The organism is Mesorhizobium sp. WSM4887 (assembly GCF_029625865.1).
In the GTDB taxonomy this organism is placed as follows: Bacteria; Pseudomonadota; Alphaproteobacteria; order Rhizobiales; family Rhizobiaceae; genus Mesorhizobium.
In genome coordinates this window covers 553815-609391 of sequence record NZ_JARTVP010000002.1, presented here as the reverse complement: position 1 = coordinate 609391, position 55577 = coordinate 553815, and the positions used below count along the sequence as shown (strand labels likewise).

The following is a 55577-nucleotide window of genomic DNA, read 5'->3' as shown; positions in this document are numbered from 1 at the left end:
AAGGCAACGATCCAGCAGTTGAAGAGCGCCGAGGTTTCGGTCGATATTTTGTCCGGAGACACCGCGAAGGCCTGCGGCGAAGTTGCCAAATCGTTGGGAGCCGACAGTTTCGTTCCGGCGCTGCTGCCCTCGGGAAAGGTGGAGTGGATCGAAACGCTGACCCGCTCCGGGCACAAGGTGCTGATGGTGGGCGACGGCCTCAACGATACACCGGCATTGCGTGCGGCGCATGTTTCGATGGCTCCGGCCACCGCGGCCGACATCGGTCGCCAGGCCGCCGACTTCGTCTTCCTGCGCGAAAGCCTGCTTGCCGTTCCTTTGGCGATGGATGTCTCGCGCAGGGCCGGCCGGCTCATTCGCCAGAACATCGCCATTGCGATCGCCTACAATGCCTTTGCCGTTCCGATCGCCGTTCTGGGCCTCGTTACGCCGCTCATCGCGGCGATCGCGATGAGCGCCTCCTCCCTGATCGTGATCGCAAATGCGATGCGGCTTCAGGGAATGGCGAAAGCGGTGCCTGAAGCCGCGCCGGCCCGGCGCCGCACCGATGTCATCGACGTGGCCCGTCCATGACCACGCTCGTCTATCTCATTCCAGTGGCCCTGTTCCTGGGAGCGCTCGGCTTGTGCGGCTTCCTGTGGGCTCTGCGCAGCGGCCAATACGAGGATCTGGACGGAGCTGCCGAGCGGATACTGATCGAGCCAGATAAGCGAGACAGCGAAAGCCGTCAAAACAAACTGACATAGATCAAGGCAGCGTTGTCCCCGGCGTCCGAAAAGAAGGCTGACGAAAAGCGGGAGATTTCGATGCAAGCTCGGGACATCATGACGACGCCGGTGGTCACAATCACCGCCTCTGCCTCAGTCGCCGAAGCGGCTGATCTGATGCTGACCAGGAACATCCGCTGCCTGCCGGTCGTGGGAGACGATGGATCGCTGACTGGCGTCATCAGCGAAGGCGATTTCCTGCGCCGGGGCGAACTTGGCACTAGACGAGCCCGGCCTCGCTGGCTCGAATTTCTGGTCGGTCCGGGCAAGCTTGCTGACGAGTATGTCCGTTCGAGCAGCCGCCGAGTGGCCGAGGTCATGACCACTGGCGTCGTTTCAGCAGCGCCTGGCGCTTCGCTCGCCGAGATCGTAGACCTCATGGCGACCTACGACATCAAGAACGTCCCTATCCTTGACGCTGGGAAGATCGTGGGCATCGTCAGCCGCTCCGATCTGATGCGCATCCTGCTTCGCACTCTGCCCAAGTCAGGCTCCGCGACTGTCGACGACGAGGTCATCCGCAGGAACATTCTTGCCGAGTTGCGAGGGCAGTCCTGGAGCGTCGGCGGCGACCTCATCGGCGTCACGGTCAAAGAAGGCGAGGTCGAACTGAACGGCGCAATTTTCGACGAGCGCCAGCGAAAGGCCGCTGTCGTTGCCGCGGAGAACGTCGCCGGGGTCAAGAAGGTCACGGACAAGCTCTTCTACGCCGGACCGTTGTCGGTCGTGCTCGTCTCATGACGAGCTTGCGCGGCGTGTATCGCTCGAAGCTCGCCCTGCCCTGAGGTGCAGCGCGACACCCACGGTGCGCTCGGGGCTTCCTGCCGAGCGTTAGATCGCGACCAACAACGGTCGAAGCAGCAGCAGGGCAAATCCAACAAGCACCGCGCCCGCGACCTTGTCGGCTATCCGCCTCCCTCCGGGAAGCCGCTTGCCCAGCAAAAACCATAGCGACCCTGTTATGGCGGTGATGCCGAGAAGCACCAGCCAGAAGATGCCAAGTTCGTCGGGACCGGCATCCATCGGCACCATAGCCAGGCAATAGATGAACGCCTTGGGATTGAGCGCGGTGGTTGCCAGCACGGACAGGCCATCGCGTTGCGATATGTCGATCGAGCTGCTGGCCATCAGGCGCAGCCCCAGGACTGAAAGCCATCCAACCGCGACGAGTTTGAGCGTCTGAATGGCGTCAGGCGGCATCAAAGGGCGCGACAAAAACCAGAAACCCGCCGCGATCCCATAGCCACACGCCTGTGCCGCCAAGAGCTTGGCCGCCTGCTCGCGCTTGACCGCGCCTGCCATCAGGAGGGCGTTGGTTGGCCCCGGAGCGACAAAGACCAGAAATGCTTCGAGAAGAAACAGGCTGTTTGACATCCGGCAGCGGCCTTCCGAGCTTGCTTGCTGCCCGGTCGCCAAGCAGCTCGTTTCGTCAGCGTCAAGCTTCAATCAACGAACGGACTGCAATCGCGCGATCAGGTCGCTGTTGCGGCAATAGGCCGGCGGATGGTCGGCATGCGCGGTTTCATCGAGCCAGGCGGCGCATTCGTCCTGATGGCCGCAAGACCGGCACCGGTCGACAGCACGGCTGGTGACGGCTGCATGATCCGCCACAACTTTCAGCTGCCTGTCGACGCCCATCTTCTGCATCATGCGTCCCATCAAGGCAGTTCTGGCGTCGACTCCGATCAGATATTCGAGAAAGCTCATGTCATCACACTCCTTGGATGACCTTTCATTGCCATCTCAGGCGGTGCGCGACGTTGATCTCGATCAAGGAGCGCTATCCATTTCGTGAAATTGCTTCGCCCGACGGGCCGATTTTGTCGCCAGGAACCTAGCCCGCAGTCCCGAATATTGCTCCAATGCCCGCGGTCAAGGCCATTGCCAGCGCTCCCCAGAATGTGACCCGAACCGTAGCTTTCAACACATTGGCGCCGCCGGCCCTTGCGCCGATTGCACCCAGCACCGCCAGGAACAGCAGCGACGCAATTGAAACGACTGCAACCAGTCTCATGGGCGGTGAAAGAAGCACCATCGCCAACGGCATGATCGCGCCGATTGAAAAAGCCGCCGCCGAAGCCAGCGCGGCCAGTATCGGTCGTGCGGCGGTTACCTCGGAAATGTTAAGTTCGTCGCGGGCGTGTGCGGCGAGAGCGTCCTTGGCCATCAACTGGTCAGCGACCTGCAACGCGAGCTGAGGCTCCACACCCCGATCGATGTAGATCTGGGCAAGCTCCTGCCTCTCGAACTCGGGTTGGCTCGCCAGTTCCTTCCGTTCACGCGCGAGATCCGCGTGCTCGGTATCGGCCTGGGAACTGACGGATACATATTCGCCGGCGGCCATCGACATGGCGCCCGCCACCAGGCCCGCGACGCCAGCTATCAGCACGCTGGCAGTGGTGGCATTGGCGCTTGCAACACCAATGATCAGGCTGGCGGTCGAGACGATGCCGTCGTTTGCGCCGAGCACCGCGGCTCGTAACCAGCCGACGCGTGAAACCAGGTGATTTTCGGTGTGAAGACGACTCATCTGAGCAAAGGAACAATTGTCGGTTTGGTCACGGTTTGCGTCTCACATCGGCAAGCGCGGGAAGGCACCCCGACCGTTCATTGCCCCTCGATCCGAACAAATGCCTTGAGCAAAGTCAATTGGCGACTCCAGTTCGTCGATCGGACATTTCTCCCAAGGCAAGGGGCGCTGACAGCCAGTTGTCAGCTAGCTCATGAGATATTGCTCCTAACATGCACGCAACGGCTCAGCCGAGGCGCGCCCGAAACTGGAACCGTGCTCATGAAACAGATCGCCTTGTCTCTCTTCGTGATCGCCTCGTCCGGGGCCTATGTCTGGGATCAGGCAGGCAAGCTCCCCGACAACGATCTGATCGATGCACAAGGGGCCGCCAATCCGCCAGAGCAGAACATGTCGTCGCCGGCCACCGCAGCCACTCCGTTTGCTCCGGCGCAGGCGCCGATGGTGGCGCTGCCCGCAGACCCCCAACTGAATGTGCCGCTGGAGCAGGCACTGCGCGCAAAGGTCGAGGCCAGGAAGGACACCTCCGCGACGATTGCGGCTCCGCAGCCTACCTTTGCCGACAGTCAGCCGGAGGTGACTGAGACACCGCCTCCGCTGCCGAAGTCAAAGGTGGAACTCCCAAGCGCAAATGCCACTCCGCCGGAGACACCGACATTCGCCGTGACGCCTGCCGTCTACATTCCAATCCCGCAGCCGCGGCCGGACTATCCGCAAGCGCGCGTCATCCATACTGGCATGAAGCTCGCGGCCCACGGCTATACGGACGGGGTCTACACCGGCCCCGCCACCGACGCCTACTATGGCATCATCCAGATCCAGGCGCTTGTCCAGGGTGGCCGCATCACGGCACTCAAGGTGCTGAAATACCCCAATGACCGCCGCACCTCTGTCAACATCAATCGCCAGGCGTTGCCGATGTTGCGTGATGAAGCGATCAGCGCGCAGAGCGCCAATGTGGACATCATCTCGGGTGCGACGCTGACCAGCAAGGCCTTCATCCAATCGCTCGGCGGTGCCCTGAAGAAGGCTTCCTCCTAACTTCATGCGCGAAACCCGAATTCTGATGGGAATGCCCGTCACGGTCGATGTCGGAAGGGCCGCCGGCTCGCTGGTCGAGTCCGTCTTCGACTATTTTGGGCAGATCGACCGGCGCTTCAGCACCTACAGGACAGACAGCGAGATTTCGGCCATCAACCGAGGCGATGTTCCGGTCAAGGATTGGAGCGGCGAGATGATGGAAGTGCTGGCGCTGGCCGAGCGGACAAGAAGCGAGACGAACGGATATTTCGATATCCGCAAGGCAGACGGTTCGCTTGACCCGTCCGGGATCGTCAAGGGCTGGGCCATCCGCAATGCCGCCGATATCGTTCGCAGGGCCGACGTCGGCGATTTCTTCATCGAGGCGGGCGGCGACATTCAATCCCGCGGCAGGAATGCGTCCGGCGAAGACTGGAGCATCGGCATCCGCAATCCCTTCAACACGAATGAGATCATCAAGGTCATCTATCCGCGTGGCCGCGGCGTCGCCACGTCCGGCACCTATGCGCGCGGCCAACACATCTACAATCCCCATGGCTCCGGCGAGCCTGTCACCGACATCGTCAGCCTGACGGTCGTCGGGTCCGATGTTCTCGAAGCCGATCGCTTCGCCACCGCCGCCTTCGCCATGGGCCGGGACGGCATCTTCTTCATCGAGCAGACTCCCGGGCTGGAAGGGTATGTGGTCGACGTCAACGGTCGCGGCACACCGACAAGCGGATTCGGAGACCTTTGCGAACCATGATCAAGGCATTCGACCGTTTCCTCGATCACGTAACCATGTACCGGCTGGTGCTCTACTATCTGATGGTGCTGCTGGGCACGGCCTTGGCCTTCTGCTTCGTCAGGCTCGTGCCGCATGATCCGCTGGCGCTCGCTTACACCACCGCCCTGACAGTCGGCGTCTGCTGGATCACCAACAAGGCCTTCGCGCTGGTCTTCGAGATTCCGGCAAACACCGAATCTGTCTATATCACGGCGCTCATTCTGGCCCTCATCCTCGATCCGGTCGGGGTCACGGACCTGAAGGGAATCGGGGCCGTTGCTTTCGCCTCTGTTTGGGCGATCTCATCGAAATACATCCTGGCCGTTGGTCGAAAACACCTTTTCAACCCGGCGGCCCTCGGCGTGGCATTGTCGGCATTGTTGCTGAACCAGCCGGCCACCTGGTGGGTTCGTGGCAATCCATGGCTGCTTCCCGTGGTTGTCGTCGGCGGGATACTGATCGTCCGGAAGCTACGACGCCTGGATCTTGTCGCGACATTTCTCGCCATGGCCCTGGCGACCGTCCTGGCAACAACCGAACCCGCGCAATATGGCACCGCCTTCAAGGAAACGCTGGGCTCGTCGCCGCTATTGTTCTTCGCTTTCGTGATGCTGACCGAGCCGCTGACGGCGCCTGCACAGCGCTGGCCGCGGATCGCTTTTGCGGCCATCGTCGGGTTCCTGTTCGCGCCAAACATCCATGTCGGCTCGCTCTATTTCACCCCCGAGCTCGCGCTCCTGGCCGGCAATCTCTTCGCCTTCTCGGCAAGTCCGAAAGGGCGCTTCATCCTAACTTTGGAACGCATCGAGCAAACCGCCGTCGATAGCTATGACTTCATCTTCAGACCATCGCGAAAGCTTGCCTTCCAGGCAGGCCAATACCTTGAGTGGACGCTGGGCCTCGACCGTTCCGACAACCGCGGCAACCGGCGTTACTTCACCGTCGCCTCATCACCTACCGAGCAATCAGTGCGGCTTGGCGTCAAGTTCTATCCGCAATCAAGCGCTTTCAAGCGAGCGCTGGGCGCCATGAAGCCCGGTGCCACGATCCACGCTTCACAACTGGCCGGCGATTTCACGCTGCCATCCGATCCAAATACCAAGATCGCTTTCCTGGCGGGCGGTATCGGCATCACGCCGTTCCGTTCGATGCTGCAATATCTCATCGATCGCGAGGAAGTCCGGCCCATCATCGTTCTCTACGGAACCGAGAGCCAAGACGGCATCGCCTATCGAGACGTGCTTGGCGTGGCGAGACGCGAACTGGGCATAAAGACGTTTCACGCCGTGGCCAAGGGTGCTGGGCGCGGCCAGTATCCCGGCTATATCGACGCCCGCCTGGTACGCCTCACCATGCCCGACTACCTCGAACGCACCTTCTACATCTCTGGCCCTCAGGTCATGGTCAAGGCGCTGCGCAGGAACCTGCTGGCCATGGGCGTTCGCCGTTCCAGAATCAAAGTCGATTACTTCCCCGGATTCACCTGAACGCTCAACCATGATGAGGCAGGTAAATGGTCACCGCCAGACCGGAGTTGGCATTGGCCATTTCGAGGCGGCCGCCATAAGCTTCGACGATATCAGAAACGATCGCCAGGCCGAGGCCGCTGCTGCCGCCGCCCTTGCTATCAAGCTGAACGCCACGCAACAAAGCGGCATGCAGCGCGGTCTCGGGAATGCCCGGCCCGTCGTCGACGACCTTGATGATCACCTCGCAAGCGCTTTCGGACGCGCTCACATGAACCAGGGAGTTCGCGAAACGCGTCGCGTTCTCCACAAGATTGCCGAGAACCTCGGATAGGTCGCCTTCGTCGACCGGCGCCATGAAGTCCTCGGCGACATCGATCGTGAATGAGAGCTGCTTGCCCCTGGGCGTTCGTTTGACGACAGCAACGACGCCGTTCGCCACCTCTCGAACAAGGCACGCGGCATCGCCGGAAACGCCGGGCGCAAGACGAGCGCGCGCCAATTCCCGCTCGACGTGGCGGCGAATTGCGCCGGCGCTTTTCTCGATCTCCTCGGCAAGTTCGGTCTCGCCCTTCTTGCGCAAGGTCCGAATATCGGCGGAAAGGACCTGCAGGGGCGTCTTGAGGCCGTGCGCCAGATCAGTGGCGCGAGAGCGCGCGCGAGACAGGGCCTTTTCCTGTGCGGCGAGCAGGCGGTTTATTTCGTCAGCGAGTGGCTGGACTTCGCTCGGCGCGGCCACATCAAGCCGAGCTTTCCGCTGCGCAATCACGTCCCGGACGGCGACCCGCAGGCCCTCCAATGGCGCCAAGCCGACGGTGATCTGGATGAAGAATGCGCCCATCAAAGCGAAGGCGAGCACCATGAGCGCCGGCGCGAGATCACGGACATATTCGCCCACCGAGACCTCGACATTGCGATGATCCTCCGCAACGACAGCACGAAACGCCCGCCCGTCGGCGTCGGTGATCGTGCGCAGAACGGCAACGGTGAGCTCGCCGCCTGGCCCCTTGAGTTCTTCCTTCGTCAGTTCGCCATTCGCTGCCTGCTCGGGCAAGGCAAGCGTGGCATCCCACAAGGAGCGCGATCGAACGAGGCTGTGGGTTGCAAGGTCTTCCACCTGCCAGTAGTGCCCGGATAGCGGACTGGCGAAGCGCTGATCTGCCAGCGTCGATGCCACCAGCAGGCGGCCATCGGCCGCGAAGCTCGTCGCGCCGATCAACTCATTGAGGTCGACGGTCAACTCGCTGACGACCCGCCGCTCGACGTTGAGCTCGAACAGATAGCGCAGGCCGACGCCGGCGATGGCAAGAGCAATCACGATCGATATGGCTGCGGCCGACCACAGCCTGAAGCGGATCGAATTGCGCATCAGCCAGGCCCGCCCGGCACCAAATACCCGAAGCCGCGCCGGGTTTCGATGACACCGCTGCCGAGTTTCCGCCGCAGACGCGCGACGATCACTTCGATCGTATTCGGGTCGCGTTCGTTGTCGGAACTGTACAGATGCTCCGCGAGTTCGGTCGGCGCGACCACACGACCGGCATGGTGCATCAGGAACGCCAGAAGCCGATACTCGAGCGGCGAAAGTGCCACGGGAATGCCGCGAAGCGAGATGCGCATCTGGCGCGTGTCGAGCGACAAGGGACCCGACTTCAGGACCGGTGCCGCCTGCCCGCTGGAGCGACGCAGGATGGCGCGCAATCTTGCCAACAGTTCCTCCATTTCAAAAGGCTTGGGAAGGTAATCGTCGGCGCCGGCGTTGATGCCTTCCACCCTCTCCGTCCACAGCCCCCGCGCCGTCAGGATCAGGACCGGAAAGCGCCGTCCGTTGGCGCGCCAGCGCTTCAGAACCGTGAGGCCGTCAAGCTTCGGCAATCCCAGATCCAAGATCGCGGCATCGTAGTTTTCGACGTCGCCTGCAAACCATGCGGCCTCACCATCACTCACGATATCGACGGCCATGCCGGAGGCCTTCAAGACCGCCGCGATATCGGCCGCGATGCGTGGTTCGTCTTCTGCCACGAGTATCTTCATTTGCGGTCGCCTTCATTGCTCAAGACGGCGCCGGCGCCGGCATCGACCTCAACGACCCTGCGCCGTCCATCGGCAGCAACCACCTGGAACCGATAGATCCACTTGCCTCCGGCGCGAATGAGGTCGACCGCAACGATCTCACCAGGAGCCTTGGCGCGGACGATGGCCATGATATCGGCGAGGCCCTCGATTTCGCCGCGCTCATGAAGGTCCCGCGCGCGGTCGTGGTCGTCGTCGTCGTCATCTTGCGCCCTGGCGGCCAACGGCGTGACCAGCACAAGTACGGCCATCCCCAGGGCTGCAAGGCGTATCCACCCGATCTTCATGGACGAGAGCTGTCGCATGCCGAAGCTGTCAAACCGCTGTCAATCATCGTCAGCCGGCGGCAAGGACCACGTCTCTATCAAGGGCCGCCGTGCCCGATGATGGGTGCGCAAAGAAGGATTTGAAACCATGCGCAATCTTCCTGTTTTGCTTGTCGCCCTTGGAGGCCTGACCGCCTTTGTCATACCCGCTGCCGCGGAATCCGACCACCATGGATCATGCGCAGCCGCATCCGCCGCGGCTTCCGCGACAATCGACCTCGAGGCCATCCCCATAACGAGCGCCACTGATCCCAAGGCGGTCAAAAGTGTCGGCGACGACGAATGTGATGGCAGCAAATTTGGGTCGCACGCGAACGCCGGACAGCAAGACGAGGCATTCGGCGACAGCGACGACGATTGACGGATACTTGAGCTCTTAACGCTGCCCTCATTCTTCCCGGAGAACTTCCAATGCCTGAGATTCAGCATGTCCATCCCATTCTGGTGCATTTCCCTATTGTGCTCATCTACACACTCGTGGTCATCGATCTCGCCGCGCTCGCCGGCAGCAATGCCGTAACAATGCGATCGGGCGTAGGAACGATTTCCACCTTTGTCGCTGTCGCCGCGGGATTGTTCGCCATCGCAACCTGGCTCTTCGGCGGCATGGCCCTTGACCATGCTGAAGCCGCCGGTTTCAGCAGCGAGATAGCGGAGATACATGAGAGCTTGGGCACAGCCAGCGCCATCGCCTTTCTGGGTTGGGCGCTCGTCCGGCTCGCGCTGTGGGTACGAAATCGCGAACTGGGGACGTTGTCTCTCGCCATACCCGCCATTGAAATCGCAGGCGCGGCCCTGGTCACGGTAACCGGCTATTATGGCGGCCAGCTTGTCTATGACCTTGGCGTGAACGTCACCAAGGCCGCCGTCGGCGGTTGACGTCGCACTCTTGGACATCGGGCCATCCACATCGAACCGCATCCTTCGGCTCAGCCCGGGATGCGGATTGGCGCGGCCCGATTTGAGGCCGCAGTTTTTCGGTTGGGCCTGGATCGGCTGCCATGGTCGAAAAGCCAGCTCTTTGTGAGCTCGGATACGAGCACGTAGAGCGCAGTAATCGTGAGCAGCCCTGCCAGTACGGGTGTTGCCAGGGGCACAAATCCGAACCAGCCGGCGAATGGGACGAAAGGGATGGCGATGGCGACAACAGCAACGCCGACTGCGAGGCCGGCAAGCAGAAGACTCGGACGGCTGCGCCAGAGTCTCCTGCGGGTCCGCACGACGAGCACGATAGCGAGTTCGGTGAGCACGGATTCCACGAACCACGCGGTCTGGAATGTAGCTGCCGTGGCATGAACGGCCAGAAGGAGGAACGCGAAGGTTGCAAAGTCGAAGAGCGAGCTCACCAGCCCGAAACTCACCATGAACCGTCGCACGAAATGGATATCCCAGTGACGCGGACGGCGCACCTGATCGACATCGACATTGTCCCCCGCAATTGCGAGAGCCGGGATGTCGGAGAGGAAATTGTTCAGCAGGATCTGCTTGGCCAGCAGAGGCAGAAACGGCAGGTAAAGCGAGGCGGCTGCCATGCTGATCATGTTGCCGAAATTGGCGCTGGTCGTGATGGAGATGTACTTCATCGTGTTGGCGAAGGTCTTGCGGCCATCGTCGACGCCCCTCACCAGTACGCCCAAGTCGCGCTTGAGCAGGATGATGTCCGCGGCTTCGCGCGCCACATCGACGGCCGTATCGACCGAAATGCCGATATCTGCTTCATGGAGCGCCGGCGCGTCGTTGATGCCATCGCCCAGATAGCCGACCACGTGGCCGCTCCGCCGCAACGCCTCGACTATGCGCTCTTTCTGGTTCGGGTCGATCTCGACGAAGAGATCGGTATTGCGGACACTGGCCAGAAGCCCGTTCTTCGTCAGCTTCGAGAGATCCTCGCCGGTCATGATCCTGTCGGCCCGCAGACCCACGGCCTCGGCCAGATGCGCCGCGACATAGCGGTTGTCGCCGGAAATGACCTTCACGCCGATGCCTCGGCCGGCAAGCGCCGACAGTGTCTCCCGCACCCCCTCCTTTGGCGGATCGAGAAACAGCAGGAACCCTGCGAACGCCATGTCAGCCTCGTCGTCACGGCTGAAGCCCGCCTTGCTCTGAAATCGCCGGACCGCCAGGCCGAGAACGCGATAGCCTTGCGCGCTCCAGCGTCTGAATCGTTCGTCGATTGCCTCGCGTTCCGTCGCGCCGAGGGGTGTCAAGCCACGCGAACCTTGCACGAAGCCGCAAGCGTCGAGGACGTTCTGCACGGCTCCCTTGGTGATAAGGATCTGCTCGCCCTTCCTGTCCCGCACTGCGACCGACAGGCGCTTGCGCACAAAATCGTAGGGGATCTCATCGATCTTGGTGAAGCGGGACAAATCCTCCCGTCTATGCGTTACGCTTGCAATCGCCTCGTCCAGAGGGTTCTTCAGGCCCGTCTGCAGAGTCGCGTTGAGCCAGGCGAAAAGCAGGACGTCTGTTGATGCATTACCCTCGACGTCGAACGATCCATCGAGGTGGATGACACCCTCCGTCAGTGTCCCGGTCTTGTCGGTGCACAGCAGATCCATGCTGCCGAGATTCTCGATCGCATCGAGACGGCGCACGATGACACCACCGGCGGCCATCGTCCGGGCGCCCCGGGCCAAGGTCACGCTGATGATCGCCGGAAGCAGTTCGGGCGTCAGACCAACCGCCAGCGCCAGTGAAAACAAGAGCGATTCGATGAAGAGCCGGTTGAGCATCACATTGGCGAAGAACACCAGGATGACGATCACAAGCATGATCTCGGTCATCAGATATCCGAACATCCTGATGCCGCGAGCAAACTCGGTCTCGGGTATCCGTCGCTCCAGTGCTTCGGCGATCGACGCGAATTCGGTGTGCGCCCCCGTGGTGACGGCCAGCACCTTTGCCGTTCCGCTGCGAACCGAGGTACCGGTGAAGACGGCATTGGTCCGCTGCGCGATGCCGGCTTCGGGCGCGGAGCGGCCGGCGGACTTCACGACGGGAAAAGTTTCACCGGTCAGAACGGATTCGCTGACGTTGAAATCCCGCGACTCTAGGATGACGCCGTCGACGGGAATCAGGTTGCCAGCCGACAGGCAGACGACGTCGCCGGGAACGATCTCCTCGACATCGACGGTGCGTTCGAAACTGTCGCGAAGCACGGTCACCTTACGGGAGATTCGGTTCTGCAGCGCCTTCATCGCTCGCGAAGCGCCATACTCCTGAGTGAAGCTGAGGACGCAGCTGGCAAGCACGATCACGCCGATGATAGCGGCTTCATGCCCCTCCCCGACGAACGCCGAAACAGCAGCGGCAAAGACCAGGATCAGGACCAACGGGCTGCGAAACTGCCGCGCGAATACGCTTAGCGCCGATCCGCCGGCCCGAGGCGCCAGCGCATTGCGACCGAATTTGGCCAGCCGGATTGCGGCGTCAACGCTCAGCAAGCCGGACGTGGAGGTTTCCAGCTGGGCGACCAGCTCATCGGTGGTGAGCGACCAGTATGCAGCCTCGACGTCGCCGGAAAAGCGGCTGATCGGTCGCTCCTCACCTGGAACACCGTCCAGCCGATCCGGGCTATCTGCCGTGGTGGTCACCATGGTCGTGCAGTCAATTTGAAAGCAGGCGGCTGATGCTGCTCTCGCCGATCAGGGAGCGTGTGATGCCGCCAAAGGCCCATTCCCTGAGCCGGCTGTGTCCGTAGGCCCCGGAAACGATCAGATCGGCGTGGATCGAACGAGCAAATGTCACCAGCGCCTCGCCATCCGCGGTACTAGCGATCACTTCGGTTCGCGCCATGATGCCATGCTGTTCCAGAAACACCGCCACATCGGCGAGGCTGTCGCGAACATCCTCACCCGAGGCAGTCTCCATCGTGGCGACGACAACTTCCTTGGCTTTGGCAAGGAACGGCAGAGAGTCGGATAGGGCTCTTCGTGCTTCCCGGCTGTCCTTCCAAGCGACCAGGACGGTTCTCCCGACCAGGTGTTCAGCATTGACCGCTGCAACCAGCACAGGGCGACCGGCCCCGAGTACCAGGCTTGCTATGTCGAGCGCACGGAAGACATCGTCGTTGCCATCGCCGGTCACGATGAGATCAGCTGAACGGGCTACCAGCCCCAGGGCGCGAGTCGGACCGCAGATATATTGTTTCCATTCGCTGCTGATGGAGTGCGGGACAAGCCTCTCGAAGATGTCACGCAGTTCGGCAAGACGCTTCTCGATCTCCTGCCGTTTGACCTGCATGACCTCGCCTTCATAGACTAGGCCTTCACCCGTGGCCACCAAGGGCGGAACATCCGCGGCAGCGAAGCCGACGAGGTGAGCATCGAAGCGATGCGCCATTTCCGCCGCAAGCTTCACGATTGGCGCGGGATCCGCATCGACGGCCAAGTTGACGACAATCGTTTTGTAGGACATGCGGGCACCTCACAGAGTGGGCTTCCCTAATGCTCCTTCGGGGGGCGAAGCACTTTGATGTGGGTCAAAATAAGGGAGCGAGTTGTTTGCGAATGGATGCTTGGATGCTAAATCTGCCACCGGCAGTGTTCTCGATGCAGGGCAAGACGTGACAGAGAAGGGGTCAGCTTCTTCCGCGGACGTGGTCGCCAAGTCGCCCGTTCCGTCAATTCCTCCGGCAAGGCATGACGATGTGCCCGGACGTCAGCTTCTCGCGCGGATGTTCGACCAGGCTCCCGGCTTCATGACCCTGCTGAAGGAACCAGGCCACGTGTTCGAATTCGCGAACGCAGCCTACAGACGGATGGTCGGTGAGCGGCAGGTCATCGGCAAATCCGTGCGAGAAGCGTTTCCCGATCTGGAGGGTCAAGGCTTCTTCGAGCTGCTGGATCGCGTCTACGAAACCGGCGAACCCTATGTGGGTCGAAGCGTCAAGGTCGTCTATCGGAACGTCGAAACAGGCGCCGCCGAGGAACGGATCCTCGACTTCGTCTATCAGCCCGTCAGAGCGGCCGACGACCAGATCACTGCCATCTTTGTTCAAGGCACCGACGTCAGCGACCTGTCGTTCGCCAATGCTGCGCTGCAGCTGCGCGAGGATCACCTGCGTTCGATCCTGGCGACAGTTCCCGATGCGATGATCGTCATCGACGAAAGTGCAAACATCCAGTCCTTCAGCACCGCGGCGGAGATGTTGTTTGGCTACGAGGCCGGCGAGGTCATCGGGCAGAACGTCAAGATGCTGATGCCCTCGCCCTACCGGGAGGAGCATGACGCATACATGCAGCGCTACCTGAAGACGGGAGAACGCCGCATTATCGGACTTGGCCGCACGGTGACCGGGATGCGCAAGGACGGATCGACCTTTCCGATGGAACTGGCTGTCGGCGAAATGCATCCGGGAACAGGGCGCTTCTTCACCGGCTTCTGCCGCGACCTGACGGATCGCCACAGGACTGAGGCCAGGATGCAGGAGCAGCAGCAGGAGCTGCTGCACATGGCACGTTTTACCGCGCTCGGCGAAATGGCCTCGACATTGGCGCATGAGATAAACCAGCCGCTGACGGCCATCACGAACTACCTGAAGGGCAGCCGGCGCCTCTTGGAAAAGAGCAATGATCAGCACGCGGCCCTGCTCAGGGACGCCGTCGAAAAAGCGGCCGAGCAAGCCCTGCGCGCTGGCGACGTTATCCGTCGCCTCAGGGATTTTGTCGCCAGGGGAGAAAGCGAGCGCCAGGTTGAGCGCCTGCCGTCTCTGATCGAAGACGCCTCCTCGCTCGCGTTGGTGGGCGCCAGGGAAGCGGATGTGCGTGTCACCTACGAGCTTGATCCAGCCGCCGAACTTGTTTTGACCGACCGCATCCAGATCGAACAGGTGTTACTGAACCTGATGAGAAACGCGGTGGAGGCCATGCAGGGTGCGCCGCGCCGAGAGTTACACATCGTCACAGCGGCCAGGCACGATGGCATGGCGGAAGTCGGCGTGATCGACACCGGGCCGGGGCTGGCGCCGGAGGTATCAGCCCAGCTCTTCCAACCTTTCGTGACCACCAAGAAACAAGGAATGGGCGTGGGGCTGTCCATTTGCCGCACTATCGTCGAGTCGCATGGCGGGCATATCTGGGCCGAGTCAGTGCCCGGTGGGGGCACAGCGTTCCGGTTCACCTTGCGCGCCGTCGAAAAGGAAGAGGTTGCCCGTGGCCAGTGATGTCGTGCATGTGGTCGACGACGATATCGATGTGCGCAAGTCGCTGGGTTTTCTCCTTGCGACAGCCGACTTTGCCGTACGCCTTCACGAATCCGCGAGCGCGTTTCTGGCAACGGAAACGAAGGAGATTGACGGCTGCATCGTAACCGATGTGCGCATGCCCGGCATAGACGGCATCGAATTCCTTCGGCAACTGAGAGGACGCGGCCATGCCGTTCCGGTCATTGTGATGACAGGGCACGCGGATGTTGCTCTAGCCGTCCAGGCGATGAAGGAGGGAGCCGCAGACTTCATCGAGAAGCCGTTCGACGACGAGGTGCTGATCGAGGCGATCCGGTCAGCCCTGGGCAGTCGCAATCATGCTGTTGCCACGCATCCGCAAGCAGTGGAGATCCGTGCGAATCTTTCCAAGCTCTCGGAGCGCGAGCGCCAGGTGCTCGACGGGCTTGTCTCCGGATTGCCGAACAAGACGATCGCCTATGATCTCGGCATCAGTCCGCGCACCGTGGAAATTCACCGCGCGAACGTTATGAGCAAGATGGGCGCTGGGAGCCTGTCACATCTGGTGCGCATGGCTTTGATAGCCGATCCGAAGACGTAGAGCGGTTCAGCGTTTCGCGAAACCGCCCAACCGCTCTAAGTATTCTGCGCAATTCCAGACGGAGAACCGACACACCTTCCCTGGAATTGCTCTAGTGTGAACTCTGCATTGGATCCCAGTCACTCTTCTCGGGATCCCATGGACGCCAGTGGGTGGGATGAACGTCGACCCGTGCGCCGGTAGCGGCGTTTTTCCAGCCCAAAAGCTCTTTCCTACAAGGGAATACGAGCACATGCGCACCGTCCTGATCAAAGACAGCCAGTTGAAGACTGGGGCCAGATGGCGCGCTCGCGATGGGATTCCACATCGAGCTATCCTGATCCAAGGAATGGTCTGACGCTTTGACTTGAATCATTTTTCGAACGGCACGACTTTCCATCGCCGCGCATCGGTTCTTTGATGCAGGGCCTCGGGCTCCACGGCGAGCCAGCTCAAGGCAATGGCCGCGCCAATTCCAGACCCTGCCCCGGTAACGATCGCCGTCCTGCCTTTGAAATCCATGGTCGTGGCTCCGTTGATGGAGCAGCAGATAGCGATCGCCGGAGCGCGTTGCCTTGGCTGCCGTCAAATCGAGATCATGGTCTGCCACGCAGCATCACCCGCGTTGGTGCCAACCCGTCCTCGCTTTGTTTGACGCGGATCAAAGATCGCAGCTCAAAGCGGTGCTTCGATGTTTGCCTCGATAGGCTGAGCATGGCTTGACCACACGCGCGCGACGATCCGCGCCACACGCGGAAATCGCGAAGTGATGGGACGGGTCTCGCAAGGACGCCTACCGAGCGGGTCCGCTGGCCTCGGCTCTAACGCCTCGTGGCAATCCTGGTGGGAAGAGCAGAGGCAGCGGCACTTGCCGATCAACCTGTTCTATGGAGAGAACCATGGCCGAAGCCGCCACCAAACTGCCCGTGAAAACCGAGAAAGCCGCTCCTGCGTCGCCGAGATCCGACAACTGGACGACGCCGCTCGAGAGCTTGCGTCGCGAGGTCGACCGGCTTTTCGACGACTTCCATCCCTTCCATCCCTTTGACTTCCGGCTGCCGTCCTCCCGCTCGCTTTTCGGCCGCGACCTGCCCACGTTCCGCAGCACTGCCTGGCCGGTAGCTCCGGCAATGGACCTGGTGGAAAAGGCCAACGGTTTCGAGATTTCGGCTGAACTGCCGGGCATCGACGAGAAGAACGTCGATATCAAGCTCGCGAACAACATTCTGACCATCAAGGGCGAGAAGAACGAGGAAAAGGAAGAGAAGGAGAAGGACTATTATCTCTCGGAGCGCCGCTATGGCTCCTTCCAGCGCTCGTTCCAGTTGCCCGAAGGAGTGGATGCCGACAAGATCGACGCCAGCTTCGCCAAAGGCGTGCTGACCGTGAAGCTGCCGAAGACGGCGGAAGCCCAGAAAGCTGAGAAGAAGATCACCGTCAAGGCCGCCTAACGGCGCCTGCGAGAGCCAGTGCACGGGAAGGTGCGCTGGCCCTGCTTTTCCAGCTTGGCTGTAATTGGCTTATCCAGGCTGATCGCCGGCTTGGAAGGAGCATTCCTCTTTTCCGTGTCAGCTTGCCGTTACGCGATTTCAAGCTTGCTCCACTCGCGCGCAAGCAAGTCTTCAATGACCCGCATCACCGGGCCATTCTCCCGGGCGAGCAAATCTTCGAAATGGGCGATGTTGGCCCGCGTAATGAATCTGTCCACGACAATCCCTCGAATGTCGTTTTGACGTTCTCATTTCAAACCGGACGTAGCGTGCATCCCACCCCGGTTTGTTCACATTCTGCGGCCCCTCGGACTTCGGCGCCTGGCAAGACCGATCGGCAATGTTTGCAGGTGCGTGCATGGGAATTTGATCTGGCTCAATGTGAGCACCGCGCTCACGCGGCAAAAGCTATTGAAGGATTTGCCACGGTTTTCTCCTAAACAGGACTTCGGACATGAACTATCAGCGGTTCTTCGAAGATGCGATCGACCAGCTCCACGCCGAGCGTCGCTACCGCGTTTTCGCCGACCTCGAGCGCATCGTGGGCAAGTTCCCGCGCGCCGTCTGGCGTTCCAACGGCCGCGCCCAGGAAATCACCGTATGGTGCTCCAACGACTATCTCGGCATGGGCCAGAACGCCGATGTCATCGCCGCTTTCCAGAGCGCTGCCGGCAAGATGGGTTCGGGTGCCGGCGGCACCCGCAACATTTCCGGCACCTCGAACCCGCTGGTCGAGCTCGAGCATGAGCTTGCCGACCTGCACGACAAGGAAGCGGCGCTGGTGTTCACTTCCGGCTTCGTCTCCAACGAGGCCTCGATCTCGACCATTGCCCGGCTTCTGCCCAACTGCCTGATCATCTCGGACGAGCTGAACCATGCCTCGATGATCGAAGGTGTGCGCCGCTCGGGCGCGGAGAAGAAGATCTTCCGTCACAACGACGTCGCGCATCTGGAGAGCCTCTTGCAGACGGCAGGGCGCGAACGCGCCAAGCTGATCGTGTTCGAAAGCGTCTATTCCATGGACGGCGACATTGCGCCGATCAAGCAGATCGTCGAACTCGCCGAGCGTTACAACGCCATGACCTATATCGACGAGGTCCATGCCGTCGGCATGTACGGGCCGCGCGGCGGCGGCATCACCGAGCGCGAAGGCCTGGCCGACCGCATCGACATCATCCAGGGCACGCTGGCCAAGGCCTTCGGCACGCTGGGCGGCTATATCACCGGCACCAGCGCTGTGATCGACGCCGTGCGCTCCTATGCGCCGGGCTTCATCTTCACCACCGCGCTGCCGCCGGCCATCGCCGCCGCCACCACCGCCTCCATCCGCCACCTCAAGCGCTCGCAGGCCGAGCGCGACGCGCAGCAGCGTCAGGCGGCGCGCACCAAGCAGGTGCTTGCCGCGGCCGGGCTGCCGGTGATGGAATCCGCCACCCACATCGTGCCGGTGCTGGTCGGCGATCCCGAGCTTTGCAAGATGGCGAGCGACCGGCTGCTCGGCGTGCACGGCATCTACATCCAGCCGATCAACTATCCAACGGTGCCGCGCGGCACCGAGCGGCTGCGCATCACGCCGACGCCGTTCCATTCGGATGCGCTGATCGCCGAACTGCAGGACGCGCTGGTCGAGACCTGGGATGCGCTGGGCATTCCCTATGGCGCCGCCGGCAGGCCTGCCGTCGCCAAAACCGACCGGATCATTCCGCTGCTGGTGAACAACGCGGGCGGCTAGCTCCAAGGTGCAAACTTGATCCGGCGCAATGCGCGAAAGTGTCCAGCAAGCGACAATAGAAACAGATCTGAAGGATCGCAAAGATGACACACTCTGTTTCGCATACTTCCCTCACCCATGCCGCCGAGCAGGCGCAGCAATGGGTGAACGAACTCGCCAAGGATCTGGACTGGAATGAGCAGAGCGCGTTTCGGTTGTTGAAGTCGGTCCTCCATGCCTTGCGCGACTGGCTCTCGCCCGAGGAAATGGCCGATCTGTCGGCACAGTTGCCGACGTTGATCAGAGGCATTTACTTCGAAGGCTGGAACCCAGCCGAACCGGCGTGGGAACGGAAGAAGCGCGACTTCGTCATCTGCGTCCGCAACAGTTTTGGCTACGAGCCGGAGATCGACGTCGACAAGGCTATTGGAGCGGTGTTCAAGCTCCTCGACCGCCATATCTCCCACGGCGAGATCGTCCAGGTCCGAAACTCGATGAAGAAGTCGCTGCGCCAACTCTGGCCGGAGGAATGACCGATGTTTCGCGATCGCCAAGACGCGGGGCAAAAGCTCGGTGCCTCGCTGGAGCGCCTCCAACTGCAGGATCCAATTGTACTCGCCTTGCCGCGCGGCGGCGTTCCTATAGCGGCCGAAGTGGCCAAGGCTCTCCAGGCACCCCTGGATCTGGTCATCGTTCGTAAAGTCGGAGCGCCAGGAAATCCGGAACTTGCCGTGGCCGCCATCGTGGACGGAGACCCGCCGGACGTCGTTCTCAACCGAGAAATCGTCGAAGCTTACGCTCTCGATGACAGCGCCCTTCGTGTTTTGATCGCGCAGGAACGGCCGGAATTGGAGCAACGCCGGGCAATATATCGCGGAAAAGAGCAGCCTCTGTCAGTGGCCGGCAAAACGGTGATTGTCGTTGACGACGGGGCGGCGACCGGAACGACGATGAAGGTGGCTATCCGCGCGTTGAAGCGACGTTCGCCGCGAAAGATAATCGTAGCGCTTCCGGTCGCACCGCCGGAGACCGTTGACGAGCTCGCGCAGGAAGCGGATTTGACGATCTGCCTCAACCAGCCTGCCCGCTTCCGGGCGCTCAGCTATTATTATGGCACCTTTCCGCAACTCTCCGACAGCGAGGTGCTTGATATGGTGGCGCTGGCTCGCGACGATCGCCGCAATGCTGTCGAAAGAGCACGTTCCGGCGCAAACGCCGCAAGCAAATCGCGGCATGAGGCCGGCACCTAGGAGTTCCGCGATGCAGATCCGCACCCTTTCCACTTTGGAATGCACCAAGCTGCTGATGGCCCATCGCGTCGGTCGCTTGGCCTGCGCGAAGGACGGACAACCTTATATCGTGCCGTTCTACTATACCTACGCAGACAACCGTCTCTATGCATTTTCGATGGTGGGCAAGAAGATCGACTGGATGCGCATCAATCCACTTGTGTCGGTGCAAGTCGATGAACACAGCACCGCCCGAGGTTGGAAAAGCGTCGTCGTCGACGGCCGTTATGAGGAACTATCCCATCGGATCGGACACGAGGTGCAGCTTGATCACGCATGGTCGTTGCTGAGCAAGCACGCCGACTGGTGGGAGCCAGGCGCGCTCAAGCCGACCGCATCCTCAGACGCGGAGCATCTTCCTCATGTATTCTTCAGCATCTTCATCATGGAAGTTTCGGGCCGCGAGGCGTCGGAGAGCTAACCCTTCGACAGCGCGGTCATGCGGAAGCCGTGCCAAGCCAACTGCCGGTCGATGCGGCTGGCCGCATATGCGGCCGACCTGAGGCCCCGCCATGGACTCGCTCATAGTCCAACTTGGTGTCGCCCTGACGATAGGCCTCCTCGTTGGATTGGAGCGCGGCTGGCGAGAGCGCGATGCACCCGATCGGAGCCGCACTGCGGGCATCCGGACATTCGGCATTACGGGACTTCTCGGCGGTGTCATCGCGGCGTTGGCCGAAGCGCTCAATGCGATTTCCGTATTGATCGCCGGCTTTCTCGTCTTTGCCGGCATCTTTGCCTGGTACAAGGCGCGCGAAGCTGCGCATGACGAGGATTTCAGTGTTACGACCGTTATTGCGGGTTTGGCTGTCTTTGTCCTTGGAGCGCTCTGCGTAGCGGGCGATTTCCGCGTTGCAGCCGCGGGTGGCGCAGCCCTCGCCGCACTGCTTGCAAGCCGCGAGGTTCTGCACGGACTCTTGCAGCGCCTTACCTGGATAGAGCTTCGCTCGGCATTGATACTCGCGGCGATGACCGTGATCGTGCTGCCTCTGCTCCCCGACCGCACATTGGATCCCTGGGGCGGTTTCAACCCGCGCGAGATTTGGCTCCTGACAGTGCTGATGGCCTCGATCTCCTTCGCTGGTTACGTCGCAGTACGCGTCCTCGGAAACGCACGTGGCTTGATTGTCAGTGCCCTTGCCGGCGCGGTCATCTCATCCACCGCTGTTACCTTGTCGCTGGCTCGCACGGCCAACGGAGCGAACAGCTCCTTGTCTTTTGCAGGCGCCGCTTCTCTGGCCGCCATGGTCTCGATCCTGCGTGTCTGCCTCGTTGTCACGATGATGACGCCAAGTGTGGCATCGTTCATCGCCACCCCCGCGCTTGCGGCGGCCCTGGTATTCGCCGCCTGCGGAGCGATCGCATTGGCAATTCAGGGCCAAGAGCCGGAGACCCCTGCCGCAACGCGCAATCCGTTCGAAGTGGCGCCGTTGCTGGCTTTTGCAATGCTTTTCGCGGTCGCCTCGACGGCGAGCGCTGCATTGGCTTCGCAATTTGAGGAACGAGGCCTGCTTGCGGGTTCTGCGGTCGCGGCAGCGTTCGATGTCGACGCTTCGGTGCTCAGTGCTCTACGCCTGGTTAAGCAGTCGATCCCGGTCGAGACGATCGGACACGCCGTGCTGACGGCGCTTGCGGCAAACGCTGTTGGACGCCTGTGCCTGGCGGCATTCGCAGGACCGGCGAGGTTCTGGCTGCCCGTGGCCGGCATGACTTTGATTGCGGCAGCTGCGGGTTACGGCGTCATACAACTCCTGTAGGTCCATACGAGCTTGTCTGCGCTGAACGGCCCCCGGCAACGAGCTGGATTTGACCAGCGTCAAGGCCGCCGACCTCTCCTTCCTGTTGAATGCGCCCATCACTCCAAAGGTGGGAGGGCCCGATGGCCACAACAGACATCAATGTCCCTATCCAGGAAGCCGCAACCACAGCATCGACGAAATTAAGGCTGGGATCGCTTACGGCACTCGTCATCGGCTCGATGGTGGGCTCGGGCGTCTTCAGCCTGCCCCAGAATATGGCGGCCGGCGCTGGTCCACTTGCTATCCTGATCGGCTGGACGGTCACGGCGGTCGGCATGCTCGCGCTGGTATTCGTCTACCAGTCGCTGGCGGTGCGCCGACCGGACCTCGATGCCGGCCCCTACGCTTACGCCAAGGCCGGCTTTGGCCCCTTCATCGGCTTCAACAGCGCCTGGGGCTATTGGATCAGCGCATGGGTCGGCAATGTGTCCTACGCGGTAATCGTCTTCAGCGCGTTGTCCTATTTCTTCCCAGCCTTCGGTGACGGGAACACGTGGCAGGCAGTGCTCGGCGCATCGATCCTTTTGTGGATCATCCATTTCCTCGTTCTTGCAGGCATTCGCCAGGCTGCAATCGTCAACACCTTCGTGACCGTGGCCAAGATCGCTCCGGTGGTCCTTTTCGTCGGGGTTGTCGCGGTCGCCTTCAAGCTCAATGTTTGGTCGCTCGACTTCACTGGACTCGCCAACGCTTCCCTCGGTTCGATCGCCACTCAGGTGAAGAGCACGATGCTGGTGACGCTGTGGGTGTTCATCGGTATCGAGGGCGCCAGCGTGTTCTCCGCGCGGGCGGAGCGCCGCAAGGACATCGCCACCGCGACAGTACTAGGCTTCTTCACCTGCCTCGCGCTTTATGCGCTGGTATCGCTGCTTTCGCTCGGCATTTTGAGCCAACCCGAACTGGCCGCCCTTAAGAACCCATCCATGGCGGGCGTGCTGGAGGCAGTTATCGGGCCTTGGGGTGCCGTGCTCATCAATCTTGCGCTCGTCGTCTCGGTCGTCGGCGCCTTCCTTAGTTGGACCCTGCTTGCCGCCGAGATCCCGCATGTCGCCGGCAAGGACGGAACGATGCCGAAGTTCTTCGGCAACGAGAGCGAACGCGGCGTCCCCTCGACCTCCCTGCTCATCACCAATCTGCTTGTCCAGGGCTTTCTGGTGATCACACTCTTCGCTCAGAGCACCTACCAGGCGCTTTTCTACATCGCCTCGGCGGCAATTCTCGTTCCCTACATCTTCTCGGGCGCCTTTGCCGCGAAACTTGCGCTGACCGGGGAGAGCTATGAGAGCGGCGAGCGGCGTTCCGGCCCCCTCATCGCCGGCGTGCTGGCAACGATCTACGGGCTGTGGCTCGTCTATGCGGCGGGGCCTGCGTATCTGTTCATGTGCGCGATCCTTTATGCACCGGGCATCATCTTCTACGTCTGGGCCCGCCGCGAGGCCAATCAGCGCGCCTTCCACCCCGTGGAGGCGATCATCGCAGTCGCGCTCGTCGCCGTCGCAATCCTTGCCGTCTACGAGATGTGGACCGGCGCCGTCAGCGCGCTTTGAGAGTCGTCCCATGGCAAATCTGGGGGTTCATTCGGAGGTCGGTCGCCTGCGCGAGGTAATGGTCCACAGGCCGGATCTCAGCCTACGCAGGCTGACGCCGGACAACTGCAAGTCGCTGCTGTTCGACGACGTGTTGTGGGTAAAGCGGGCGCGCCAGGAGCACGACGTCTTCGTCGATGCCTTGCGTGAGCGCGGCGTGGTGGTTCATTCGTTCGGCGAACTCCTCGCCGCGACCATGGGGATCGGCAAGGCGCGCTACTGGCTGCTAGATCGCCGGGTGCACGCCGGCGTGGTTGGCCTTGACATGGTCGACGAGATGCGAGGCTGGCTGAACGAAATGTCGGCCGGCCTGCTGGCAACCTGTCTGGTCGGCGGCATCGCTCGCGCCGAGCTGCCGTTCGAACCCAAGGGTTTGACGGGAAGAACGCTCGCGCCTCAGGACTTCGTCCTGCCGCCATTGCCCAACCAGCTCTTCACCCGCGACAGCTCCTGCTGGATCTACCGCTCTGTCTCCGTGAATGCCATGTACTGGCCTGCCAGGCGACCGGAAGCGGCCAATGTCGAGGCGGTTTATCGCTTTCACCCGCATTTCCGTGACAGTGGCGTTCCATTCGTGTCACCCCAGGCGGGAACAGGTATCAGCCTGGAAGGCGGCGACGTCATGCCCGTCGGCGGCGGCGTCGTTCTCGTCGGGATGGGGGAGCGCACCACGCCGCAGGCAGTCGGCGATCTCGCCCGCAGCCTGTTCGCGGCCGGCGAAGCCACACATGTGATCGCAGCGCTGATGCCGCGCGACCGCTCCTTCATGCATCTCGACACCGTCTTCACCTTCTGCGACCGGGACCTTGCCACCATGTACCCGCCGGTGGTCGACAGGCTGCGCTGCTTCTCGATCCGGCCCGGAGACGGCAATGCGGCGGTGGAGGTCAAGGAAGAGAACGCCCCCTTCACAAAGGTCGTGGCGGAGGCTCTGGGCTTGAAATCGCTGCGGATCATCGCCACCGGCGGCGACCGCTACGAGGCCGAGCGCGAGCAATGGGACGACGGCAACAACGTCGTCGCGGTCGAGCCGGGCGTCGTCATCGGATACGACCGCAACGTCTACACCAACACCCTTCTGCGTCGCGCCGGTATCGAGGTGATCACCGTCGAGGGCGCCGAGCTCAGCCGCGGCCGCGGCGGCGGCCATTGCATGACCTGCCCCGTCGCACGCGACCCGATCTGAAAGGACATCCAATGTCGATCAACCTGCATGGCCGCTCGGTGCTTTCACTGGATGACCTTTCGGCCGAAGAGATCCGCTTCCTTCTGAAGCTGGCCGCCGATCTGAAGGCCGCCAAGCAGGCTGGGCATGAGATACCCCGCCTGGTTCGCAAGAACATCGCCCTCATCTTCGAAAAGGATTCGACCCGCACACGAACCGGGTTCGAGGTGGCGGCCTATGATCAGGGCGCGCACGTCACCTATTTCGGCCCGTCCGGCAGCCATATCGGGCACAAGGAATCCATGAAGGACACAGCTCGCGTGCTCGGGCGGATGTATGACGCCATCGAGTATCGCGGCTTTGCCCAGCACCAGGCCGAAATGCTGGCGGCGCACGCCGGCGTGCCTGTTTACAACGGCCTGACGGATGAAGCGCACCCGACGCAGACCCTCGCCGATTTCATGACGATGCGTGAGTTCACGCATAAGCATCTGTCGGACATGACCGTCGCATTCGTCGGCGAGGGACGCGACAACGTCGCCCAGTCGCTGGCATTGGGAGCCGCCAAGGTCGGCATGGACATGCGCGTCGCATCGCCGCAGGAGCTGTGGCCAGACCAGGAATTCTGCAACCACGTCAGGGGACTCGCGGAGCGCAGCGGGGGCCGCTTCCGGCTCGATGAAGACATGAAGGGCTGCGTCCAGGATGCCGACTTCATCTACACCGACGTCTGGATGTCGATGGGCGAGGACAAGTCCGGCTGGCCGGAGCGCATCCGTCTTCTGACGCCCTATCGGGTGACGAAAGAAGTGATGGCGGCCAGCGGCAATCCGCATGTCAAGTTCATGCACTGCCTGCCGGCATTCCACGACACCGAAACCGAAGTCGGAGCCTATATCGCGCGCGAATTCGGCATCGACTGCATGGAGGTGACCGACGAGGTGTTCGAGTCTGGCGCCTCGATCGTCTTCGACCAGGCGGAAAACCGGATGCACACGATCAAGGCGCTGCTCGTCGCAACGATCGGCAACTGACATGCTGATCGTTGCGGCTCTCGGCGGGAACGCGCTGTTGCGGCGCGGCGAACCCATGACCGCCGAAAACCAGCGCAACAACGTCAAGCGCGCCGCGTCCGCCCTCGCCGCGCTGATCGACGAAGGCCATTCGCTCGTGATCACGCATGGCAACGGTCCGCAGGTCGGGCTGCTCGCGCTACAGTCGGCGGCCTCGTCCGGCGGCGCCTTCCCACTCGACGTTCTTGGTGCGGAAAGCGCCGGCATGATCGGCTACATGATCGAACAGGAGCTTGCCAATCTCGCCTCTCAACGACTGTACGCTACACTGCTGACGCAGGTGAAAGTCGACCCACGCGATTCCGCATTTTCCAACCCGACAAAGCCGATCGGCCCGGTCTATGACGAAGCGACGGCGCGGCGGATCGCAGGAGAGCGCGGCTGGTCCATTGCGCCCGATGGCGATAAATGGCGCAGGGTTGTGCCCTCGCCCCGTCCGGTCGAGATTCTGGAAGCGTCCGTCATTTCCTTCCTGATCGACCATGGCGTCATCGTCGTCTGTACCGGTGGCGGCGGCGTTCCTGTTGTCGCGCGCGAAGATGGTGGCATGGTCGGCGTCGAAGCCGTCATCGACAAGGATCTGGCCAGCTCGCTGCTGGCGCGCCAGCTGAAGGCCGACATGCTCTTGATGCTCACGGATGTGGACGCAGTCTATGTGGGCTACGGCACGCCGGATGCCCGCGCACTGCGCAATGTCGGCGCCAAGGAACTGTCAGGGAAAGATTTCCCCGCCGGCTCGATGGGGCCCAAGATCAGTGCCGCGACCGAGTTCGTTCAGGCAACGGGCAATCCCGCGGCGATCGGCCGGCTAGAGGACGCGACGGAGATCGTCAAGCGGCGTCAGGGCACCTGGTTCGAAGCCTAGCCTCGTTTTGGATGCCCTCTCGGAACTTATTCGCCGAGCACACGACGCCTTTCCTCGAACTCCTCCTTGTCGATCTCGCCACGCGCAAATCGCTCCCTGAGAATGTCAAGCGGTGCGCGGCCCGCGACCGGGTGATGCGGCGACATTGGTCCCGACCACGGTCCGCCCAGCCCGCGGACGAGAAGGACCGCGGCCGCCACCAGCACCGCGAGGAAGAGCATCATGAACAGCGGACCGAAAATCATGGCATACCAACCTCCGCCCCACCACATCATGTGGGGTCCCCATTCGTACCTTCCGATGTCGGACGGCGCCTGCGCCCACGCCGCAATGGGCAAAAGGGCCGGAACTGCGCTCGCAACCGCGACGGACTTCATCAAAGCCTTCTGCATTGGCTTGCTCCAACTTGAATGAAAACCATTCTACGCCGTCGATCGGGATCCACTTTGCGCGAGATCAACCGCGTTCGGGGCGTGCCGTGTATCGTGCGCACGGCAATACAATGAGATGGACGGGGCCGCCGGATTCGCCATGCTGAGCGCATGATCAAAGTCGAACAGCCGAAGAGAGCGATGGAACAGTTCGAGACTCCGCAAGCCACCCCTGTCCGCTTGAGGACCATCCCAGCGGGGATCTGGGCGCTGGGCTTCGTCTCGCTGCTGATGGACGTCTCATCGGAGATGATCCACGCCTTGCTGCCTGTCTATCTTGTCACCGTCATGGGAGCGTCAATGGTGGCGGTCGGCACCATCGAAGGCATTGCCGAGGCGACAGCTGCCATCACTAAGGTCTTTTCGGGCGCGCTCTCGGATTGGCTGGGGAAACGCAAGCTGCTGGCGGTCATCGGTTACGGCCTCGCCGCTTTCACCAAGCCGGCATTCCCGCTGGCTTCCTCGATCGGCTGGCTCGTGGCGGCTCGCTTTGTCGACCGCGTTGGAAAAGGCATTCGCGATGCTCCGCGCGATGCCCTGATCGCAGACATCGCCCCCGCTCATGCGCGCGGCGCAAGCTTCGGGCTTCGCCAGGCGCTCGACACGGTTGGCGCGTTTATCGGACCGCTCCTGGCAAGGTCTCATGTGGCTGACTGCCAACCAGTTTCGGACCGTGTTCTGGGTCGCGGTCGCTCCCGGCCTTCTGGCGGTCGCGCTGTTGGTCGCAGCCGTCCGTGAGCCGGCTCGGCGCGCCGACCTGCGCCAAGTGCGTGCTCCCCTGAGCCTGCCCGAGCTCAAGCACCTAGGATCGTCCTTCTGGCTGGTCGTCTGCGTCGCCACCGTGTTCGCATTGGCCAGATTCAGCGAAGCGTTTCTCATACTGCGCGCGCAAGGCACGGGTTTGCCGATCGTGCTCGTCCCGCTGGTGCTGGTCGTCATGAACGTGGTCTACTCGCTCGCAGCCTATCCGGCCGGGGTGCTCTCCGACCGCGTCAATCGTCTGACGATGCTTATTCTCGGCTTCCTGATCCTCATTGCCGCGGACTTCGTGCTGGCATTTCCCGAAAATCTGGTCGGCGTAGCGCTCGGCGTGGCTCTCTGGGGCCTGCATATGGGGCTAACGCAAGGGCTTCTGGCAACGCTCGTCGCGGATACGGCTCCGCTGGAACTGAGGGGCACGGCCTTCGGGATGTTCAATCTGTTGGGCGGGCTGGCGCTGCTGGCAGCCAGCTTGCTGGCGGGCACGCTCTGGGATTTGTTCGGGCCGCGGATGACCTTCCTGGCAGGCGCGGCCTTCACGGCGCTAGCGCTCCTTGGACTCGGCCTGGTGCGTTGGCTGATGCCGACCCTTGGACGTAATGGGAAGGCGGAAGAAGGCGCGGTGTCCGACTCCTAACGCCGATGCAGAACAGCCCTTGTCGGCGTCCGGGCCATCGGATCACCGAATCACGCCCGCTCCCTCCAGGAACACGCGGACCGCGTAGCGAACCTGCTGCGCGTGTCCAACCAAAAGATGTCCACCGGTCTCATAGACGACCAGCTTTGCACCGGGGATCCTAGCAGCTGCGAATTCGGCTGCCGGCAGCGTGTTGAACAGGTCATCGCGCGCGGAGATGATCATTGTCGGCGCGGTGATTTCCTTCAACGGCAGCTCACGCAGTTCGGGGACGCTGTCGATCTTGATTCCGGGAAAACGCAGCGACAGCGGCTCGACGCTCCTGACGAAGCTCATGACGCGCTCCCTCTCGGCTTGGGGTGCGACGCTACCAGCGCCGGCCGAACGCCGAAAAAGCGAATGAGTATCGACGGTGCGACGGTCTCAGCGGCCCACCAGGCGAAATCGCCGCCGGCATTGACGGCCCAGAATGCGAACCTGTTGCCGAGGCTCACATTAATCGAAACGGGACTGGTGGGCGAATAAAGGGCTGGGACGACCAGAACGAGAGCGGCGACCCTGTCGGGGTGCCGCAGTGCTAGCTCGACCGCCGAACGAGCGCCGGCCGAAACACCGACAACCACCGCTTTGGGGACGTTCAGTCTTGAAAGCAGCGCTGCGTGCGCGTCGGCCTGCACGGCTGGAGAGGCGTCTCGCGGCACGGGCGTGCGCAGATAGCCGAAGCGCGACGGCGCGATGACCCGAAAGCCCCCACCCGCAAGATCAGCAGCAAGGGCGAGTCCCAAGTCAAAACCGCCGCCAGCGCCGTGGATCGACAGCAGCGGAATACCCGCGCCGCTGTCGGCATATTCGATCGGGCCGATGTCGAGGTTGGCGACCAGACTGCCTTGGCTGACGGCGTGGCGTAAACGACCAAGCTCGTTCCTGTAAAAAAAGAGAGCCACACCGCTAGTGGTCGCAATGGCGATGAGCATGACCAGCAGGAAACCGCCGATTCGACTCATTGCCAAGGCTCCTCCAAAGGACGAGCGAAGATTGACCCGGATGACGCAAGCAAGCGGATATCCCAATCCTTTGTGGCACCGCAAGGCGTTGACCAGCGGGAGCTAAGCCACGGCGGCGACGCCAACGACGTAGTTCTTGCCATAGGCCGCTGCGCATTTTGGGCAGGTCGTATAAAAGAAATACACGTCGCTGGCTTTGGGATTGCGCTGGCGCGCGAGTTGAAGCATTTCCTCATGCCAGCCCCTCACCTGCTCGAACGCCCCTTCGAAAACCCTGGTGATGAAGTCGCCCGTCAGCGTTGTCATTTCCTCCTCGGGCACCACCTTCGATATCGAAAAAAGGTGTTCGGTTTTCCAGGGCGAGAGATCGCGGCTGAGGACGATGAACTGACCTTCGGCCGAGGCGCCGGCCTCGTCGATGTGCTCGTTGACGCGCGCGAAAACGCTGCCCATGTTCACCGGAACATGCATGACGCTGTGGGTTGTCGCCCTGACGAACGGCTTGTCGGCGAAGTGCAGTTCCTGGTCGTCCCAGCCACCCGGGTTGAACCTAGGACAGCAACCAGTCGTGTTGACGCTGGCATCGTAGTGCGGTGTTTCGTTCGTCCGCATGACTGCCTCCTGATGTGAGCAGACGGCAGCAGAGCAGCCAAACACCTTGTCGACATTGATCGCGGTCAACACGCAGATGCGTCAATTGATGCGCATCAAAGCCGGTCGGCGATAAGAGAGCTATGTAAACCGGCCTGACACCCGGAGAAGACCATGGCTCACAAACAGGTATTGTTCCGCTCAGCGGCACGCGAAAAGATTCTTCGCGGCGCGACCCAACTAGCCGATGCAGTGCGGGTGACGCTCGGTCCACGTTCGAAGTCGGTTCTGATCGAAAGGAAATGGGGCGCGCCTATCGTCTGTAACGATGGGGTGACGATCGCCAAGGAATTCGACCTGAAGGACCCGGAAGAGAATCTCGGCGCGCGCATGCTGAGACAGGCCGCCGAGAAGACCGGCGACATGGTCGGTGACGGAACGAGCACGTCAACGATCCTCGCCCATGCGATGTTTGCCGATGGCGTGCGCAACGTCGTTGCTGGTGCCAGCGCGATCGACATCAAGCGGGGACTCGACCGTGCAGCGAAGCGCGCAATCGAGACGCTCAAGCAGATATCGCGGCCGGTCTCGACGAGACGCGAGAAGGAACAGGTGGCGACAATCTCCGCGCACAATGATCCGCTCATCGGCGAACTGATCGGCGAGGCCATGGAAAAAGTCGGCGGCGAAGGTGTCATCACGGTCGAGGAATCCAAGACCACCGAGACCGTCCTTGACGTGGTTGAAGGCATGCAGTTCGACCGCGGCTTCCTTTCTCCCTACTTCGCGACCGATACCGAAAAGATGGAAGCGGTGCTCGAAGACGCGCTCGTGCTTATCGTCGAAAAGAAGATCTCCACGCTCAACGACCTCATCAAGCTGCTCGAGGCCGTGGCGAAATCAGGTTCACCTTTGCTTGTGATCGCGGAGGACGTCGAGGGCGAGGCGCTTGCCACGCTCATCGTCAACCAGGTCCGCGGCACCTTCAAGAACTGCGCCGTGAAGGCGCCGGGCTTCGGCGACCGCCGCAAGGCCATGCTGCAGGACATTGCCGTCCTGACAGGCGGGCAGGTGATTTCTGAAGACCTAGGTCTCAAGCTCGAGAGCGTTGCAATGGCCCAGTTGGGGCGCGCCAAGCGCGTGGTTGTCGACAAGGACAACACCACGATCATCGGTGGCAGCGGCGACCAGAAGGCCATAAGAGGGCGCGTCGAGCAGATCAGGCGAGAGATCATCGATACGACCAGCGACTATGATCGCGAGAAGCTTCAGGAGCGGCTTGCCAAGCTCGCCGGCGGCGTGGCCGTCATCAAGGTGGGCGCACCGACGGAAGCGGAAATGAAGTCCAAGAAGGAGGCGCTCGACGATGCCATCAGCGCCACCAAGGCGGCTGTCGCGGAGGGCATCGTTCCTGGTGGCGGCTTGGCGTTGCTCCGCTGCATTGGCGCGGTTACCGAGGAAGAAGCGCGTTGCGAAGGCGACGAGCGCACTGGCGTGCAGATCCTCCGGCGCGCGCTCGAAGTGCCCGTGCGCCAGATCGCCGAGAATTCCGCCGCCGACGGCGGCGTGGTCATCGCCAGGATGATCGAAGGCAAAGGAAATTTCGGCTTCGATGCCGGCCGCAAGGAATATGTCGACCTGGTCGAGGCCGGCATCATCGATCCGACCAAGGTTGTCCGGATCGCTCTGGAGAACGCCGTCTCTGTCGCCAGGATACTACTCCTCACAGAAGCGACCATGACCGAGGTGCCGGAGCCGGCGAAGGAACGGGCACTTGAACCGGAGATGTCGATGTAGCCGGGGCGATTGCCCTGGACGACAGAAAGGGAGCGCGGAGGCGCCACAAAGAGAACAGGAGTCCATGATGGCACAGAGAATGGACAGGATCGAGGTCGGCATGGATCTGGCCGTAAGATGCCGCGTTACCGAGACCTGGCAAGATGATCTAGGCGACCAATGGGTCAAGGTCCTCATCGAGGGCTATGACATGCCGGTCAAATTGAAGGCAGTCCATTTCTACCCCTTCGATGATCACGACGTTGCCCGCGCCTAGTACGACATCAATACCGGCCAGCGAAGATCCGAGACAACACTCTCAGGTACCTGCCCAGCCTTGGCAGCGCTGTTGCCTCGGCGAGACCGGAGTCCCACATGCAAGGCCACGAGCGAGAGGCGGAAAGTTCGGCGGCGCTGCTGCCGGTCCCGGTGTTTGCGGCTCGCGGGCTGAGCAAGGTCTATGGCTCGGGCGAATCGCAAGTGACCGCCCTGAAGAATGTCGATCTCGATATTCGCCAAGGCGAGTTCATCGTCCTTCTTGGGGCCCTCCGGGTCGGGCAAGTCGACCCTTCTCAATATCCTAGGTGGACTGGACGCTCCAACGTCAGGCTCGGCAAAGTGGCATGATCACCAACTGACGGGAGCTGGTGACGATGAGCTAACGACGTACAGGCGCGAGCATGTCGGCTTCGTCTTCCAGTTCTACAATTTGATACCCAGCCTCAGTGTCGAGGAGAATGTGCGGCTGGTTGCGCAGATCGCCAGCGCTCCGATGAACCCCAAGGAGGCGCTCGAACTTGTCGGATTGTCACATCGCGCACGCCATTTCCCATCGCAGCTGTCAGGCGGGGAGCAGCAGCGCGTCGCCGTGGCACGCGCGATTGTAAAGCGACCCGACATCCTGCTTTGCGACGAGCCGACCGGCGCCCTGGATGTGGACACCGGCCGGCTGGTTCTTGCAGCGATCGCCAAGGTGAACGCGGAGCTCGGCACGACGACCATCGTGATCACCCACAACTCGGCCATCGCTGGAATGGCTGATCGCGTCCTGCGGCTTAGCTGTGGGCGCATCGTCAGGGAGGAACCGAATCCGAACCGCATCACCGCCGAGGACGTGCAATGGTGAACGTACTCGACATCAAGGTGCTGCGCGATCTCTGGTCGATGCGGGTTCAAGTTCTCAGCATCGCAATGCTCGTCGCCGCCGGCGTGGCCGTCTTCGTGATGTCCGTGTCGAATTACCGGGCGCTTGTCGGCGCCATGGAGGGCCACTACCGCTACGAGCGCTTCGCCGACCTCTTTGCCGGCATGACGCGCGCGCCGCTGGTCATCGCCAACCGACTGCGTGAGATCGATGGGATAGGCATCGTCGAACCGCGGGTTGCGAAGCCGGTGCGGATAGTTCGCGAGGACACCAACCTGCCGATCTCGGGCCGCATCATCTCGCTGCCAGCCGAGGGGCAGCCGCTGCTCAATCGTCTGCACCTAGTGCAAGGGCGCTGGCCCGACCCGTTGCATCCGGAAGAGGTCATCATCAACGCAGCCTATGCCGAGGCACGTGCCGTGCGGATGGGAGAATCCATTGACGTTGTCCTCAACGGGCGCCTGCAGGATTTTCGCGTCGTCGGTTCCGCCTTGTCGCCCGAGTTCGTTTTTGCCACGCGGAGCGCGGTGCCGCTTCCCGACGATCGGAACTACGTCGTGCTGTGGGCCGCCGAGGATGCGGTGGCCAGTGCGTTCGACATGAAAGGCGCATTCAACGACGTGGCGATGACGCTGGCCCCGAAGGCAAGTCTTGCGCCCGTGCTGGATGAGGTGGACCGCTTGCTGGCTCCATACGGGGAACCGGAGCCTACGATCGCGGCGATCAGCCCTCGCACCGCTTTCTTGAAGACGAGTTGGCGGAGCAGGAGACATTGAGCATCTTCATGCCGTCCGTCTTCTTCGGCATCGCGGCGTTTCTGCTTAACGTCGTCATCGGCAGAATGGTCGGGGCGCAACGCGGACAGATCGCTTCGCTCAAGGCGTTGGGATTCACCAACGGCACCATCGCGCTTCACTACTTCAAGTTGGTCACGGCCATTGCGTTGCTGGGATCGGCCATAGGCCTCGTCCTGGGGTGCTGGTTCGCCATTGGCGTCGTGGGCAGCTATCGCGCCTTCTTCCGGTTTCCTTCGCTGGAGGCGCGGTTCGAGCCGTGGCTTCTCGTTGCCGCGACGCTGGTCAGCGTCGTCGCCGCGAACCTTGCGGCTGCGACATCGGTGTATCGAATAGCTGTGCTTCCACCCGCCGAAGCCATGCGACCCGCAACGCCGCCTGCTCTCCAGACCTTCGCGTGGCTCCAGACGACAGGGACCCGCGTCATTCCCCTGCAGTATATCATTGCGGCCCGCACAACGCTGGGCAGGCCGATCAGGACGCTGTTATCGACCATCGGCATCGCCCTTGCCATTCCACTTATCTTGTTCGGGCTCTACTGGTTCGACGCCATCGACTACATGATCGATGTCAGCTTCAGCAGGGTCGAGCGCGGCGACGTCTTTCTCACTTTTACCGAACCTGTTTCCACGGACGCACTGTACGAATTGATGGCGCTGCCCGGAGTGCTGAAAGCCGAAGCCCAAAGAGTCGTTCCTGTCAGATTGCGCACAGGGTACCGGACCTATCGCACGTCCGCCATCGGCCTCGATTCCGGCTCCGAGCTCAAGATTCCAAGGGACAAGGTGCTGCAGCCAATCTCCGTTCCGGCAGACGGGATCATGCTGAGCCGGCAGATCGCGAGCCAGCTCGATCTCCATGTGGGAGACACAGTGTCGATCGAGGTGCTCGAAGGCACCAGGCAGATCAGAGAAGTGGCAGTCCGCAGGATCTCCGACGACATTCTGGGATCGTCGGTGACCATGGACCGCAGCGCGCTCAATCACGTGATGAGGGAAGGTCCTGTTGCAAACGTCGCGGCCCTCAGGATTGACCCGGCTCAATCCGAACTGGCCTGGTCCAGGATAAAGTCGATGCCGAGGATCGAGGGAAGTTCGGTAAAGGCTCTCTGGTTGGCGCTATTCAACGACACGATCGGCGGAATGGTGCTGATCGGCGCGCTGATCCTGGCGGGGTTCGGAATGCTGATCGCGATAGGCGTAGTCTACAACAGCGCACGCATTGCCCTGCAGGAGCGCGCCTGGGAACTAGCCGGTCTGCGCATTATCGGGCTAACTCGGTACGAAGTGTCGGCAGTCGTTGTCAGCGAGCTTGTCGCCGAGCTTGTCGTGGCGATTCCATTGGGACTTCTGATCGGGCGCTACCTGATCGAGCTGATTGCCTCCGCGCGAGCGAGCCAGTCGTTCCAAATTCCCGCTGTGATCGATCCGAGCAGTTACGTCATAGCCTCGCTCCTGGTGATCGCCGCGGCCTTCGCCAGTTTCATCATGATCCACCGAAAGATCGATACGCTCGATCTGGTAGCCGTCCTCAAGACCCGAGACTGATCATGAAGCACCGGCCTGCCTCGTTCGTTGGTGGAGTGTTGCTGGTGTTGATCGCGGCGGCGGGCCTCTATTGGCTCCTCTTGCCGCAGCCGATACTTGTCGAGACCGCCGACGTCGTGACGACGACGTTTCAGGACACGATCGAAGAAGACGGCCGCACGCGCGTGCGCGATCGCTATATGGTGTCGGCGCCTTTGTCGGGTCGCGTCCAGCGGCTGATGCTGAAGGCCGGTGATGTCGTGCATACCGGGCAAAAACTGGCGACCATCACACCGCCTGTTTCTCCTTTGCTGGATTTACGAGTGCGACAAGAGCTCGAGGCCCAGGTCGGCGCGGCCGAGGCTGGTGTCGAAGAGGCCGAAGCGCTCCACGAGCAGGCGAAGGTCCTCTTGGCTCAGGCTGGCGCGGATCTCGATCGCACCAAGCAGCTTGCCCAGCGCAATGTGGCGGCCGTTGCGCAATTGGAAAGAGAGCAAGCGCTGTTTCAGTCCGCAAGCCGGCAGGCGGATGCCGCCGAGCGCCGCTCGCATGCCGCGACTCATGTCCTGGAACAGGCCCGCGCAGCACTTCAATCCGTCGGCAATCCAGATCCGGGTGAAGGTTTTTCGGTGCTGTCACCCATAGACGGACGCGTTCTCAGGGTCGAGCAGGAAAGCGAGAGCGTGGTCTCGATGGCGGCCCCTTTGGTCGAACTGGGGGATCCGGGCGACCTCGAAGTCGCGGTGGATGTGTTGACGACCGATGCCGCCCGTATAAGGCAGGGCGACAAGGCGACCATCGCGCGATGGGGCGGGCCTTCGGATTTGCAGGGCGTCGTGCGGCGTGTCGAGCCTTCCGGCTTCACCAAAATCTCCGCGCTCGGCGTGGAAGAACAGCGCGTCTGGGTCATCATCGACATAACCTCGCCGCGACAGACCTGGACCAGCCTCGGAGACGGTTACCGTGTCGAGGTCAATATCGTGGTCGAGCAGATTGGCGAGGCAACTGTCGTGCCGATGGGAGCACTGTTTCGGCGCGACGACGCATGGAACGTCTTCGTTGTGGATCAAGGCCGAGCACATCTTCGGGAGATCAAGGTTAGGCGGCTTTCGGCACGCGTTGCCGCCGTGGCCCAGGACATAAATCCCGGTGACATCGTCGTCGTCTACCCGCCCTCTGCGCTTGCCGACGGGAGCAAGATCAGGGTCAAGTAAGAGCTGACTTCAGCGCATACCAAAGATGGCTTGGGGACGAGATCGAGATGGCTATTCCCCGATAATTGTTGGCAACCCAGCGTCACCTTTCACTTCCTCGCGCGTTCGCTCGCGGCCATTGTTTTGGGACAGAGCAATGCGAGGTCATTCCCGTTACTTGTGACTGCCACTTCTCTCGCCCACAGCCCATATCTCGACAAGCAGCAACGTCACCGTAACGGCCAGCGGGCCAAGTATGAACCCCGGCGGCCCGAACAGGGCGAGTCCACCTAGCATCGATATGAACGCGGGAATGGTGTGAAGCCTCAACTGGTTTCCGACAAACATCGGGCGAAGGACATTGTCGATGCCGCCTACAACAATGCCGCCCCAGCCTGTGAGGATGAGAGCCTTACCCCAATCGCCATCAAGCGCGAGCAGGACTGCTGCCGGTATCCATACGATGAAAGAACCCAACACCGGGACGACAGAAAGCAGGCTCATCACCACGCCCCACAGAAGGGGCGTCGACAATCCGAGGATCCAGAACATCAGACCGCCCAAAGAACCCTGAACGGCCGCGACGGCCAGCGTCCCGTAGACCGTGGCGTGCACGGTGTCGAACACCCGCTGAAACAGTCGCTCGGTGTCGATGCTCTCCAGCGGCATCCAATCGCGGGACAGGCGTGCGACTGCGGTCCGATCACGCAGGAAATAGAACAGCATGTAGAACGTCAGGAAGACTTCAGCTACCTGCAACATCGAGCCCTTGACGAATGTCGCACCGGCATTGCTCAGCCATGTTGCGAGGCTCGCCATCATCGAGGGCAGATCGACCTGTTGATCTATCCACCTTCCGATGGGTGCGATACCGGGATGGGTTTCGAGGAGACGTTGGATCTCCCCATCAGCCACCCGAGTTCAGCTTCCTCGACCAAACGCTCTACCAGGAAAGCTGCCGGAACGGTGATGGCGATTTCAGGCGCGAGGAACGACTCTTGCAACGGCCTTAAATCGTAGATGCCACCGAGCAGGAGCGCTCCTTTGATACCCGATGGTCGGCTGTCGTCGTCGAAAAGCATCGTCGCGAGGTGCGCGCCGGCGGAATGGCCGCTCACGGTCAACTTGCCGGGGTCGCCGCCGTGGCTTTCGATGTGTTCATCCACCCACCGCTTGGCGCGGCGTATCTGGTCGACGATCGGGGCCATCCTCACCGCCGGCATCAGCGCATAGCCCAGGATGACGCGATCGCTCCTGCTTTGATTACACACCCCGCGACATAGGAAAAATCTGTCTTGGAGAACATGCGCCAGTAGCCGCCATGGATGAAGATATGCACCGGCAGTCGATCGCGTCTGCCTTCCGGGAAAAAGAGGTCCAGAGTTTCAGCGTGGCCGGCTCCATAAGCGACATCAGCGATCATGGGGATTTTCGCCCTGGTCTCCGCACTTCTGCGGCGGATCCCGGCGACGATGTCGTCGAACTCGGGGACGTGATCGCGCGTGCGGAATGGGTCTTTCGCCATCTCTCTCATCAGATCATCACGGCGAGTATTTCGCCTCCATGAACTCGGCTTGTAATGCTTCTGGCCGCCCTCGCGCCCAAGCCCGCTCTGCTTGACGCTTGCGGAGGGTCGGCAGGGTCGGAAATCAGATCGCGATTGAGCGCGATCATAACGGACTCGATCTTCGATGCCATGCGGGTGCCTTGCAAGACGCGTGCGTAGATATAGGCGGCAAGGCCATACTCGGCGCTGGAGATCGCGGTTGCGGAAAAAGCGGCCAGAAAGGCACTGACGTTAACGCACCTTCGCTCGGCTGACCCGCCAGATGACATTACCAACATCGTCGGCGACGAGCAGCGCGCCGGCCCGATCGACAGCAACGCCGACCGGACGGCCCATCGCCTTGCCATCATGTCCGAGGAAGCCGGTGAGCACGTCCTTCGGGGGCCCGCTCGGTCTACCACCGCGGAACGGCACGAAGATCACCTTATAACCGCTGTGAACTCTTCTGTTCCATGAGCCGTGCTGGCCAACGAAAGCGCCGTTGCCATAGGCCGTGCCGAGCGACGCGCGTCTGGAGAAGGCAAGACCCAGAGAGGCGGTATGGGAGCCGAGCGCATAGTCGGGCTTGACTGCCGCCGCTACAAGATCAGGGCGCTGCGGCTTGACGCGTTCGTCCACGTTCTGCCCATAATAGCTGTAGGGCCAGCCATAGAAAGCGCCGTTGCGAACTGAAGTAATGTAATCAGGCACGAGATCGTCGCCAATCTCATCACGCTCGTTCACGGCGACCCAAAGCTCGCCGGTTTCAGGATTCCAGGAGAGCCCGTTTGGGTTGCGCAGCCCGGATGCGAAAACCCGGGTGCTGCGGCTGGACCGATCCACCTCAAGGACGGCGGCGCGGTTTTTCTCCGCGGCGATGCCATTTTCTCCAGCGTTGCTGTTGGAGCCAACCGTGACATAGAGTTTACGTCCGTCCGGACTTGCGATCACGTCCTTGGTCCAATGATGGTTGATGTCTCCGGCCGGCAAGTCGACGATCTTTTCCGGCCGCGCGGTTACTCGGGTCTGGCCGTTGGAGTAGGGGAAAGCGACGAGCGCGTCGGTGTCGGCGACATAGAGCTTGCCTTTGGAAAGCGTCATGCCGAAGGGCGAATTGAGGCCTTCCACGAAAATCCTGCGCACATCCGCAACGCCATCGCCATTGGTGTCGCGCAGGAGCGTGATGCGGTTAGCGCTGATGGTCGCAGCGCCGGCTCGCTTCATGGCCTGGTTCATGACGAGCTTTCTGAGGCTGAACCCATCGTCATGCTTCGCAGGGGCATTGGTTTCGGCCACAAGCACGTCGCCGTTCGGGAGCACGTGCAGCCAGCGCGGATGGTCGAGGCCGGTGGCGAACGCTGTCACCTTCAGCCCCTTCGCCGGGGTTGGCATACCACCTTTCTGCCAGCCGGTTGCCTCCGCGATGTTGACGGTTGGGATCAGTGTGGGTGTCGGTTTCGGCAGGGTAGGGTTAGGGCCATAGCCGGTTACTGCCACCATTTTCTGAGCTGGGACGCTAGCGCAGCTGACCATGAGGACTCCCAATCCAGCTAGGATCAAGTTTTGTGGGAAGCCGGCATGCATCGAACGTCCTCCGTTCGGATTCGCCTCGTGCTCTTTGGTTAAACGCTAGTCAGCGGCATGGTATTCCAATTACGTCAAAACAGCAGCTCGTGATCCGTTGCCGATCCGCTTGAGAGCCAGGAGTTCGCGACGCTCTGCTCTCTGCCATAGATATGCCGCGAGGAGATTCCGGCAACGCCGGCGGCCCAAACTCGAGCGAACCAAGATAAGCCTGGTTGGATGACGCCTCGCCTGGTTGGCCTGTCGCAAGCCATACGCTCGCCGGCATGATCTATCTCGCCCAGATCAGCCCGGCGCCTTCGTTGGGAAGGTGGCAAGCGTGGGCACACCGCAAGAGCCAAAAGCAGAGAAGCCGAAGCGAGCGTTCAGCGGCTTCATGTTGTATCGATAAAACATCTCGTCTCGTTACGGGCCTTTGGTCCGTGTCGACTCTCCGACTCCTCAGCGCGATACTTGGGGCTCGTGCTTCCAGGAGGGTGCCATGCGAGAATTGCCGCCCAACGTCGATGCGGATGTCGTGATTGAAGTGGGCCGATACCTGGATGATCATGCGAAGACCACAGCAGTTTCCATATCAGACGCGATACGTGTCGTCAGACGTCGCGCACCTCGTGCCAGCGAGCTATGGCTGGAAGAACTGATTGTAGAAAGCGCCGGCACCAGACAGTTGGCCGTCTTGCTTGACAATCGCTAGCACCGCGAAATTTCGCCCCAGCACCACCTATGCAATTGGCGATCCTGTGCTCGTCGCGAAGCTAGGCGCTGCCCTGGCGGTGACCAACGGTAGGCGAGGCATAGATCCGAAAGTTGGTCACGCCCGGGCCGCTATGCCATCCGCGCCAAGCGGGCCTAGAACTCGAAGCCCGATGCCGCCTTGCTCTTTGCCGGTTTGACGGTTCCCGACGGCCTCTCTGCAATCGATGCAGCGCCGTCGAGCTTTGGCTTGGCGCTCCGTTACTAAGGCGCCGTGAGGCTCACGGTCACGGCCGAAGCGGCCCGGTGGGGGATCGCAGAGCGTCTCAAAGACCACCTCTTGAAACGCAATTTGGCCCTCCCTAACTCATTTTTGCCGGATGCCGCTATCGGGTCCTGGCACGGGAACAACGGTCCTATCAGGGACCGAGTTCGGTTCATGTCGCTCGCATGGAGGATATGTTCCGGCGTTTGCTCGAACTTCCCTCCTCGCGGTTGCGAGCTGGCTCCTGGCCGTCTCGATCTCTGCCTGATCGCCGCCCGATTGCCTTCGATCCAGTTCGCTTCCGGTGCACGCGTGCTTCGCGCGTTGCGGCGTCTGGTCGTCAATCGAAGGAGGATCCCTATGCTGTTATCGGATTTGGGCCGCGTCGGATTCGATCCGTTTCTGGAAATGCGGCGCATGCAACAGGAAGTGAATCAGCGTCTGGCCGGCCTGACGGCCAGTGCCGCCCAGGAGTTTCCCCCGGTCAATCTTTGGGTCGGCAACGATAGCGTAGCGCTGACCGCCGAACTGCCTGGGATCGCGCCCGACGAGGTCGAACTTACGGTGCGCGACAATACACTAACATTGAAGGGCGAATGCGAATCTCGGGCGGAGGACGAGAAATCCGTCTGGCATCGTCGCGAGCGCCCCTACGGAAGCTTCTCCCGGACGGTGCAACTGCCGTTCCGCGTCGATCCGGAACAGGTCGAGGCGCGTTTCGGCAACGGGGTGCTCGAGGTCGAACTGCATCGACCGGAGGCGGATCGGCCGAAGAAGATCCAGATCAAGGGATGAGAGGAGGGAACCATGGCTCAGGAACTAAAGACCACCGATCGCCAGGTCATCAGCAAGCCTGACAGCGGCGAACGGACCCGCTCTCGGCCCGTATTCGTGCCGCGCGCCGATATCTATGAGACGCAGGACAATGTCGTCCTTCTCGTCGACATGCCCGGCGTCGTCCCGGATGGAGTGGATATCACGCTTGAGAAACGGACACTGGCGATCCGCGGCTACGCGGCCGATCAACAGCATGAAAATTATCGTCAGGTCTATGCCGAATACAGCGCCGGCGATTATGAGCGCGTCTTCACGCTATCCGAGGACATCGACCGCGACGGCATCGAGGCGTCGCAGAAGAACGGCGTCCTGCGTCTAGTGCTGCCCAAGGCCGCGCCCGCCAAGGCCCGCAAAATCCAACTCAAGATGGCTTAGCCCTTAGAGGCTAGATGAGGTTGACGATGCGAATCAGAGACCCGATCCCTTGAAGCAACCGATGCCCGTCACTCCAGGCACGGAATGGCGGGCCATCTATTCACTTTCCATTGCCGACGATGAAGGGAACTCGCACGCTGCCGGCTCTACCAAATGATGCAGCAGGGCGAAGGTTTCAGCATAGGGACCAAAGTGTGAGTCTCCTCAGGCGAGCAGCCAATCATTCAAATGGAATTCATAGATCTTGCCGTCGTTCTCGGTTGGATTCGAGTCGTTGTCCACGCCGCGATCGACGACATAGAGGCTCATTTGGTGGCTCGGATCGTCGCTGCTCGGCGCCAGGGCAAGTCCCGCCGGCTTTTTCGCGTTGGCGGCGGAGATGTCGAGTGTGCCCAGCAGATCCCCGGTTGGCGTCACCATTGCCACGGAGGTGCGTGACACGATGACATAAAGCAGGTCGTGGACCGGATCATACGCGAGGCCGCCGTCGGAGGGTGTGCCGAGCGATTGTGTAGAAAAACTCGTCACGACATCATCGCCGCCCGTGCTTGGGACGCCGTCGAATTTGCCGTTCGGGCCCGGAGCGATGGTGTAAATGCTATGGGTGGTGCCATCCTCGAGATAGAGCACGCCGCGGTTTGTGTCGTAGGCAACACTCTCCGCATCCGTACTGCCGAACGCAGCGGTCCTGAACGAGGTCACGATATCGTCGGAGGTGTTGTAAAGGCCATCGTTGCCCGGGTTCAACTCGTAGACGCTCTTCGTGCCGGTATCGTCCGAGAAGAAGAGATGGTGGTTCGCCGGATTATAGGTGACCCCGGCCGGCTCATCGGAGAAATTGATGGTGGTGAGCGTGCCCGTCAGGGTGCCGTTCAGATTCATCTGGAAGAGATTCTTGCCGGTGAAAATCGACATCTCCTCCACCTCACTATCGGCAACGAGCAGCGTGCCGAGGTGGGAAATATAGACGATATCGGTTGGATCGGGACTCGGCGGCGACCACTGCGAAGTCAGAATGGTATGCGCCAAGGTCACGGATGTCGGCAACTGGCTGCCGCCGGTGACGTCGACGGTGAAGGTGTGCGTGGCGATGCTGCCGTCCGACGAGGTGGCTGTCACGTGAAGATTGATCGTCGGTTCGGACTGAGCGTTGAGCGTGCCGCTGCTCGATCGCGTGATGACGCCGGTGCTGGAATTGATGGCAAAGCGCGAATCGTCGATCGTGTAGGTGACCGTCGAGCCGGCATCGGGATCCTTGGCCGAGGCGGTGATGCCCACGGCAGTACCGGCGGCGGCATTCTGGAGGATCTGGTTGGCCGCGGTGTTGGCATCGGGCGGCGCGTTGAACTTTACAGGTTCCGGGCTGTCGAGAACGGCGAGGGTGAAGCTCTTGTTGGCCGTGCTGCCGTCGGAGGAGGTCGCCGTCACCGTCAGATTGATGGACGAATGGGTCTCGAAGTCGAGTGTGCCAAGGGCCGAGCGCGTGATGACGCCGGCATTGGAGATAGCGAAGCGCGCATCATTGATGCTGTAGCTGACGGTCGCGCCGGCGTCGGGATCCGTGGCCGAAGCGGTGATCCCGGTGGATGCTCCCGCCGCGGCGAGCTCGGCGATCTGGTTGGCAGTGGGATCGGCATCGGCAGGCGTGTTGAAGGCCACCGGACTTCCGGATCCGGGCAAGACATATTCGATGTGCAGCAGCGGCGCGCTGGTCGGATTGTACTCGTAGGAATCGGCTGTGCGCGTGCCGGTGCCGGTGATCAGGAACGCCATATCGTTGACCGCCGCCCAGCCCGAGCGGCTGACGATCTCCTGGACGATAGCCGTCAGGTCGGGCGTGCGCTCGGCCAGGGCCTGCTCGCCCACCGTGGTCCACGGGGCCGGCGTCCAAGTCGCCGACGCGTCGGTCGTTGCCCGTGACGATACATTGAAGCTGGTGCTGGTGAAGGCGCTTGCGTCGTCGGTGTCCTGGCCCTTGATCAGCAGCGAGGCCGCGCCGGTCTTCACCTCGTTGGCCTGGAACTGGATGTAGGCGCTGGTGATGATCGCGCCTTGCGGGATATCGATACCGGTGAAGCGGAGACCGACCGTCTGGCGGGTGCTGCTGTCAAAACCCAACTCCAGATCGTTGATGTTGGTCGAAATCGAGCCGGAGCCTTTCTCCTCGACGTCGTCCCCTGCGGTCGCGATCCTCGTTTCGAACACCGGGTCGGCCCCCAGGGCACTGGTGGCGGTCAATGCGCTCGCCGTTGCGGTGCCGGTCGTGGATGCGGCACCGGCACTGGTGTTTTCGTGGGTGGCATCTGGGAGGCCCGCACGATGCCATAAGCCCGAGGCATATCCTGTCGCGCTCTCAGGAAAGGTGCCGTCGAGATGAATACCAATTCTGGCTGCAGCTTCCGCAAGGCCGTTCAGGCCGGCATTGATCCCGCCTGTCGAAGTGCAGGCGGCAATGAGGGCATCGATTCTGGTCGCGGCTAAATCCGGGCCATCGCTATGAATGCTTTTGCCGATTCCGGCAGCAAGACTGCCGGAATCGGGAGTCGGTTCCTCGATCGCCGAAGCCCTTGGCCTGCTGTCAATATCGGCAGCCGGAGCGCCAGTTCCAGCGGTTGGGACCGGTCCGTCGCCGATCGTCTGAAGGCCTTTGAGGGAGGAGCAGAAGCCGAACCAAGTCGCGTCGTTTCCAAGGCTCCCGCCAATGCCCGGGATCCAAAGTAGTTCGGACATATAGTGTCTCCTTCACCGCACGTCACAAAAACACCTAGCGTCAGCCTGATCGCAGCAGCCTCGAACCGTCGTATTCGACCGCGCCATTCACGTGACTCGAGCCGAATGGTGGGTGAGAATCGTACCGAGAGGCAGCGAAGAACCAGAGACCTCCAAACACAGGCGCAGCCGGTCTCACACATGCGCGTTCAATGCCGGTATTCCTAAGATGATGCGAGCCGACAGGCGCGACGGCCCTGCGCCAAGACGGCGTACGTGACAAGCTGGCAAAGCCGTGTTCGAGCTACTCCTTCCTGCCGGCCAATTGACCCCGATCCATTCGAAGCTGCCCGCGCCTAATTCGGGGCTCAAATTCAGCCTCGAGGCGCGACTTGGAGTTCTATAAACATTGGCACGCCTTCAGATAGCGCGTGCTATTATTTCAGAGAATTCTGCGTCATCACAACGGCTATTCGGTCAGACGAAGGGCTTAGAATTGGGCGGTGGTGCTGCAGGCTTTCGAGCGCGCAAGGAACTCGAGCGCCTTCGCGGGTGGTCAGTTCGAGCCGGTTGGTATCAGGCGCTGCGTTCGGCACCGGTGTGAAGCAGGGATACGCACCGCGGGATACTAATCAGCTGAAAGTTATTCGCCTATCGCCGGCCGAACGGCTGGCTCATAATAGAGACTTGCCTCGGGTGGCAGCTGGGCTGCTCTGTCCGGCCGGCGAAGCCCGAAACTGCTGCATGCCTGGCGGGGTATAAAGGCAGAGCTGACGGCGACGCGTTGATTCTTGCGGCGTCTTCCGAAATTGTCGCTCCCCTGTTTAGTCCCTGCCAGTCAGCCTGAAGGCAATTTCAACGATGAGGCCTTCCGGCTGAGGGAGCCAGCTCACGCTCCCGCCTGCGCTTCGGAAGGCGCTGTCGAGCAAACGGGTGCCTGCCCCGTTTCGAGCTTTTCCAAGCACGATCGGGCCGCCAGTTTCCTGCCACCGCATCCGAACCACGTCGCCCTGAATGTCCCAGCTGACGTGAACACGGCCCTCGCTCGCCGACCACGCACCGTACTTCGTGGCGTTGGTCGCTAATTCGTGCAGAACAAGTCCTAGCATTAGCGTCGTGTCTGGATGAGGGCTCGCATCAACACCCTCATAGGATAGGCGGTCATTGCCATATGTCGCCGCCATTGCTTCGAGAAGTCCATGTAACGAGATGCCCCTCGGGTTTACTGCCGCTCCGGACTGAACTTCCGAGAGCGCCTTCAGACGCTCCGTAAAACTGTGCATGAACTCATCTGTGGTGTCTGAGCTTTTTGCCGATAAGCGCGCGATCGATTGCACCAACTGGAAGAGGTTCGTGATCCGGTGGCGCATCTCGTCCGCGACCAGCGAGGCGCGTTCTTCGGCGTCCCGCAGCGCAAAAAGTAACGCGTGGGTTAGGCTGACAGCTCCGATCATAAGGCAACCGAACGTGAGAAACGCCAGCACGGCGACAAGCGTTCCCAGGCCCCATTCGGGCGATGTGATCGGTTCCAGCCAAAGGGAGCTTCCGACGGTCACGCCAAGACCTAGGACGAGGATCCCAGCCCAGGAGCCGCCGAACAGGCTGGCTATGAGGATGGCGGGATAGAACGTCAGGAAAGCCAGGCCCCGTATCCATGGCGCGAGGCCGAGGCGGACCAGGAGCGCGACAGCGAAGGCCGCAAGGCCCATCGCTGTCGAACGCGCGAGGGGTACTCTGGCGCGAGGCAGATATGCCAAGGCAAATTTCTGAAGCTCAGCATTGAGCTGCATTGCGAATCCCGGCGTCGCAACTCCCCATGCCCTATGTTTGCCGACGGTCATGGTGGGGTCAAGAACCTTGCCGCCAAGCCGAAGATCCCGGAAGCTCGCGTTCCGCATTCAGCTTCCAGCCAGTGGGGGACGCCAATGAGGCATCCTGAACAGCCCGTCGGGCTCGAGCTCTTTTGGCTTCTAGCGGGCCCTCTTGCCGTCGAACTCGTTGTCTTGATCACGGGGTTGGCGCTGCACTGAGCCGTGAGCCCTGCGCCAGATCCCAGGAAGCAATCCGGGGCTCTTGCTTAACTGAATGTCCGGCCGCATCTTTCTCTTGGGGAGAGAGGGCTTGGACAAGGCTCGATATAACAACGACTTTAGCTGCCGCTGGACCCGCTCTAGGAGTTTGTTGGAACCTCATCAGCCTCGGAAAGATTGGCGTTTCTACCCATCGGCTTGATATTGTGGTATGTAGATGCCGCAATTCCATTGGTGGGAGCACGGATATTCCGCTCTACCGTTCAGGCCACGCCAGCGCAGCTGGCGTTCGGATCGTCCGGCGCAAATGACGATCGTCAGGGAGGAATGCCATGCGCGCAATCGCACTTTTCATCGCCTCGGCGGCCACGATCTTCATTGCAAGCCCTTCGCGGGCACAGGATGCCGCCGCAGGCGAGAAGGTCTTCACCAAGTGCAAGGTCTGCCATATTGCCGACCAAGACCAGAACAAGGTTGGCCCCTCTCTGAACGGCGTCATCGGGCGCACCGCGGGCACGCATCCCGGTTTCACTTATTCCATGGCCATGACCGAGGCCGGAAAATCCGGCATCAAATGGGATGAGCCCACGCTGACGAAGTATCTTCATGACCCCAGGAGCATGATCAAAGGGACGAAGATGGCGTTTCCCGGCCTCAAGAACGATCAGGACGTAGCCAACGTCATCGCTTACCTGAAACAGTTTTCCAAGTAAGGCCAGTCGCTTTCACGCTTACCGTCGCGCGGGAATGGTTTGCGCCCCCGCCTGTGATGGAAAACTGGCGAAATCACATTTGACGGCGTTGGACGCCGAAATCCTGAAGGTTCCTAAAGGAAATCAAGACGGCCCAAGCCGCGCGGCGAGAGCTGGCCCGAAAATAATCCGGGCGTATACCGGCTCTCAGACCGTCGATCACAAATTTGGTCGATTGAATTGTCAGAGATGACTTGAGCGCATCTAAGCCGGAACAGGGAACATCGCGACACGCAAGCGGTTGTAGAGTCGGCGGCACGGTCTGTCCTCCGTTCTGCCGGCCGTCTGAAAGGCAACGACGGAGCCCGCTCGTGCGAGCGGGCTCCGACCGGTTTTCAGATCCTGCGACTGAAGTCCAGTTTCCATTCGCATTGGTCTTATCTGCGAAACATGCCCCTCGAGTTCGTTGTTCCCATCCCAAAATGGTAATGATCGGCGAAATGCACCGGTAAGGATGCGTGGTAATAGTTGATTCAACCATTGCTAGTATCTAATCGGTGGCGGCTCCGACAGCTGGCAGGGTGGGCTGCTGGGTGTTGCCGAAGCCGCCTGCGCGGCCGATGGGACAGACCGCGCTGTCTCAGAATAGGACAGCGCGGTCTATAATCAGTTAAGGCTAACGTATTCGCCGCCTCCCTCCGAGGTTTCAACGGAACGGACGCTCTCGGTGTCAGTTTCTGCAGGCGGTCATATCCAGCTGTCACTGGCGATTGCCGCTCAGCCCGTCGCCTGTTCCCCCCATAGCTGGCGACGGGCTGTCGCTATTATCAGCACTGCGAAAGCCTGTCGGTAAACAGACAGATGCCCGCGGGACCTACATCTTTTTTAAATGACGGCGCGCTGCTGCCCCGGCCAGATGATGGCTCAACTTCCGCAAGGGGGTTGAAGGTGTCGCCCTTAGGCGGGTGCTCCAATTTGTTAGGTGGAAAGGCATGAAGCCATGACCGACAAAAAAATAGGCGCTGGCGGCGGAAGCGGCTTTGAGATCGCTATGGTCGGTGTCATCGTGTTTGCTGCGATGGGCCTGATCCTAGTCGCAGCTACAGGGATGCGTTGAACCGCCCTGAAGGAAAGGCGAACAAAGCGTCAGGGACGAGCTTTCCATCGCCATCTGGTGACGATTCTGATGACGCAGACGGCGTTGCCGATCACATCGGCTGGGCGCTTCTGGACTCAGGCCCGGTTGGCATCGGCGCGTTTCTCCTGTGCGCTCTTACACAGTTCATCTAATTTGTCGCGGATCCGATCGTTATCAAGCAGTAGCTTGGCGCGCGGGAAACCTTTGCTGCGAAGCTCCTGTTCGATGGCTTGCCATCCTTTACCCAGATACCTCTCCGAAGAAGCTGCCGCAGCGCTAAAGACGGCCCGGCGGCCATCAGTGCTTCGGGGGAAGTGGTGACGATCTGCCGGGCCTGATCCGGGATTGGGGCAACCAGACCCCGGACACGCCACCATAGCGTCACGGCAGCCGATGGCAATTTGTTTTGCCAGCGAGGGCGCGCGATGGCGACGAGCCGCGTACCGGAACAACGGCCAACGCCTCAGGCACCGCCCGGCATGTCCGCAGCGGTCTGTCTGAGGCCTCTCTCGACGTTGGCGATATAGGCACTGTCATTGGCATAGTGGTCCCACAGGACCAAGCCGACAATCAACGCGATCACGACCAAAGGCCATCGCATCGGAACCTCCCTCAAAGCTCCTCGCACCAGGCATAATCTTCCTGTTTTGCTGTGTTTACAAGTGATCGCTAATATGTGGGAGAACTCGCCGGGCGAGGCCCCCAACAACAGCCTCAAACCCGACGAGCTGCCGGCCCGGGAGCGGTACCGGCAACGTGTGCTGTGCAAGATGAATGCCGGCAGTCCCGTCCTGAAATGGAACGGCCGCGCTCTAGCGCCGCGGAAAAGCCCGGCTCTGTCCGCCTAGCGGCGGAGATCCCGCGCGGTGAACTCGCCTGTCACGGGGCGACGCGATTGTCAGTGGGCGTTGGCTGACGGTGCCGTCTTGCCCTGGGTGGCCGCAGGCATGGACCTTAGTGAGGCACCAGTCTGCGTGTCGGTGGCCGGGACGGTATGATCCTCCCCGGACAGCGGGCTACCCCCGCCCGGCACTTGCTCGGCAGTCGGCGCTTTGTTGTTTATGCCGTTCTGGAAAGGTTGCTCGATGTCGTCAAGCCGCCTGCCGATGTGGCGGTGAAGAGGTGATCGGCCGCTGACGCGGGGCCAGCGAGCAGCGAAAACGCTGCAATGAGGATAAGTGTTCGCATGATGGGTTCTCCAACGATTGTATGGTCCCTCCGATGCAGGCAGGAACGCCGCCGTCCCCTTCACGTGTTCAACGCCGCTCCTCGTAGCTTTATTCCCGAAAAAGCGAGGGGGGCGAAGCATCTTCGTCAGTCGGCTTGTCTCGACCAGAGGCGCCTTCTCGTCGGCGGGCTTGTAGGGCCTCTTGTACTCTTTCCGTTCTGGCATCTGAATGGCAGACAACTTACATAGCCAGGGCTATGGCGCGTCGACGGCCCGGCGTCCCATCGCTTCGGGGGAAGTGGTGACAATCCGCCGGGCTTTATCCGGGTTAGGGGTAACAACGGGCTTGTGCAGAAACGAGACAGGGGCAGCCGGTTGTGGCTAGCCGTCGCCATTGTAGGCTGCGGGTTGTGGGGGAACTCATGCTCAGGCCTAAACAAAAGCCGCCGAAAGTCTATTCGAACGCCGACCGCTTTGGCGAGGATGGCCGGCGCCTCTACAGCGCATACGCAGCTACGCTGCGCAAAGGTGATACCTGTGGTCGACCTTCTGGCCGGTGCGCTTGCCGCAGCTATGGTCCTCGCGTTGGTCTATTTAGTTGCTTTTTAGCCATCGCAAAGCCGATGCCGATCGCGATGCCGGCGAAGACCTTGCCGGCCGCGTCTATGGCAATGACGCGGACCTTGCCCCAAACATCGCTGTTGGGCTTCCTGAGGGCGATTGAAAGGTGGCGAAGATCGCATCCATGAGTTGAATCTTAGATCGAACTCCTTTTGTTCGCTCTGCCCAGCGCCTGCGAGATGCCGGCGTGGGTTGCCGCGTTGCGCTCGATCATAAGTTCTATTGCCGCCTCTGATGCCTTGTCCGGATGGCCGGCCTCGAAGGGCGGTGCTGGATCGTACTCGATCGAAAGCTGGATAGCCTTCGCCACCTCCTGCCCGGCAACCTCAGCGATGACCGCAAAGGCGAAGTCAATCCCCGCGGACACGCCGGCAGAGGTGAACACGTTGCCGTCGCGGACGGTGCGGCCCTTTTCGTAACGGGCGCCCACCAGTGGCAGCAACCCCGTGTGAGCCCAGTGCGTGGTGGCGCTTCGTCCTTGCAACAGCCCCGCTGCGCCGAGCAGGAAAGCCCCGATGCACACCGATGTGACGTAGCGTGCATTCTCAGCTTGGAGGCGGATGAAGTCGACAATCTCGACATCGGCAAGCGCCTCAGCAATGCCGGCGCCGCCGGGCACGCAGATCAGGTCGAGCTGCGGACAATCCTCGAAAGTGCAATTCGGCATTATGGCAAGGCCACGGTCGCTTAGCACCGGCGCAAACGTTCTTGCTGCAACGTAGGTTTTCGCTTGGGCAAACTCGCTGGGCGACGACAGCGAGCCAGGGGTCGCGAGCCGGCTTAACACCTCAAACGGACCGGTGAAGTCGAGTTGGGTAATGCCGGGGAAGATCACGAAGCCAACGTTGAAAGCCGACATGGCTGTCCCTCCGAGCCATTCAGTCTAAATTCTACCTCGTGGACAACCATTCTCTAGGCAGGTGACAGGGCTCACATCGTGTCGACCGGCGCAAAGAAGCAATTCTCGTCTTCTTCGGTCGGATGCAGGCAGATGTGAAAATTGTCGTCGCCAGATGGAATGACCACGTCGTAGGGAACGAAATAGCGGTTTTGATGAGTGACTCTGTGGTGATCGCCTGGTCGAAGGATGATTACATACCCGTCAGGCCGCGGCGTCACGGCGATGGCGGGGATCTTGCCGCATTCTCCGGTGATGGGATCGCCATGGCAACAGGCAGGTGGATACGTCCAGCTTCTACTGTGGCTATGCGCCAGGGCTAGACCACCATTGAGGGCCGCAGCTGTGACCACAATGCTCGCCAGCCCTGCGCGTTCTCGCGTGCTGACCTGATGCATAGACGCCCCTCGCGTAACCACGTCAACATCTAGATTAGCACCTACTAATATGTTAAGCAAATGCGAGGGGCGTTTCCATGGCGCACTTGCACGGACCTATTGCATTAATATGGCTTGTCTTTGCGGACCAGGCCGGTGCACACGATTGGTATACGGGCAAGACAGACCCGGTTCTCCGGTACGATTGCTGCGGGAACAAAGACTGTTACCCGATAGACTCTGCGGATGTCAGGATGACGAGGGATGGCTATATCGTCAGATCGCAACATCGCCTTTACTTGAACGAGCCCCAGCAGCCGGAGTGGTTTATTCCCAGAGAGCGTGTCCAGATTTCGCCAGATGACCGCTATCACATTTGCGAGCAGCTGATGACGTTCTACCGCTCGTTGACCCCACACATGAATTTCGAAGCTTATCACAGATTTCGATGGACGTGTTTTTTCGCCCCGCCAGGCACCAGTTCTATCGGCCAAAAATAGGACAGCAAACAGATGCCCGTCACCCGGGCTTGTCCCCTCAGCGAGCGGGCTCTTGGTCTTCGTTCATTAGCTGCGGCGGACTTTCGCGATTCGCAACATACGCTCCACAGAGATATAATTTCCACCGCGCGGGGAATTGTTTTCGCCCCCGCCTGTGAGGGAAAAATGGCGAAATCACACCTGACGGCGTTGGACGCCGAAATCCTGAAGAAGGCCTTCCAAAACGACGTTCGGTATAACAAGACTCCCGAAGCCGAGCGGCGAGAGCTGGCCGCGAAAATAATCCGGGCGTATACCGGCTCTAAGACCGTCGATCCCAAATTGGTCGATTGGATGTGCACACAGAGATGACCTAGAGCGCTCTAAGCTCTGAACAGGGAACATCGCCACACGCGAGCGGTTATAGATTGGGCGGCACGGCTTTGTCCTCCGTTTCTGCCTGCCGTCTGAAAGGCCACGACGGAGCCCGCTCGGCCCTCACGAGCGGGCTCTAGGCCGATGCCCACGCTGACTGACCTTAGGCGAGCGGGCTCTTCGTTTCGCTGTCTATACCTCGCCTGGTGATTGCCGGGCGGATCCCCAATTGTGTTTTGACTATTTGGCTTGTCGGGCGCGTAAAATATCAAGTTCGCCCAACCGGGCGGACCAACTCAGGGAGGATGTTATGAAGATGAATCGACGTAATGCTCTCGCCCTTGCTGCCACCTCGTTGGCCGCCCCGCTATTGGCCGCAGAGTTCACTCCAGTAGCGGCCAAGACCTATGGCGCGACTGAGGGCAAGGAGATTTTTCCTGGCGTTCGGCTAGTCGAGCGGGGGACACGAGATTCCCATATCAAGGGGTATAACAAGATCGTCATGGAAGACGTGATTTATCAGCCGAAAGGATCTAGCCCGCTGGGGGATGTGATGGCCGACGACATGGTCTGCACGGTCACCGAAGGCGAACTGGAAGTTACGGCCGGCGATATGAAGTTCACGGCCAAGGAAGGCGACGTTTGGAGCTGCGGCAAGGGCAGTACGAAAGAGGCTGCTACGAACAATGGAACAGTGGTCGCGGTGATGCGCGTCATTAACCTGAAGGTCGCATAAGTGCACACGACGCGCGGGAACTAGCGCCATCGCCATCGATCGGAATGCATCGCGTCATATAACGGATGGTGGCCCGGTAGCCTTTGGGTGGCCGGGCCTTAGCCGGCAGGGGTAAGTGCCGGCGAGGCCGTATATGCGCGTCTGCTAATAAATCGAATTCAGCCAAAAGGCGCTGACCCGTGATGCGCGGCAGCGTGGGCGCTTGCTTACGCCCCATCACGAGGACGCCAATATTCGGCAGAATCCTTTAACCCGCCGCTGGGTGTGCCCCCACACCCGCGCGGCGGGCTAAGGTGTGACCGGCGCCTTTTCTCGTGGGGAGAATTGCCTGAGTCCTGGCGCCGGCCTGGCGAACCGGCGGTCCGCCGCACATGCAAGATAGCTAATTTCTACCACAAAAGGACATGGCGTGATCGCGTACCTCTAGGTTCGTCCATCGATCAGGAATATAATCCTCGCTGGTGCGGCGACCTCATTTTCGGAGATCTGCAGGCTTCCGCTGAAAGCCCAACCCCTTCGCCAAGTCCGATCGCCGCTGCGCATAGTTCGGCGCCACCATCGGATACTCTGCCGGCAGGTTCCATTTCGCGCGATACTGCTTTGGTGTAAGACCGTGATCGGTCCTCAGGTGCCGTTTGAGCGACTTGAACTCCTTGCCATCCTCCAGGCAGATGATGTGATCGGGGAAGACCGAGCGCTCCGCGTCGACGGCAGGCTCCTGCTTTGGCAGCAGGGCTGCGCCAGTGAGCGAGTAATACACCGACGCGATCAAATCCGCCAAGTCGGTTACCGAGACGAGATTATTGCTAACATAAGCGGAGACGATGTCGGCGGTGAGGTCCACTAGTGACATGCGAAATCTCTTTTGTCTGACAAACCTCTCTATTTGAGCGCATCTGCTAATAAAATGAAATCCCGCCAAAAGGCCGAGCCGCCCTTGGATCGCCAGCATGACGGCTGGACTCTTCAAGAGCTTATCGACGCGGGCATGTCCGTCAGGGGCGGCTGGCTGGACTGCCATCGTCATCAGATCCTCGATCTGCCGGCGCTCCGCGATCGCTTCGGCCCTGACGCTCCCGCCATGGAGTGGATCTGCGGCCGAAGATGAAGTGCGCCATCCCGCGCCCGCCACAGGCATGGATGCCAAGCTCACCGGCCGTCGGGTTGAGCCCGCGCTTCAGCGCGCCGATGACGGAAGTGGTGATGCCGGAGGAGTGCCAGTCCATGCCCATCACAGCGCCGAAGGACTGGAACCAAAAGGGATGCGCGAGGCGCCGCAAAAGCTCGTCGCGGCCATAATGATGGATGATGGCTTCGCACAGCACCGCGCCGAGCTTCGTCATGCGATCGCCCAGCTATTTCAGAACCCGCCCGCCATGCAGCGGCAGGTCGGCGCTGCCGCTTCGCTGCGTCACTTTTGCTTCCCTTATGAATGCCGGGCATTTAGCGGAAATTTGCAAGGCGGCGCAGCCGCAGCCAATGTTTGGCCGTGTCAGTAACGGCAAACCCGCACGCGTTCCAGCACCCGGCGATGATGATGCCAGTGCCGCACCCACTTTACGTGGCAATGGCGGTAGTGGCGGTGCCGGTAGTAGTAGCGATGCGGATAGCGGGCCACGTAGCCAGGATAATAATCGCGATAATAGCCAGGGCCGTAATAGCGGCCGCCATAGTCGTAAAACGGGCCGCCGCCGTAGAAAGGACCACCGTTGAATGGCCCACCGAATGGGCCACCGTAGAACGGGCTGAAGCCGCCGAATGGACCGAAACCGAGACCGAAGAACCCCTGCGCATCCGCAGGCGCGACCGTGGCTGCCGCGGTGGCAACGGCGATCACTGAAGCGAGTAGCAGTTTTTTCATGGCAACCTCCTCCTGAAGGCTGATCATCGGGTAAACGCGCCGTAGGAAGCCATGTTCCCGGTCGCTAATATTCCCGGTGGCAAGAGCAGGTTGCGGCGAAGATGCTGAGGCGGACGCACTACGGCAACATCTCCCCTCGCCCGAGGGGAGATGTCCGCTCGCTGGTCGGTCAGCGCCGGCAGATGCGGATCTTTTCGATGACGCGGTGGCCGTGGCGCCAGTGCTTCACGATCTTGATCCGGCAATGATCGCGATAATACCGGTTATCATAGCGCACCACATAACGCTCGCGATAGGGAGGAGTGTAGTAGTCGTCATCGTAGACGTGTCGGTAATAGCGGTGAGGGTAATACCCGCCATAGTAGTCACCGCGACGAGCAGCACTATCGTCAAAACCGAAACCATCGCCGCAAGGTTGGGATGCTTCAACTTCGTCTCGATCCAGGCATGGAAAGGGGCAAAGAGGATTGCCAGTGACAGAGCCCACTGATCGCGCCCAAGAATGGCAGGGCCAGAAGAACGCATACGACAATCCCAACGATCACTGCGGCGGCTAGCACCGCCGTGCCCGCGCGGCTGCGGCGAACCAGAGGATCGTCGTCGCTCATGTTGCCAACACTGAAACGGCTCGTGCGGGCGTTTCCTTCA

At 61.2% G+C, this 55577-nt stretch carries 57 protein-coding genes and 4 pseudogenes (1 of these 61 only partly in view); 34 read left to right on the top strand and 27 right to left on the bottom strand.

The window, feature by feature from the left end:
- The 3 genes in view from P9230_RS11400 to P9230_RS11390 are tightly spaced (at most 60 nt apart) and all read left to right on the top strand, a layout consistent with a single transcriptional unit that may run on beyond the window.
- A protein-coding gene (locus P9230_RS11400) for a cation-translocating P-type ATPase (RefSeq protein WP_278118991.1) crosses the window boundary here: on the top strand, positions 1 to 573 show its 3' portion. 1713 nt of this gene lie to the left of the window's left edge; 573 of the gene's 2286 nt are visible here — the last part of the coding sequence; the start codon falls outside the window, past its left edge; the stop codon is at positions 571 to 573.
- Entirely contained in the window at positions 570 to 746 is a 177-nt protein-coding gene (ccoS, locus tag P9230_RS11395; RefSeq protein WP_278118989.1) for a cbb3-type cytochrome oxidase assembly protein CcoS, read from the top strand. Before P9230_RS11400 ends, ccoS begins: the two co-directional genes overlap by 4 nt.
- A 60-nt stretch (positions 747 to 806) precedes the next feature.
- Positions 807 to 1508 carry a CBS domain-containing protein gene (locus P9230_RS11390; RefSeq protein ID WP_278118987.1) on the top strand — a complete coding sequence of 234 codons (702 nt, stop codon included), beginning with the start codon at positions 807 to 809 and terminating at the stop codon, positions 1506 to 1508.
- 90 nt (positions 1509 to 1598) lie between these two features.
- Here the strand turns inward: P9230_RS11390 and P9230_RS11385 are convergent, their stop codons facing one another.
- From P9230_RS11385 to P9230_RS11375, 3 genes are all read right to left on the bottom strand, one after another.
- Positions 1599 to 2183, bottom strand: a complete 585-nt coding sequence (locus tag P9230_RS11385) for a hypothetical protein (protein ID WP_278118984.1) — start codon at positions 2181 to 2183, stop codon at positions 1599 to 1601.
- A 30-nt stretch (positions 2184 to 2213) separates the two neighbouring features.
- A complete protein-coding gene (locus P9230_RS11380; RefSeq protein ID WP_278118983.1) occupies positions 2214 to 2474 on the bottom strand; it encodes a DUF6455 family protein in 261 nt (86 codons plus the stop codon).
- Between the two features lie 127 nt (positions 2475 to 2601).
- Positions 2602 to 3297, bottom strand: a complete 696-nt coding sequence (locus P9230_RS11375) for a VIT family protein (RefSeq protein WP_278118981.1) — start codon at positions 3295 to 3297, stop codon at positions 2602 to 2604.
- A 261-nt stretch (positions 3298 to 3558) separates the two neighbouring features.
- Between P9230_RS11375 and P9230_RS11370 the strand changes: the two genes are divergently transcribed.
- From P9230_RS11370 to P9230_RS11360, 3 genes are read left to right on the top strand one after another with little or no spacing between them, the layout of a single operon-like run.
- A complete protein-coding gene (locus tag P9230_RS11370) occupies positions 3559 to 4338 on the top strand; it encodes an FMN-binding protein (RefSeq protein WP_278118980.1) in 780 nt (259 codons plus the stop codon).
- Positions 4339 to 4363: 25 nt separating this feature from the next.
- On the top strand, positions 4364 to 5083 hold the full coding sequence (locus P9230_RS11365) for an FAD:protein FMN transferase (protein WP_278118978.1): 720 nt from the start codon (positions 4364 to 4366) through the stop codon (positions 5081 to 5083).
- Complete coding sequence (locus tag P9230_RS11360) at positions 5080 to 6591, top strand: RnfABCDGE type electron transport complex subunit D (protein WP_128203355.1); 1512 nt, start codon at positions 5080 to 5082, stop codon at positions 6589 to 6591. Before P9230_RS11365 ends, P9230_RS11360 begins: the two co-directional genes overlap by 4 nt.
- A gap of 4 nt (positions 6592 to 6595) precedes the next feature.
- On the opposite strand, the gene P9230_RS11355 is transcribed toward P9230_RS11360, so the two are convergent.
- Genes P9230_RS11355 through P9230_RS11345 form a run of 3 tightly spaced genes read right to left on the bottom strand, consistent with a single transcriptional unit; the run spans position 6596 to position 8894 of the window.
- Positions 6596 to 7939: a HAMP domain-containing sensor histidine kinase gene (locus tag P9230_RS11355; RefSeq protein WP_278118976.1), complete on the bottom strand. Its 1344-nt coding sequence runs from the start codon at positions 7937 to 7939 to the stop codon at positions 6596 to 6598.
- Positions 7939 to 8604, bottom strand: a complete 666-nt coding sequence (locus P9230_RS11350; protein WP_128203356.1) for a response regulator transcription factor — start codon at positions 8602 to 8604, stop codon at positions 7939 to 7941. The genes P9230_RS11355 and P9230_RS11350 overlap by 1 nt, the downstream gene beginning before the upstream one ends.
- A complete protein-coding gene (locus tag P9230_RS11345; RefSeq protein ID WP_278118972.1) occupies positions 8601 to 8894 on the bottom strand; it encodes a PepSY domain-containing protein in 294 nt (97 codons plus the stop codon). The genes P9230_RS11350 and P9230_RS11345 overlap by 4 nt, the downstream gene beginning before the upstream one ends.
- Positions 8895 to 9057: 163 nt before the next feature.
- Here P9230_RS11345 and P9230_RS11340 point away from each other — a divergent pair, with 163 nt between their 5' ends.
- Both P9230_RS11340 and P9230_RS11335 read left to right on the top strand, forming a co-directional pair.
- Positions 9058 to 9330 (top strand): hypothetical protein, encoded by a 273-nt coding sequence (locus P9230_RS11340; protein WP_128203357.1) that lies wholly within the window; start codon positions 9058 to 9060, stop codon positions 9328 to 9330.
- A 50-nt stretch (positions 9331 to 9380) separates the two neighbouring features.
- Positions 9381 to 9848 carry a DUF2231 domain-containing protein gene (locus P9230_RS11335; protein WP_128203358.1) on the top strand — a complete coding sequence of 156 codons (468 nt, stop codon included), beginning with the start codon at positions 9381 to 9383 and terminating at the stop codon, positions 9846 to 9848.
- A gap of 50 nt (positions 9849 to 9898) precedes the next feature.
- On the opposite strand, the gene mgtA is transcribed toward P9230_RS11335, so the two are convergent.
- Positions 9899 to 12565 carry a magnesium-translocating P-type ATPase gene (gene mgtA / locus P9230_RS11330; protein ID WP_278118969.1) on the bottom strand — a complete coding sequence of 889 codons (2667 nt, stop codon included), beginning with the start codon at positions 12563 to 12565 and terminating at the stop codon, positions 9899 to 9901.
- A 10-nt stretch (positions 12566 to 12575) separates the two neighbouring features.
- A complete protein-coding gene (locus tag P9230_RS11325; RefSeq protein ID WP_278118967.1) occupies positions 12576 to 13385 on the bottom strand; it encodes a universal stress protein in 810 nt (269 codons plus the stop codon).
- A gap of 259 nt (positions 13386 to 13644) precedes the next feature.
- On the opposite strand from P9230_RS11325, the gene P9230_RS11320 reads away from it, so the two are divergent.
- Together P9230_RS11320 and fixJ are read left to right on the top strand one after the other, a co-directional pair.
- Complete coding sequence (locus P9230_RS11320) at positions 13645 to 15132, top strand: PAS domain-containing sensor histidine kinase (protein ID WP_128203382.1); 1488 nt, start codon at positions 13645 to 13647, stop codon at positions 15130 to 15132.
- Positions 15122 to 15733, top strand: a complete 612-nt coding sequence (fixJ, locus tag P9230_RS11315; protein ID WP_245475444.1) for a response regulator FixJ — start codon at positions 15122 to 15124, stop codon at positions 15731 to 15733. Before P9230_RS11320 ends, fixJ begins: the two co-directional genes overlap by 11 nt.
- Positions 15734 to 16084: 351 nt before the next feature.
- On the opposite strand, the gene P9230_RS11305 is transcribed toward fixJ, so the two are convergent.
- Positions 16085 to 16234, bottom strand: a complete 150-nt coding sequence (locus tag P9230_RS11305; protein ID WP_206520499.1) for a 3-ketoacyl-ACP reductase — start codon at positions 16232 to 16234, stop codon at positions 16085 to 16087.
- Positions 16235 to 16611: 377 nt separating this feature from the next.
- On the opposite strand from P9230_RS11305, the gene P9230_RS11300 reads away from it, so the two are divergent.
- On the top strand, positions 16612 to 17163 hold the full coding sequence (locus tag P9230_RS11300) for an Hsp20/alpha crystallin family protein (protein WP_278118963.1): 552 nt from the start codon (positions 16612 to 16614) through the stop codon (positions 17161 to 17163).
- A 128-nt stretch (positions 17164 to 17291) separates the two neighbouring features.
- On the opposite strand, the gene P9230_RS11295 is transcribed toward P9230_RS11300, so the two are convergent.
- The gene (locus P9230_RS11295) at positions 17292 to 17420 is read right to left on the bottom strand and encodes a hypothetical protein (protein WP_278118961.1); all 129 of its coding nucleotides are present in this window, start codon (positions 17418 to 17420) and stop codon (positions 17292 to 17294) included.
- A gap of 236 nt (positions 17421 to 17656) precedes the next feature.
- Between P9230_RS11295 and hemA the strand changes: the two genes are divergently transcribed.
- From hemA to arcC, 9 genes are all read left to right on the top strand, one after another.
- Positions 17657 to 18934 (top strand): 5-aminolevulinate synthase, encoded by a 1278-nt coding sequence (hemA, locus tag P9230_RS11290; protein ID WP_278118959.1) that lies wholly within the window; start codon positions 17657 to 17659, stop codon positions 18932 to 18934.
- Between the two features lie 83 nt (positions 18935 to 19017).
- Positions 19018 to 19446, top strand: a complete 429-nt coding sequence (locus P9230_RS11285) for a DUF2267 domain-containing protein (protein ID WP_128203491.1) — start codon at positions 19018 to 19020, stop codon at positions 19444 to 19446.
- A gap of 3 nt (positions 19447 to 19449) precedes the next feature.
- The gene (locus P9230_RS11280) at positions 19450 to 20163 is read left to right on the top strand and encodes a phosphoribosyltransferase (protein WP_278118956.1); all 714 of its coding nucleotides are present in this window, start codon (positions 19450 to 19452) and stop codon (positions 20161 to 20163) included.
- A gap of 10 nt (positions 20164 to 20173) precedes the next feature.
- Positions 20174 to 20623 carry a pyridoxamine 5'-phosphate oxidase family protein gene (locus P9230_RS11275; RefSeq protein WP_278118955.1) on the top strand — a complete coding sequence of 150 codons (450 nt, stop codon included), beginning with the start codon at positions 20174 to 20176 and terminating at the stop codon, positions 20621 to 20623.
- A gap of 91 nt (positions 20624 to 20714) precedes the next feature.
- A complete protein-coding gene (locus tag P9230_RS11270) occupies positions 20715 to 21959 on the top strand; it encodes an MgtC/SapB family protein (RefSeq protein ID WP_278118954.1) in 1245 nt (414 codons plus the stop codon).
- Positions 21960 to 22081: 122 nt separating this feature from the next.
- Complete coding sequence (gene arcD, locus P9230_RS11265; protein WP_278118951.1) at positions 22082 to 23548, top strand: arginine-ornithine antiporter; 1467 nt, start codon at positions 22082 to 22084, stop codon at positions 23546 to 23548.
- Positions 23549 to 23558: 10 nt separating this feature from the next.
- The gene (locus tag P9230_RS11260) at positions 23559 to 24773 is read left to right on the top strand and encodes an arginine deiminase (protein ID WP_278118949.1); all 1215 of its coding nucleotides are present in this window, start codon (positions 23559 to 23561) and stop codon (positions 24771 to 24773) included.
- 11 nt (positions 24774 to 24784) lie between these two features.
- Complete coding sequence (gene argF / locus P9230_RS11255) at positions 24785 to 25786, top strand: ornithine carbamoyltransferase (RefSeq protein ID WP_127248344.1); 1002 nt, start codon at positions 24785 to 24787, stop codon at positions 25784 to 25786.
- Between the two features lies 1 nt (position 25787).
- Positions 25788 to 26690, top strand: a complete 903-nt coding sequence (arcC, locus tag P9230_RS11250; protein ID WP_127248343.1) for a carbamate kinase — start codon at positions 25788 to 25790, stop codon at positions 26688 to 26690.
- 26 nt (positions 26691 to 26716) lie between these two features.
- Here the strand turns inward: arcC and P9230_RS11245 are convergent, their stop codons facing one another.
- Entirely contained in the window at positions 26717 to 27082 is a 366-nt protein-coding gene (locus P9230_RS11245; RefSeq protein ID WP_206520498.1) for an SHOCT domain-containing protein, read from the bottom strand.
- Positions 27083 to 27262: 180 nt separating this feature from the next.
- Here P9230_RS11245 and P9230_RS11240 point away from each other — a divergent pair.
- Positions 27263 to 28517 (top strand): annotated as a pseudogene (locus tag P9230_RS11240) (MFS transporter).
- Between the two features lie 42 nt (positions 28518 to 28559).
- On the opposite strand, the gene P9230_RS11235 reads toward P9230_RS11240, so the two are convergent.
- The 3 genes from P9230_RS11235 to P9230_RS11225 all read right to left on the bottom strand — a co-directional run bounded on the left by P9230_RS11235 (position 28560) and on the right by P9230_RS11225 (position 30202).
- Positions 28560 to 28853 carry an alpha/beta hydrolase gene (locus tag P9230_RS11235; protein WP_278118945.1) on the bottom strand — a complete coding sequence of 98 codons (294 nt, stop codon included), beginning with the start codon at positions 28851 to 28853 and terminating at the stop codon, positions 28560 to 28562.
- Positions 28850 to 29521, bottom strand: coding sequence for an alpha/beta hydrolase (locus tag P9230_RS11230; protein WP_278118943.1), 672 nt, complete (start codon positions 29519 to 29521; stop codon positions 28850 to 28852). The genes P9230_RS11235 and P9230_RS11230 overlap by 4 nt, the downstream gene beginning before the upstream one ends.
- 102 nt (positions 29522 to 29623) lie before the next feature.
- A complete protein-coding gene (locus P9230_RS11225; protein WP_245475435.1) occupies positions 29624 to 30202 on the bottom strand; it encodes a hydrolase in 579 nt (192 codons plus the stop codon).
- An 84-nt stretch (positions 30203 to 30286) separates the two neighbouring features.
- Here P9230_RS11225 and groL point away from each other — a divergent pair, with 84 nt between their 5' ends.
- From groL to P9230_RS11195, 6 genes and pseudogenes are all read left to right on the top strand, one after another.
- Positions 30287 to 31909, top strand: a complete 1623-nt coding sequence (groL, locus tag P9230_RS11220) for a chaperonin GroEL (RefSeq protein WP_278118940.1) — start codon at positions 30287 to 30289, stop codon at positions 31907 to 31909.
- A 67-nt stretch (positions 31910 to 31976) separates the two neighbouring features.
- Entirely contained in the window at positions 31977 to 32165 is a 189-nt protein-coding gene (locus P9230_RS11215) for a hypothetical protein (protein ID WP_278118938.1), read from the top strand.
- A 98-nt stretch (positions 32166 to 32263) separates the two neighbouring features.
- Positions 32264 to 33014: pseudogene (locus P9230_RS11210) on the top strand (ABC transporter ATP-binding protein).
- A complete protein-coding gene (locus P9230_RS11205) occupies positions 33011 to 33808 on the top strand; it encodes an ABC transporter permease (RefSeq protein ID WP_278118936.1) in 798 nt (265 codons plus the stop codon). Before P9230_RS11210 ends, P9230_RS11205 begins: the two are co-directional and overlap by 4 nt.
- Positions 33805 to 35373 (top strand): ABC transporter permease, encoded by a 1569-nt coding sequence (locus P9230_RS11200; RefSeq protein ID WP_278118934.1) that lies wholly within the window; start codon positions 33805 to 33807, stop codon positions 35371 to 35373. The genes P9230_RS11205 and P9230_RS11200 overlap by 4 nt, the downstream gene beginning before the upstream one ends.
- Positions 35374 to 35375: 2 nt before the next feature.
- On the top strand, positions 35376 to 36566 hold the full coding sequence (locus P9230_RS11195) for an efflux RND transporter periplasmic adaptor subunit (protein WP_278118931.1): 1191 nt from the start codon (positions 35376 to 35378) through the stop codon (positions 36564 to 36566).
- Between the two features lie 153 nt (positions 36567 to 36719).
- On the opposite strand, the gene P9230_RS11190 is transcribed toward P9230_RS11195, so the two are convergent.
- The 5 genes and pseudogenes from P9230_RS11190 to P9230_RS11175 all read right to left on the bottom strand — a co-directional run bounded on the left by P9230_RS11190 (position 36720) and on the right by P9230_RS11175 (position 39675).
- Positions 36720 to 37460 carry an AI-2E family transporter gene (locus tag P9230_RS11190; RefSeq protein WP_278118929.1) on the bottom strand — a complete coding sequence of 247 codons (741 nt, stop codon included), beginning with the start codon at positions 37458 to 37460 and terminating at the stop codon, positions 36720 to 36722.
- Entirely contained in the window at positions 37391 to 37768 is a 378-nt protein-coding gene (locus P9230_RS32430; RefSeq protein ID WP_347403994.1) for an alpha/beta hydrolase, read from the bottom strand. Before P9230_RS32430 ends, P9230_RS11190 begins: the two co-directional genes overlap by 70 nt.
- The gene (locus tag P9230_RS32425; RefSeq protein ID WP_347403993.1) at positions 37768 to 38079 is read right to left on the bottom strand and encodes a hypothetical protein; all 312 of its coding nucleotides are present in this window, start codon (positions 38077 to 38079) and stop codon (positions 37768 to 37770) included. The genes P9230_RS32430 and P9230_RS32425 overlap by 1 nt, the downstream gene beginning before the upstream one ends.
- A 7-nt stretch (positions 38080 to 38086) precedes the next feature.
- A pseudogene (locus P9230_RS11180) lies at positions 38087 to 38294 on the bottom strand (aldehyde dehydrogenase family protein); the annotation flags it as partial.
- A 49-nt stretch (positions 38295 to 38343) separates the two neighbouring features.
- Entirely contained in the window at positions 38344 to 39675 is a 1332-nt protein-coding gene (locus tag P9230_RS11175) for a sorbosone dehydrogenase family protein (RefSeq protein WP_128203411.1), read from the bottom strand.
- A 481-nt stretch (positions 39676 to 40156) separates the two neighbouring features.
- Here P9230_RS11175 and P9230_RS11170 point away from each other — a divergent pair, with 481 nt between their 5' ends.
- From P9230_RS11170 to P9230_RS11160, 3 genes are all read left to right on the top strand, one after another.
- Positions 40157 to 40369, top strand: a complete 213-nt coding sequence (locus P9230_RS11170; protein ID WP_128203410.1) for a hypothetical protein — start codon at positions 40157 to 40159, stop codon at positions 40367 to 40369.
- Between the two features lie 624 nt (positions 40370 to 40993).
- Positions 40994 to 41428, top strand: a complete 435-nt coding sequence (locus P9230_RS11165) for an Hsp20/alpha crystallin family protein (protein WP_278118927.1) — start codon at positions 40994 to 40996, stop codon at positions 41426 to 41428.
- Positions 41429 to 41440: 12 nt separating this feature from the next.
- Positions 41441 to 41845 carry an Hsp20/alpha crystallin family protein gene (locus tag P9230_RS11160; RefSeq protein WP_095802941.1) on the top strand — a complete coding sequence of 135 codons (405 nt, stop codon included), beginning with the start codon at positions 41441 to 41443 and terminating at the stop codon, positions 41843 to 41845.
- A gap of 204 nt (positions 41846 to 42049) precedes the next feature.
- On the opposite strand, the gene P9230_RS11155 is transcribed toward P9230_RS11160, so the two are convergent.
- Both P9230_RS11155 and P9230_RS11150 read right to left on the bottom strand, forming a co-directional pair.
- Complete coding sequence (locus P9230_RS11155; RefSeq protein ID WP_278118924.1) at positions 42050 to 44083, bottom strand: RTX toxin; 2034 nt, start codon at positions 44081 to 44083, stop codon at positions 42050 to 42052.
- Between the two features lie 1295 nt (positions 44084 to 45378).
- Complete coding sequence (locus P9230_RS11150) at positions 45379 to 46344, bottom strand: HWE histidine kinase domain-containing protein (RefSeq protein WP_278118922.1); 966 nt, start codon at positions 46342 to 46344, stop codon at positions 45379 to 45381.
- A 572-nt stretch (positions 46345 to 46916) separates the two neighbouring features.
- Between P9230_RS11150 and P9230_RS11145 the strand changes: the two genes are divergently transcribed.
- Complete coding sequence (locus tag P9230_RS11145; RefSeq protein WP_278118920.1) at positions 46917 to 47297, top strand: cytochrome c family protein; 381 nt, start codon at positions 46917 to 46919, stop codon at positions 47295 to 47297.
- Positions 47298 to 48877: 1580 nt separating this feature from the next.
- Here the strand turns inward: P9230_RS11145 and P9230_RS11140 are convergent.
- The 3 genes from P9230_RS11140 to P9230_RS11130 form a co-directional block, all read right to left on the bottom strand.
- Complete coding sequence (locus P9230_RS11140; RefSeq protein WP_164750450.1) at positions 48878 to 49015, bottom strand: hypothetical protein; 138 nt, start codon at positions 49013 to 49015, stop codon at positions 48878 to 48880.
- A 1324-nt stretch (positions 49016 to 50339) separates the two neighbouring features.
- Positions 50340 to 51062: a DJ-1/PfpI family protein gene (locus tag P9230_RS11135; RefSeq protein ID WP_095826421.1), complete on the bottom strand. Its 723-nt coding sequence runs from the start codon at positions 51060 to 51062 to the stop codon at positions 50340 to 50342.
- 71 nt (positions 51063 to 51133) lie between these two features.
- Positions 51134 to 51499 (bottom strand): hypothetical protein, encoded by a 366-nt coding sequence (locus tag P9230_RS11130; protein WP_278118917.1) that lies wholly within the window; start codon positions 51497 to 51499, stop codon positions 51134 to 51136.
- Between the two features lie 644 nt (positions 51500 to 52143).
- Between P9230_RS11130 and P9230_RS11125 the strand changes: the two genes are divergently transcribed.
- Together P9230_RS11125 and P9230_RS11120 are read left to right on the top strand one after the other, a co-directional pair.
- A complete protein-coding gene (locus P9230_RS11125; RefSeq protein ID WP_095826418.1) occupies positions 52144 to 52329 on the top strand; it encodes a hypothetical protein in 186 nt (61 codons plus the stop codon).
- Between the two features lie 313 nt (positions 52330 to 52642).
- On the top strand, positions 52643 to 53068 hold the full coding sequence (locus P9230_RS11120; protein ID WP_095826417.1) for a hypothetical protein: 426 nt from the start codon (positions 52643 to 52645) through the stop codon (positions 53066 to 53068).
- A 472-nt stretch (positions 53069 to 53540) separates the two neighbouring features.
- Here P9230_RS11120 and P9230_RS11115 read toward each other — a convergent pair whose 3' ends face one another.
- The 3 genes and pseudogenes from P9230_RS11115 to P9230_RS11105 form a co-directional block, all read right to left on the bottom strand.
- Positions 53541 to 53921: a MucR family transcriptional regulator gene (locus P9230_RS11115; RefSeq protein WP_095826433.1), complete on the bottom strand. Its 381-nt coding sequence runs from the start codon at positions 53919 to 53921 to the stop codon at positions 53541 to 53543.
- Between the two features lie 265 nt (positions 53922 to 54186).
- Positions 54187 to 54423, bottom strand: a pseudogene (locus P9230_RS11110) (DUF763 domain-containing protein); the annotation flags it as partial.
- A 137-nt stretch (positions 54424 to 54560) separates the two neighbouring features.
- On the bottom strand, positions 54561 to 54929 hold the full coding sequence (locus P9230_RS11105; protein ID WP_278118913.1) for a hypothetical protein: 369 nt from the start codon (positions 54927 to 54929) through the stop codon (positions 54561 to 54563).
- Between the two features lie 205 nt (positions 54930 to 55134).
- Between P9230_RS11105 and P9230_RS11100 the strand changes: the two genes are divergently transcribed.
- On the top strand, positions 55135 to 55419 hold the full coding sequence (locus tag P9230_RS11100; protein ID WP_278118911.1) for a hypothetical protein: 285 nt from the start codon (positions 55135 to 55137) through the stop codon (positions 55417 to 55419).
- The last annotated feature ends 158 nt before the right edge of the window (positions 55420 to 55577 follow it).

Excerpts from the sequence above, each read along its gene's own strand:
- ccoS (WP_278118989.1), top strand. The coding sequence starts at position 570 with ATGACCACGCTCGTCTATCTCATTCCAGTGGCCCTGTTCCTGGGAGCG.
- P9230_RS11390 (WP_278118987.1), top strand. The coding sequence starts at position 807 with ATGCAAGCTCGGGACATCATGACGACGCCGGTGGTCACAATCACCGCC.
- P9230_RS11380 (WP_278118983.1), bottom strand. The coding sequence starts at position 2,474 with ATGAGCTTTCTCGAATATCTGATCGGAGTCGACGCCAGAACTGCCTTG.
- P9230_RS11375 (WP_278118981.1), bottom strand. The coding sequence starts at position 3,297 with ATGAGTCGTCTTCACACCGAAAATCACCTGGTTTCACGCGTCGGCTGG.
- P9230_RS11370 (WP_278118980.1), top strand. The coding sequence starts at position 3,559 with ATGAAACAGATCGCCTTGTCTCTCTTCGTGATCGCCTCGTCCGGGGCC.
- P9230_RS11365 (WP_278118978.1), top strand. The coding sequence starts at position 4,364 with ATGGGAATGCCCGTCACGGTCGATGTCGGAAGGGCCGCCGGCTCGCTG.
- P9230_RS11360 (WP_128203355.1), top strand. The coding sequence starts at position 5,080 with ATGATCAAGGCATTCGACCGTTTCCTCGATCACGTAACCATGTACCGG.
- P9230_RS11355 (WP_278118976.1), bottom strand. The coding sequence starts at position 7,939 with ATGCGCAATTCGATCCGCTTCAGGCTGTGGTCGGCCGCAGCCATATCG.
- P9230_RS11350 (WP_128203356.1), bottom strand. The coding sequence starts at position 8,604 with ATGAAGATACTCGTGGCAGAAGACGAACCACGCATCGCGGCCGATATC.
- P9230_RS11345 (WP_278118972.1), bottom strand. The coding sequence starts at position 8,894 with ATGGCCGTACTTGTGCTGGTCACGCCGTTGGCCGCCAGGGCGCAAGAT.
- P9230_RS11340 (WP_128203357.1), top strand. The coding sequence starts at position 9,058 with ATGCGCAATCTTCCTGTTTTGCTTGTCGCCCTTGGAGGCCTGACCGCC.
- P9230_RS11335 (WP_128203358.1), top strand. The coding sequence starts at position 9,381 with ATGCCTGAGATTCAGCATGTCCATCCCATTCTGGTGCATTTCCCTATT.
- mgtA (WP_278118969.1), bottom strand. The coding sequence starts at position 12,565 with ATGGTGACCACCACGGCAGATAGCCCGGATCGGCTGGACGGTGTTCCA.
- P9230_RS11325 (WP_278118967.1), bottom strand. The coding sequence starts at position 13,385 with ATGTCCTACAAAACGATTGTCGTCAACTTGGCCGTCGATGCGGATCCC.
- P9230_RS11320 (WP_128203382.1), top strand. The coding sequence starts at position 13,645 with ATGTTCGACCAGGCTCCCGGCTTCATGACCCTGCTGAAGGAACCAGGC.
- P9230_RS11305 (WP_206520499.1), bottom strand. The coding sequence starts at position 16,234 with ATGGATTTCAAAGGCAGGACGGCGATCGTTACCGGGGCAGGGTCTGGA.
- P9230_RS11300 (WP_278118963.1), top strand. The coding sequence starts at position 16,612 with ATGGCCGAAGCCGCCACCAAACTGCCCGTGAAAACCGAGAAAGCCGCT.
- hemA (WP_278118959.1), top strand. The coding sequence starts at position 17,657 with ATGAACTATCAGCGGTTCTTCGAAGATGCGATCGACCAGCTCCACGCC.
- P9230_RS11285 (WP_128203491.1), top strand. The coding sequence starts at position 19,018 with ATGACACACTCTGTTTCGCATACTTCCCTCACCCATGCCGCCGAGCAG.
- P9230_RS11280 (WP_278118956.1), top strand. The coding sequence starts at position 19,450 with ATGTTTCGCGATCGCCAAGACGCGGGGCAAAAGCTCGGTGCCTCGCTG.
- P9230_RS11275 (WP_278118955.1), top strand. The coding sequence starts at position 20,174 with ATGCAGATCCGCACCCTTTCCACTTTGGAATGCACCAAGCTGCTGATG.
- P9230_RS11270 (WP_278118954.1), top strand. The coding sequence starts at position 20,715 with ATGGACTCGCTCATAGTCCAACTTGGTGTCGCCCTGACGATAGGCCTC.
- arcD (WP_278118951.1), top strand. The coding sequence starts at position 22,082 with ATGGCCACAACAGACATCAATGTCCCTATCCAGGAAGCCGCAACCACA.
- P9230_RS11260 (WP_278118949.1), top strand. The coding sequence starts at position 23,559 with ATGGCAAATCTGGGGGTTCATTCGGAGGTCGGTCGCCTGCGCGAGGTA.
- argF (WP_127248344.1), top strand. The coding sequence starts at position 24,785 with ATGTCGATCAACCTGCATGGCCGCTCGGTGCTTTCACTGGATGACCTT.
- arcC (WP_127248343.1), top strand. The coding sequence starts at position 25,788 with ATGCTGATCGTTGCGGCTCTCGGCGGGAACGCGCTGTTGCGGCGCGGC.
- P9230_RS11245 (WP_206520498.1), bottom strand. The coding sequence starts at position 27,082 with ATGCAGAAGGCTTTGATGAAGTCCGTCGCGGTTGCGAGCGCAGTTCCG.
- P9230_RS11235 (WP_278118945.1), bottom strand. The coding sequence starts at position 28,853 with ATGAGCTTCGTCAGGAGCGTCGAGCCGCTGTCGCTGCGTTTTCCCGGA.
- P9230_RS11230 (WP_278118943.1), bottom strand. The coding sequence starts at position 29,521 with ATGAGTCGAATCGGCGGTTTCCTGCTGGTCATGCTCATCGCCATTGCG.
- groL (WP_278118940.1), top strand. The coding sequence starts at position 30,287 with ATGGCTCACAAACAGGTATTGTTCCGCTCAGCGGCACGCGAAAAGATT.
- P9230_RS11215 (WP_278118938.1), top strand. The coding sequence starts at position 31,977 with ATGGCACAGAGAATGGACAGGATCGAGGTCGGCATGGATCTGGCCGTA.
- P9230_RS11195 (WP_278118931.1), top strand. The coding sequence starts at position 35,376 with ATGAAGCACCGGCCTGCCTCGTTCGTTGGTGGAGTGTTGCTGGTGTTG.
- P9230_RS32430 (WP_347403994.1), bottom strand. The coding sequence starts at position 37,768 with ATGCCGGCGGTGAGGATGGCCCCGATCGTCGACCAGATACGCCGCGCC.
- P9230_RS32425 (WP_347403993.1), bottom strand. The coding sequence starts at position 38,079 with ATGAGAGAGATGGCGAAAGACCCATTCCGCACGCGCGATCACGTCCCC.
- P9230_RS11175 (WP_128203411.1), bottom strand. The coding sequence starts at position 39,675 with ATGCATGCCGGCTTCCCACAAAACTTGATCCTAGCTGGATTGGGAGTC.
- P9230_RS11170 (WP_128203410.1), top strand. The coding sequence starts at position 40,157 with ATGCGAGAATTGCCGCCCAACGTCGATGCGGATGTCGTGATTGAAGTG.
- P9230_RS11165 (WP_278118927.1), top strand. The coding sequence starts at position 40,994 with ATGCTGTTATCGGATTTGGGCCGCGTCGGATTCGATCCGTTTCTGGAA.
- P9230_RS11160 (WP_095802941.1), top strand. The coding sequence starts at position 41,441 with ATGGCTCAGGAACTAAAGACCACCGATCGCCAGGTCATCAGCAAGCCT.
- P9230_RS11150 (WP_278118922.1), bottom strand. The coding sequence starts at position 46,344 with ATGCAGCTCAATGCTGAGCTTCAGAAATTTGCCTTGGCATATCTGCCT.
- P9230_RS11145 (WP_278118920.1), top strand. The coding sequence starts at position 46,917 with ATGCGCGCAATCGCACTTTTCATCGCCTCGGCGGCCACGATCTTCATT.
- P9230_RS11140 (WP_164750450.1), bottom strand. The coding sequence starts at position 49,015 with ATGCGATGGCCTTTGGTCGTGATCGCGTTGATTGTCGGCTTGGTCCTG.
- P9230_RS11135 (WP_095826421.1), bottom strand. The coding sequence starts at position 51,062 with ATGTCGGCTTTCAACGTTGGCTTCGTGATCTTCCCCGGCATTACCCAA.
- P9230_RS11130 (WP_278118917.1), bottom strand. The coding sequence starts at position 51,499 with ATGCATCAGGTCAGCACGCGAGAACGCGCAGGGCTGGCGAGCATTGTG.
- P9230_RS11125 (WP_095826418.1), top strand. The coding sequence starts at position 52,144 with ATGGCGAAATCACACCTGACGGCGTTGGACGCCGAAATCCTGAAGAAG.
- P9230_RS11120 (WP_095826417.1), top strand. The coding sequence starts at position 52,643 with ATGAAGATGAATCGACGTAATGCTCTCGCCCTTGCTGCCACCTCGTTG.
- P9230_RS11115 (WP_095826433.1), bottom strand. The coding sequence starts at position 53,921 with ATGTCACTAGTGGACCTCACCGCCGACATCGTCTCCGCTTATGTTAGC.
- P9230_RS11105 (WP_278118913.1), bottom strand. The coding sequence starts at position 54,929 with ATGAAAAAACTGCTACTCGCTTCAGTGATCGCCGTTGCCACCGCGGCA.